General features: G+C 73.2%; 30 protein-coding genes, 1 tRNA gene and 1 pseudogene. 16 read left to right on the top strand and 16 right to left on the bottom strand.

Features of this window, described 5'->3' with window-relative positions:
• The first annotated feature begins 414 nt into the window (after window positions 1-414).
• Window positions 415-1,128, top strand: a complete 714-nt coding sequence (locus tag AB0L74_RS31580; protein WP_365660009.1) for a ScbR family autoregulator-binding transcription factor — start codon at window positions 415-417, stop codon at window positions 1,126-1,128.
• A gap of 695 nt (window positions 1,129-1,823) precedes the next feature.
• Here the strand turns inward: AB0L74_RS31580 and AB0L74_RS31575 are convergent.
• The 3 genes from AB0L74_RS31575 to AB0L74_RS31565 form a co-directional block, all read right to left on the bottom strand.
• Entirely contained in the window at window positions 1,824-2,657 is an 834-nt protein-coding gene (locus AB0L74_RS31575; protein WP_365660006.1) for a transposase family protein, read from the bottom strand.
• Window positions 2,658-2,729: 72 nt separating this feature from the next.
• The gene (locus AB0L74_RS31570; RefSeq protein ID WP_365660003.1) at window positions 2,730-3,185 is read right to left on the bottom strand and encodes a hypothetical protein; all 456 of its coding nucleotides are present in this window, start codon (window positions 3,183-3,185) and stop codon (window positions 2,730-2,732) included.
• Between the two features lie 97 nt (window positions 3,186-3,282).
• Window positions 3,283-3,780, bottom strand: coding sequence for a hypothetical protein (locus AB0L74_RS31565; protein WP_365660001.1), 498 nt, complete (start codon window positions 3,778-3,780; stop codon window positions 3,283-3,285).
• A gap of 1,782 nt (window positions 3,781-5,562) precedes the next feature.
• Here AB0L74_RS31565 and AB0L74_RS31560 point away from each other — a divergent pair.
• The 3 genes and pseudogenes from AB0L74_RS31560 to AB0L74_RS31550 form a co-directional block, all read left to right on the top strand.
• Window positions 5,563-6,774: a cytochrome P450 gene (locus tag AB0L74_RS31560; protein WP_365659998.1), complete on the top strand. Its 1,212-nt coding sequence runs from the start codon at window positions 5,563-5,565 to the stop codon at window positions 6,772-6,774.
• A 666-nt stretch (window positions 6,775-7,440) separates the two neighbouring features.
• On the top strand, window positions 7,441-7,710 hold the full coding sequence (locus tag AB0L74_RS31555) for a hypothetical protein (RefSeq protein WP_365659995.1): 270 nt from the start codon (window positions 7,441-7,443) through the stop codon (window positions 7,708-7,710).
• A gap of 97 nt (window positions 7,711-7,807) precedes the next feature.
• Window positions 7,808-7,977, top strand: a pseudogene (locus tag AB0L74_RS31550) (transposase); the annotation flags it as partial.
• A 784-nt stretch (window positions 7,978-8,761) separates the two neighbouring features.
• Here the strand turns inward: AB0L74_RS31550 and AB0L74_RS31545 are convergent.
• Complete coding sequence (locus AB0L74_RS31545; protein WP_365659992.1) at window positions 8,762-9,163, bottom strand: pyridoxamine 5'-phosphate oxidase family protein; 402 nt, start codon at window positions 9,161-9,163, stop codon at window positions 8,762-8,764.
• 405 nt (window positions 9,164-9,568) lie between these two features.
• On the opposite strand from AB0L74_RS31545, the gene AB0L74_RS31540 reads away from it, so the two are divergent.
• The 7 genes from AB0L74_RS31540 to AB0L74_RS31510 all read left to right on the top strand — a co-directional run bounded on the left by AB0L74_RS31540 (window position 9,569) and on the right by AB0L74_RS31510 (window position 19,563).
• Window positions 9,569-9,730, top strand: coding sequence for a hypothetical protein (locus tag AB0L74_RS31540; protein WP_365659989.1), 162 nt, complete (start codon window positions 9,569-9,571; stop codon window positions 9,728-9,730).
• Between the two features lie 201 nt (window positions 9,731-9,931).
• The gene (locus tag AB0L74_RS31535) at window positions 9,932-11,542 is read left to right on the top strand and encodes an acyl-CoA carboxylase subunit beta (RefSeq protein WP_365659986.1); all 1,611 of its coding nucleotides are present in this window, start codon (window positions 9,932-9,934) and stop codon (window positions 11,540-11,542) included.
• 95 nt (window positions 11,543-11,637) lie between these two features.
• Window positions 11,638-12,318 carry a ScbR family autoregulator-binding transcription factor gene (locus tag AB0L74_RS31530; protein ID WP_365659983.1) on the top strand — a complete coding sequence of 227 codons (681 nt, stop codon included), beginning with the start codon at window positions 11,638-11,640 and terminating at the stop codon, window positions 12,316-12,318.
• Between the two features lie 257 nt (window positions 12,319-12,575).
• Entirely contained in the window at window positions 12,576-13,397 is an 822-nt protein-coding gene (locus tag AB0L74_RS31525; RefSeq protein WP_365659979.1) for an AfsR/SARP family transcriptional regulator, read from the top strand.
• Between the two features lie 992 nt (window positions 13,398-14,389).
• The gene (locus AB0L74_RS31520) at window positions 14,390-15,211 is read left to right on the top strand and encodes an AfsR/SARP family transcriptional regulator (RefSeq protein ID WP_365659976.1); all 822 of its coding nucleotides are present in this window, start codon (window positions 14,390-14,392) and stop codon (window positions 15,209-15,211) included.
• 503 nt (window positions 15,212-15,714) lie between these two features.
• Entirely contained in the window at window positions 15,715-16,671 is a 957-nt protein-coding gene (locus AB0L74_RS31515) for an SRPBCC family protein (protein ID WP_365659973.1), read from the top strand.
• 768 nt (window positions 16,672-17,439) lie between these two features.
• Entirely contained in the window at window positions 17,440-19,563 is a 2,124-nt protein-coding gene (locus AB0L74_RS31510; RefSeq protein ID WP_365659970.1) for a condensation domain-containing protein, read from the top strand.
• Window positions 19,564-19,743: 180 nt separating this feature from the next.
• Here AB0L74_RS31510 and AB0L74_RS31505 read toward each other — a convergent pair whose 3' ends face one another.
• Together AB0L74_RS31505 and AB0L74_RS31500 are read right to left on the bottom strand one after the other, a co-directional pair.
• On the bottom strand, window positions 19,744-20,769 hold the full coding sequence (locus AB0L74_RS31505) for an AfsR/SARP family transcriptional regulator (protein ID WP_365659967.1): 1,026 nt from the start codon (window positions 20,767-20,769) through the stop codon (window positions 19,744-19,746).
• A gap of 105 nt (window positions 20,770-20,874) precedes the next feature.
• On the bottom strand, window positions 20,875-21,615 hold the full coding sequence (locus tag AB0L74_RS31500) for an alpha/beta fold hydrolase (RefSeq protein ID WP_365659964.1): 741 nt from the start codon (window positions 21,613-21,615) through the stop codon (window positions 20,875-20,877).
• Window positions 21,616-22,256: 641 nt separating this feature from the next.
• On the opposite strand from AB0L74_RS31500, the gene AB0L74_RS31495 reads away from it, so the two are divergent.
• The 3 genes from AB0L74_RS31495 to AB0L74_RS31485 all read left to right on the top strand — a co-directional run bounded on the left by AB0L74_RS31495 (window position 22,257) and on the right by AB0L74_RS31485 (window position 25,373).
• Window positions 22,257-24,047, top strand: coding sequence for an acyl-CoA dehydrogenase (locus tag AB0L74_RS31495; protein WP_365659961.1), 1,791 nt, complete (start codon window positions 22,257-22,259; stop codon window positions 24,045-24,047).
• 67 nt (window positions 24,048-24,114) lie between these two features.
• Window positions 24,115-24,474, top strand: a complete 360-nt coding sequence (locus tag AB0L74_RS31490) for an acyl carrier protein (RefSeq protein ID WP_365659958.1) — start codon at window positions 24,115-24,117, stop codon at window positions 24,472-24,474.
• A complete protein-coding gene (locus AB0L74_RS31485; protein ID WP_365659955.1) occupies window positions 24,471-25,373 on the top strand; it encodes a 4'-phosphopantetheinyl transferase superfamily protein in 903 nt (300 codons plus the stop codon). The genes AB0L74_RS31490 and AB0L74_RS31485 overlap by 4 nt, the downstream gene beginning before the upstream one ends.
• Before the next feature lie 343 nt (window positions 25,374-25,716).
• Here AB0L74_RS31485 and AB0L74_RS31480 read toward each other — a convergent pair.
• Window positions 25,717-25,803, bottom strand: a tRNA-OTHER gene (locus tag AB0L74_RS31480).
• Window positions 25,804-26,039: 236 nt separating this feature from the next.
• On the opposite strand from AB0L74_RS31480, the gene AB0L74_RS31475 reads away from it, so the two are divergent.
• A complete protein-coding gene (locus tag AB0L74_RS31475) occupies window positions 26,040-26,474 on the top strand; it encodes a hypothetical protein (RefSeq protein WP_365659952.1) in 435 nt (144 codons plus the stop codon).
• A 496-nt stretch (window positions 26,475-26,970) separates the two neighbouring features.
• Here AB0L74_RS31475 and AB0L74_RS31470 read toward each other — a convergent pair whose 3' ends face one another.
• The 8 genes from AB0L74_RS31470 to AB0L74_RS31435 form a co-directional block, all read right to left on the bottom strand.
• Window positions 26,971-27,801, bottom strand: coding sequence for an alpha/beta hydrolase (locus tag AB0L74_RS31470; RefSeq protein WP_365659949.1), 831 nt, complete (start codon window positions 27,799-27,801; stop codon window positions 26,971-26,973).
• A gap of 162 nt (window positions 27,802-27,963) precedes the next feature.
• Entirely contained in the window at window positions 27,964-28,755 is a 792-nt protein-coding gene (locus AB0L74_RS31465) for a thioesterase domain-containing protein (RefSeq protein WP_365659946.1), read from the bottom strand.
• Window positions 28,752-29,738: an LLM class flavin-dependent oxidoreductase gene (locus AB0L74_RS31460; RefSeq protein ID WP_365659943.1), complete on the bottom strand. Its 987-nt coding sequence runs from the start codon at window positions 29,736-29,738 to the stop codon at window positions 28,752-28,754. The genes AB0L74_RS31465 and AB0L74_RS31460 overlap by 4 nt, the downstream gene beginning before the upstream one ends.
• Before the next feature lie 192 nt (window positions 29,739-29,930).
• The gene (locus AB0L74_RS31455; protein WP_365660012.1) at window positions 29,931-31,505 is read right to left on the bottom strand and encodes a long-chain-fatty-acid--CoA ligase; all 1,575 of its coding nucleotides are present in this window, start codon (window positions 31,503-31,505) and stop codon (window positions 29,931-29,933) included.
• Between the two features lie 116 nt (window positions 31,506-31,621).
• Window positions 31,622-37,483: an SDR family NAD(P)-dependent oxidoreductase gene (locus tag AB0L74_RS31450; RefSeq protein WP_365659940.1), complete on the bottom strand. Its 5,862-nt coding sequence runs from the start codon at window positions 37,481-37,483 to the stop codon at window positions 31,622-31,624.
• Between the two features lie 29 nt (window positions 37,484-37,512).
• Complete coding sequence (locus AB0L74_RS31445) at window positions 37,513-37,836, bottom strand: acyl carrier protein (protein ID WP_365659937.1); 324 nt, start codon at window positions 37,834-37,836, stop codon at window positions 37,513-37,515.
• Window positions 37,837-38,026: 190 nt separating this feature from the next.
• Entirely contained in the window at window positions 38,027-39,493 is a 1,467-nt protein-coding gene (locus AB0L74_RS31440; RefSeq protein WP_365659934.1) for an MFS transporter, read from the bottom strand.
• Window positions 39,494-39,614: 121 nt separating this feature from the next.
• On the bottom strand, window positions 39,615-39,986 hold the full coding sequence (locus AB0L74_RS31435; RefSeq protein ID WP_365659931.1) for a nuclear transport factor 2 family protein: 372 nt from the start codon (window positions 39,984-39,986) through the stop codon (window positions 39,615-39,617).
• Window positions 39,987-40,315: 329 nt separating this feature from the next.
• On the opposite strand from AB0L74_RS31435, the gene AB0L74_RS31430 reads away from it, so the two are divergent.
• Window positions 40,316-41,116 (top strand): AfsR/SARP family transcriptional regulator, encoded by an 801-nt coding sequence (locus tag AB0L74_RS31430; RefSeq protein ID WP_365659928.1) that lies wholly within the window; start codon window positions 40,316-40,318, stop codon window positions 41,114-41,116.
• Between the two features lie 44 nt (window positions 41,117-41,160).
• Here AB0L74_RS31430 and serS read toward each other — a convergent pair whose 3' ends face one another.
• Entirely contained in the window at window positions 41,161-42,438 is a 1,278-nt protein-coding gene (gene serS, locus AB0L74_RS31425) for a serine--tRNA ligase (protein ID WP_365659925.1), read from the bottom strand.
• Window positions 42,439-42,447: the final 9 nt, after the last annotated feature.

Raw genomic sequence — 42,447 nt, 5'->3', positions numbered from 1 at the left:
GGGGGTGGTGTTGTGGGTGGGGTGGTGGTGGATGGTCAGGAGGGTCATGGGGGCTTCTTCCGCGGGGTCGTCGGTGGGTGGACGGGCGGGAGTGCTGGCCATAAAGATACGGACCCACCGGTTTTTTGCAAGGATTTTCTGTGAAGTTGCTGGTGGTGTGGTGGTGGGGGGTGGGTTGGGGGGTGGGGGTGGTTGGTTTTGGGGGTGGTGGTGGGGTGGGGTGGGTGGGGTGGGTGGTTTGGGGGGGTGGTTTGGGGGTGGTGGGGGTGGGGGGTTGGGGGGGTGGGGGTGGTTGTGGAAACCGGGCGTCTGGTTCTATTTTGGGGGGTGGTTGTGTTGTGGTTGGTCGGTCCGTCCGTGGTGTTGGGGCATGCGGGTGTGTGTTCCGGGTGGGCGGGGTTGTGGAGGTGGGTTGTGGTGCGCCAGGAGCGTGCGGTGCGTACGCGGCAGGCGATTTTGGTTGCGGCTGGTGAGGTGTTCGACGAGGTCGGATATGAGGCGGCGACGATTGCGGAGATTCTGCGGCGGTCGGGTGTGACGAAGGGGGCGTTGTATTTTCATTTTTCTTCGAAGGCGGAGTTGGCGCAGGGTGTGCTGGATGAGCAGGTGAATGCGCTTCCGGTGGTGCCGCGGGGGGAGTTGTGTTTGCAGCGGTCGTTGGATGAGGCGTTGTTGCTGGCGTTTTTGCTGCGGGGGGATGGTGGTGATGCGATTGTGCGGGGGAGTGTGCGGTTGACGGTGGATCAGGGGGCGCCGAGGGACGGGTTGGACCGTCGGTTGCCGATGCAGGGGTGGGAGCGTCATACGTTGGGGGTGCTGGAGGAGGCGAGGGCGGCGGGGGAGCTTCTTGCGCATGTGGATTTGGTGCGGGTGACGAAGGTGCTGGTGGGGGGGATGACGGGGGTGCAGGTGTTGTCGAACATCATGACGGGGCGCCGGGATATGCCTGAGCGGGTGGCGGATCTGTACCGGCATGTGCTGCCGTCGGTGGCGGTTCCGGCGGTGCTGGCGCAGATGGATTTCTCGCCGGAGCGTGCGGGGCGGGTGTATGAGGAGGCGGTCGGTGCGCGGGGGCGGGCGGGGGAGGGGTCCCGGTCCGGGGGGCTGGCTTCCGCGGTGTCCGGGTGAGGTGAACCGGCCGGCTGGGCGGCCTGGCCGGGGGTGGGTTGGCCGGGTGGGCTGCCGGTGGTGGTGCCCGGCCTGGTGGTGCGGGCTGGGGTGGGTCGGGGTCTGGTGGCCTGGCCGGTCGGGGGCGGTCTGGCCGGGGCGGTCTGGCCGGGGGTGGTCTGGCCGGGGGTGGTCTGGCCGGGGCGGTCTGGCCGGGGGTGGTCTGGCCGGGTGGGCTGCCGGTGGTGGTGTGGTGGTGTGTGGGGGGGCTGGGCCGGTCTTGTTCCGTTGTCTTTTTGTGGTTGTGTGGCAGGGCTGCTGGTCTCTGGGTTCGGTGTGATTGTTGCGGTGTCTGGTGGTCAGTGGCGGGAGTGGTCGGTTCGGCGGGGGTGTGGTGTCGCTTCGGAGCGTTCTGCTGTTTGCTTCGGGGTCCTGGTGGTGCTGTGTAGGGCGTGGGGGCCCGGGTGGTGCCTGAGTTGGAGGTCGGTCTGTAAGCGGTGGTCCGCCGTGATGCCGGGGCGGGCGTGTCGGCGGGTGTGTTCTTGCGGGCGTGCGGTGTCGGTTCCGGCGCTGTGCGGGGGGTGGAGGTCGGTCTGTCTGCGGTGGTCCGCCGTGAGCCTCCGCCAACTTGAAGTCGCAGGTCAAAGGGCTGGTGTGACCGATCCTCGGCGTACTCGTGCTGGTCGTGGGCGGGAGCCCACGGAGAAGATCATCTGTCAGCGGTTGATTTCGAGGTTCGTCAGGACAAGCAGGGCGCGCAAAAGGCGGGTGGCGCGGGCGGGATCGGTGCGGAGTTTGGTGAGGATCCGCCAGTTCTTGAGGTGGGCGAAGCCGTGCGCGACCGGTGCCCGTCCGACGGCGAGGACACGGTTGGCCTCCTTCTCCCCTTGGGTGAGCTTATGGGTACGAGTGGCGGTGTAGCCGGTGACGATCACGGGGTCGAGGATGTCGTTGTCCAGGCCGCGGAAGCCGAGGTCGGCCAACGCTCCGAGGCCGGCGGCGCGCAGGTGGGCCAGGATGTGGTTGTGGCGGGCGGCGGTGTTGTCGTGGGTGCGGCCGGGCCTGGCGGCGGATATCCAGATCAGGTGCCCGTTCTCGTCGGTCACGGCGAGGAGGTGCAGTCCATGGCTGCGGTGCTTGCCGGAGTAGTTCCGCCGGTCGGCCTTGCCGGTGCGGCGTCTGGTGCGAATGAGGGTGCCGTCGATCAGGACCACCTCCCCACCCTGCCTGGCGACCTTCTTCAGGGCGCGGTCCAGGCGCGGCGCCCGGGCGGCGATCAGCCCGATCAGCTCGTGGCGCCAGCGGCGGGCGGTGGACTCGGACACATGGTTTCCGCGGGCCATGTCGGCCAGGCGCTGGTCGTGACGCAGCACGGCCAGGACGATCACCGTGATCTTCCCGGGCGGCAGGATGCGCCACCTGGAGCGAATCGCCTTCAGATGGCGCCTTGGCAGGTCGGCGAGGTGGTTGACGGTGCTCGTGGACAGCGGCAGGCGGCACTGGTAGACAAGCGGGCAGGTGCTCTTGGTGCGCTCTTCGGTATTCGTCACACAATTCCAACGGCCGTCGGGGGCACCCCGGTTACGGCCGTGCCGAGCTGCTCCGAGTGGCGGTCTTGCTGGTCACAGGCGGGTGGCGAACCGGCCGTCAGGCAGTTTGCGCAGCCAGCCGCGACCGACGAGCCTCACCAGCTTGCTGCGTAGCGGTTCCAGCTTGGACCGCACGCTGATGTCCACCCCCACCACCTCGCCGACCTCATGGGCCATGACCGGTCCGGCGGCCTGCCGCACAGCGGCGATGATGCGCTGGTAGTCCCAAGGGAGGGCGTTCTCCTCCACCCCCGGCTCGCGGTGCGGGATCAGCATCACCGGCCGGCCGCCCACCTGCCCGGGCATCGGCGCAGCCTGGGCGCGTTCGTCGGCGAGCTGCCCGGTCATCCGTTCAAGGACGCGTTCGGCGACGGCGAGTTCGTCCCGCTCGGCCCGCACTTCCGCCAGCTGTTTGACCAGCTGCTCTTCGAGTTCGTCTAGTTCCGCGCGCCGCGCGGTGATCCGTTCCAGCAGCTCGGGATCCAGCATGCACCGGATCGTAGAAGGCTGCCGGACTACGGCAAGCAAGAACCGGACAGTTCGGCTACCTACTTCTGCTGACGACCGCTTGTTCAGGGCTCGATCGCTACGAATGTCGGTTCTGGTCGGGCCGGCCATGCGCCAGACGCTGAGCTTCGGCCGTGACCTCGGCATCGAGCTGCGCCAACGTCCTGTTCCCGTACTCAACGATGTCGTACTCGTCATCAAGCTCAGCAAGGCGCTCGGCCAGGGGGAGCTGGTGGCCGAACCGCTGATGGATGCGCAGAGCAAGCTCTCGCGGCGTCAGCCGGCCCCCCAGCATCTGGTGCGCGAGCGCCCGCACGGCAGCGTCCTGCCCGGCCTCGCTGTCGCGCGGGTAGAACACAAGGTCCAGCTCGTCGAGTACTACGGGAAGCAGGTCGGGAACGTCGTACTCCGCCTCGGCACGTGTGTATCCGGCCAGAATGCGCAGTGCCGGGCTGTCCAGTCCGGCGACGAGTGCCGCGCAGGCAGCCACGACGACATCGTGAGCATGGGCCTCGCCGATACTCCAGAGAACAGCGAGGTCTTGCAGGTCATCGGTTGCGGCTTCGATCGGCGACACCTACGCATGATTCCCTGCACAGGATGATTCCGTCGACCGCCTTTCGACTCAGGCGCCGCCCGCGCTGACGGACGATCTACTACTCAGGCAGTCGCCCGGGATCAGCACGAGTTCGCCGAGGATCGGTCACACCAGCCCTTTGACCTGCGACTTCAAGTTGGCGGAGGTTCCGTGATGCCGGGGCGGGCGTGTCGGCGGGTGCGTTCTTGCGGGAGTGTGGTGTCGGTTCCGGCGCTGTGCGGGGGGTGTCTCTGTGTCCTTCGTCAAGCGAGGCGTGGGGTTCTGGGTTCGTAGAAGGTTCCGTCACGGCGCCCCTCGGGCCCGGTGGCACCACCCTCCAGGTCATCTGTTCGGCAGGGGGGGACAGTCATGCCGGGCCCAAAGGCCAGCGGTCCTCTTGCAGGACCGCGGAAAAGATAACGGGGGGCTTGGTCCTGCGGGAGCCGTGCGAGGGGTTGCGGTTGTGGGTGACGGGCCTGGCGTTTCTGCAAGCCGGTGGTGGGTGCTGTTGTGAAGGCGGGTCTGACCGTGCGGCGGGAGCGGTGCCGCATGGTCAAGCGGGTCTGCGGCCGGCTGTTGGGCGGGGGTGTAGCTGTCGGTGTGAAGCGGGCTGTCGGCTGAACGGGGCGCGGGGGTGTGTGCTGGGTGTCGTGGGCGGCCTGTCTGTGGTGTGGGGGTTTTCGCAGGTCCGTGGTTACGGCCGTCATCCCTTCACCGGTTTCGGTCGTGGTCGTCAGGGTGCGTTTCCAGTCATCGGAAAGAAGCCGGACCGAGGTGTCGGGTGCAGGTGGTCGTGATCATCCGGGCCGAAGGCCGTTGTCACGACTGGATGGGTGTTGGTCCAGGCCTGCTTTCCCGCCCTGCCGCGAATGTCGCGTGCGGGGCTGTCGAAGGACTCGCTTGTGTCATCCCAGGCGGTGACGGTCTCATTGTCGGGCTGTGGACGCGCACCGTCAGCGGCGGCCTCCGCCGCGAAGACGGTCTTGTGCTCATGGGCACGCGGCCAGTCGGGTGAGCGGGCGGAGGTCGCCGGCGCCCCCGGTTCCCGCACGACGGGCTCAGCTCGTCCTGGCCCCGTCTCGGTCGGTCTCGTCCACCGAAGGATACGGACGTCGGCACGTTGCGACATCATGCTCGGTTGGGGTGGTTTGCTGGGGGTTTGTGGTGGTGGTCTGGCGGGGTGGGGGTGGTGGTTGGGGTGGGTTGGTGGGGTCTGGTGGGGTGGTTTCCTGGGCGGCTGGTTTCTGGGGATCGTGGTGGGGCTTGTCCCGGTAGGTTGGTTGGGGTGGCGGGGCTGGGCGGGTGCGGGTGAGTTCTGGCCGGTCCCGGCCGGTTTCGCTGGGAGCGGGCGTGTCTGAGCCGGGCCGGGTCTGTCCGGGCCGGGGCTTGTCCGGGGCTGTCCGTGTCCGGGGGCCCGGTCGGGTCTGTCCGTGTCCGGGGGCCGGGTCGGGGATGGCCGGGCGCGGGGGCTGTCCGGGTTGGGCTGGGTGCGGGGGCTGTCCGGGTCTGGCTGGGTGCGGGGGTTGTCCGGGTTGGGCTGGGTGCGGGTGTTGGGGCTGGGCCGGGGGGTCTGGCCGGGGTGGTGGTGTGGCTGGGTGGGGGCCTGTGTGGCGGGTGTGGGCTGGTGGGGTTACGGGCTGGTGGGGTTTGTGTGGGGTGGTGGGGGCGGGGGTTGGGTGTTGTGGTTCCTGTGTGCTCTGTGTTGGTGCGTGCGTGTGTGGTTGCTGAGGCCGGCCGGCTGACTGTTTGGAGTGCGTGATGGAGTCAGGTGTTTGCCCGTTTGTGCTGGATGTGACGGGGCGTGATCTGGCGGGTGAGGCTGCGAGGTTGCGGGAGGGGGGGCCTGCGGTGCGGGTGGTGTTGCCGGGTGGGGTGGTGGCGTGGGCGGTGGTGCGGCCGGGGTATGTGCGGCGGTTGTTGAGGGATCGGCGGGTGTCGAAGGATGCCCGGCGGCATTGGCCGGCGTTTGTTGAGGGGCGTATTACGCAGGAGTGGCCGTTGTTTCCGTGGGTGGCGGTGGAGAACATGCTGTTCGCGTATGGGGAGCGGCATGCGCGGTTGCGCCGGTTGGTGGCGGGTGCGTTCACGGTGCGGCGTACGGAGGCGTTGCGGTGTGGGGTGGAGCGTCATGTGGGGGAGTTGCTGGGGTTGCTGGCGGGGGTGCCGGCGGGGCGGGTGGTGGATCTGCGGGCTGTGTTCTGTGAGCGGCTTCCGATGCGGGTGATCTGTGATCTGTTCGGGGTGGGTCATGGGCTGGGGCGGGAGTTGTGTGCGGCGATGCAGACGGTGTTCGGTACGTCGGTGTCGGCGCAGGAGATGACGGCGGCGCAGGAGCAGGTGTTCGGGATGCTGGCGGAGTTGGTGGCGGTCAAGCGGGAGGTTCCGGGGGATGATCTGACGTCGGCGTTGATCGCGGTGCGGGACGGGGGGGAGGGGCTGAGTGAGCAGGAGTTGCTGGGGACGCTCAATTTGATGATCGCGGCGGGGCAGGAGACGACGTCGACGCTGTTGACCAATGCGGTCGCCGCGTTGCTGGCTGATCCGGGGCAGTTGGAGCATGTGCGTGCGGGGCGGGCGGGCTGGGGGGATGTGATCGCGGAGACGATGCGGACGCGGGCGGCGGCGGCGTTTTCGCCGATGCGGTTCGCGGTGGAGGACATCGAGCTGGACGGTGTGCTGATAGAGAAGGGTGATCCGATTCTGGTGTCTTTCGCGGCCGGGGGTGTGGATCCGGAGCAGTATGGTGAGGACGCTGCGGTGTTCGATGTGCTGCGTGCTGACCGCCGGGAGGGGCTGGGGTTCGGGCACGGTGCGCATTTCTGTCTGGGGGCTCCGCTGGCCCGGATGGAGGCGGGTGTGGCGCTGGCGGGGCTGTTCGACCGTTTCCCGGGTGTGGCTCTGGCCTGTCCGGTGGAGGAGATCGATCCGGTGCCGTCCTTCATCATCAACGGTTACAGCAGTCTTCCGGTCGTGCTCGGGCCGTCCGCGGCCTGACCCTCCTGCTCCCGCCCCGCCCCTCGCCCTGTCTGTGAGCCCTGGCCCCCTCCCTCCCTGTCTCCTCCCGCTTCGTCCTGCCTGCCCTGTTCCTGGGGTGCGGTCCCCCCCTCGGCCCCCGTCCTGTCTCCTCCTATTCCGTTCTCTCCGCCCTGTCTGTGAGCCCTGGCCCTGCCTCTTGCCCCCTCCCGTCCGTCCTGTCTGCTTCTACCTCGTTCTCTCCGTCCTGTCTGTGAGGCCCGGTCCTCCGGCCTTGCCTCTTCCGGCCTTGCCTCTTCCGGCCTTGCCCTCCTGCCGCCTCGTTCCTTCCGCCTGTTTTCTTTCCTCTGTCTGTGTGTCCTGGCCCTTGGTCCTGTCTGCTGTGTGCTGTCGGTGGGTGGGTTGCGGTGTTTGGGTCTTGATTGGGTTCCCGGTCCTGTTCTGCTTGTGGGCGTGGGTGCCGGGGGTGGGTGTCATGGTGTCGTTTCCGTGGTTTTGTCAGGGGGCGGCCGGGGGAGGGGTGGGGGCTGTGGCGGGTGGTGCGGGGCGGGTGGTCTGCCGGCCGGTTTGGTGGGGTGTTGTGGCTGCTGTTCTTGTCGGGGGGGGCGGGTGAGGGGTGTTGTTGTGTGGTGGCAGTCTGGGGTGATGAGGCCTTGGGGTACGTCTGCTGAGAAGGATCTGCGGCGTTTGCTCAATGAGTGGGATCCGGTCGGTGTCGCGGATGTCGTGGGGGATGAGTACGACTGCATGCTGGCTCCTTTGCTCGGGCGGCTTTACGGTGGTGCCGGCGAGCGGGAGGTCGGTGAGTTCCTGCGGCATGAGCTGGAGGATCATTTCGGTCTGGGGGCCGGGGGTTTGCGGTCTGATGTGATGGCTGCCCGGGTGGTCGCCTGGTGGGTGTCTGCCGGTGGGGCCGGTGGGGCCGGCGGGCAGCCGTTTCCTCGTGGGGCCGTCTGATCGTCGCCCGGGTGCCTGTTGGCTGCCGGGGGGGGGCAGCAGCCGGCTCTGCGGTGCGCGGTCCGGGGCTTGGACTTCGGCAGGTGCCGTTGTGCTGTTGCGCGGGCGCGGCATCGGGCCGGTGGTCGCGCGATGCGGCGTCGCCCGCGGCTTGCGGGCTGGGCAAGGTGCGGTGGCGTGGTTGAGCGTGTTTTCGCCTGGTTGCATCAGTTCAATCGGCTCCGTTCCCGCTGTGAGGGGCGTGCCGGTCTCTATCAGGGCCTGCTCGGACCGGTCTGGGGCTGCGTATGTTTTGTGCCGGCGGGGGGTCTCGTCGTGAAGCGGTCGGTTGGCTGCGCTGGGCCGTCCCGGCCGGGGTCCGGTCAGGAGCGGTCGCAGCGGCCGCGCCGCGGTCCGCGGGTTTCGATCCGTGACGTCGGCGGGTTCCGGCAGGCTCTGCCCGTACCAGCGAAGCCGCCAGAAGGCCGAAGAGCGCGCTGCGTCGGCTGCGAAGTCCGCTTCGGTTTCGGTGCGTTGCCGCTGACGAGACGGCAGCCTGCTCCGTGAACCGTGTGGGAGCAGGTGCCGGGGTGCCCGCTCCGGCTGATCCGGCGTGGTCGGGTCAGGCCGGGGACGTCTGCCCGTCGCTCGAGTGAGGGGATCGCTGCGCTCATGGGCTTGTTCATCGTGTTCAGAGCGTGGAGGTGACCGGGCAGGAGGTCTTGCCCGGCCCCAGCCCGTTTTGCGGCGTCTTCTTGGGCTTGTGGCTGAAGGGGTTGTTTTACGGGGCCGCCGGCTCCCCGCAGGGCGGCATGTGTGGAACGGTCCGTTGGAAGAGGCGTCCGCCACCGCATCGCCCGCGAAGGCGTCGGGTCTCCGCGGCACCTGGGCAGTCACGGCCGGGCAGTCGCTGCCGGGTCGTCGGGGGAACGGCCCGCTGGCTTGCCGGCTGCCGGTGCCTGCGCCGGCGCTTTGGGCGCGGAGCCGTGTGCTTCCTCGTGTTCGTCGCTGCCGGTGCGGCCTGGATCTGTCACTGCCGGGTGATGACGCGGGGGTGTTCCTGCCGCCGCCGTTACCGGGCCGTGCCGGCCATGAGCCACCGGCGTACCCGTACTTCCAGCAGCACCCGTTTGTTTCCGGGGCTGGTGGGAGCGGATACGTCCCATCCGTATTTCCGCTCGAACGCGGCCACGACCTCGCGGGGGAACCGGTCAGGGATCAGTGTGGCGTCGCCTTCGGCGACGACCGGGAACCGGCCGTCTTCCAGAGCCAGGGACACGCGGGCCTCTGTGCGGATATTCCTGGCCTTGACGGAGCCGTGGTCCGTGCCGATCCACCACCGGGAGCTCTGGTAGACGAACCAGACGGGTGTGATGTGGGCAGAGCCGTCCGGACGCACGGTGCACAGCCAGACGTTCTTTTCCTCGGCCAGGCGCAGACGGACGGCCGGTCCCGGCTCGTTGACAAGGCTCACTCCGCTATCCGATCAGCAGGCGTGAGGAGACGCATCGGGCGGTGAGCCGGACCATCGGCCTAGGTCCCAGGTCTTGTGGCCCGGGAGAAGCGGATCCCCCGTTCGTGGACGCTTCGGCCGTTCCCGCCGCAGGCCGGGCTCGTTCTTCGCCGGCTGCGGCCTGTGCGGTGCCCGGGTCCGCGGGCGGGGCGTCGTGCCGGTCATGGTGTGCCGGGGCATTGTGGCGCGGTGCGGGGCCGGGCGTGGCCGGCGGGTGGGGCTCCGGCGGGATTGGAGCGTGTCTTGAGCGGGGCGGTGGACGGTGGGCGCAAAAGGGGTGAGGAGGGGCGTGTGGAGGGTGCTGGAGGGCGGTCGGCCTGGCTCAGGATCGAGCGTGGGCGGGCCACGGATGAAGAGGTCGCCGCTGTGGCTGTGACGTTGTTCTCGCTGCTGGCCCGGCAGGCCGGTGCCGCGGACGTGGCGGACGTGGCGGACGTGGCGGGTGCCGGGGAGAGCGGGGACGGGGAGGGCTGTGCGGTGCTGTGGGACCGGGCGGGAGGGTACCGGGCTCCCGGCAGCTGGAGATGAGGTTTGCCCGGGTGCAAGGGCGCCCCGGGTGTCCGGGCGCCGGCGGCGGGTGTGTGGCCGGCGGGGCGGGTGCGGCCGGTGGCGGGGGTGGCCGGCCGGTTGTGTCCCGCCCACCCCATGAAACCGCCTGAGCGGTTTGTTATTCTGCGGGTGCGGTCTCCGCCGGCCGTGTCCGCTCCGATGCGACGGGAAGGGACTGCCATGGCGACGGTGTTGGAGCCTTCTGCCGGTCTTGCGGGGCCGAGTGAGCCGAGTGAGCCGAGTGATGCGCGGGGCCGTCTGGCCGAGCTGGAGGCGGTGCGTGCGCGGGCGCTGGCCGGGCCGGGCCGGGAGGCGACCGAGGCGCAGCATGCCAGGGGCAAGCTGACGGCGCGTGAGCGGATCGGTCTGTTGCTGGACGAGGGGTCGTTCAGGGAGGTGGAGCAGTTCCGGCGGCACCGGGCGAGCGGGTTCGGGCTGGAGGGCAACCGGCCGTACACGGACGGGGTGGTCACCGGCTGGGGGACGGTGGAGGGCCGTACGGTCTTCGTGTACGCGCATGATTTCCGTATGTTCGGCGGTGCGCTGGGCGAGGCGCATGCCGAGAAGATCCACAAGGTCATGGACATGGCGGTGGCGGCGGGTGCGCCGCTGGTGTCGCTGAACGACGGTGCCGGGGCGCGGATCCAGGAGGGGGTGGGCGCTCTTGCCGGGTACGGGGGGATCTTCCGGCGCAATACCCGGGCGTCGGGGGTGATTCCGCAGATCAGTGTGATGCTGGGGCCGTGTGCGGGGGGTGCGGCCTACAGTCCGGCGCTGACGGATTTCGTGTTCATGGTGCGGCGCAGCGCGCAGATGTTCATCACCGGTCCGGATGTGGTCAGGGCGGTGACGGGTGAGGAGATCACGCACAACGGCCTGGGGGGTGCGGACGTGCACGCCGCGACCAGCGGGGTGGCGCACTTCGTGTTCGACGACGAGGAGTCCTGCCTGGCCGAGGTGCGGTATCTGCTGTCGATGCTGCCCTCCAACAACCGGGTGGCGCCGCCGGCGGTGCGGTCGCAGGATCCGCCCGGCCGCCGTTCGCCGGCGCTGCTGGACCTGGTGCCGGCCGAGGGCAGCCGCCCCTACGACATGCACGAGGTGATCGCGGAGCTCGTCGACGACGGGGAGTTCCTGGAGGTGCACGAGCGCTGGGCCCGTAACATCGTGTGCGCGCTGGCGCGGCTGGACGGCCGTGTGGTGGGCGTGGTCGCCAGCCAGCCGCGGGTGCTGGCGGGCGTGCTGGACATCGAGGCGTCCGAGAAGGCCGCCCGGTTCGTGCAGATGTGCGACGCGTTCAACATCCCGATCGTCACGCTGCTGGACGTCCCCGGCTTCCTGCCCGGGGTGGGCCAGGAGCACGGCGGGATCATCCGGCACGGCGCGAAGCTGCTGTACGCCTACTGCAACGCCACCGTGCCGCGGATCTCGGTGGTGCTGCGCAAGGCCTACGGCGGCGCCTACATCGTCATGGACTCCCAGTCCATCGGCGCCGACCTGAGTTTCGCCTGGCCGGCCAACGAGATCGCGGTCATGGGCGCCGAAGGCGCCGCGGGCGTCATCTTCCGCAAGCAGATCGCGGCGGCCGCCGATCCCGAGGCCACCCGCGCCCGCCTGGTCAAGGAGTACAAGGCGGAGCTGATGCACCCCTACTACGCCGCCGAGCGCGGCCTGGTCGACGACGTCATCGACCCCGCCGCCACCCGCGAGGTCCTCATCGACTCCCTGGCGATGCTGCGCGGCAAGCACGCCGACCTGCCCTCGCGCAAACACGGCAACCCCCCGCAGTAACCCGAAAGACCCGCAGGGGGGTTGACACACCGGCCGCAGCGGCGGCCCAGGGCCGCACCCGGGCCCGCGCACTTTTCACCTTCAGGAGAGACACGATGGTGCAGCAAGAACGTGCCGAGCGCACACGGCAGTCACTGATGCGGGCGGCGGCGGAGGCGTTCGCCGAGGACGGCTTCGTGTCGACGACACTGAGCACCATCAGCAAAAGGGCCGGGGTCAGCAACGGAGCGCTGCACTTCCACTTCGCCAACAAGCACGTCCTGGCCCAGGCCGTGCGAGCGGCGGCCGTCGACACCCTGCGCCGCATCACCCAGGATGCCGAACAGCGCCAGGACAGCGCGCTGCAGCAGCTCATCGACGCCAGCCACGGACTGCTGGGCAGCCTGGAGCGGGACGTGGTGGTGCGGGCCGGCTTCGAGCTGACCGGCACCGCCCCCCGGCGCGAGCAGCCCGCCGACCTGTACCGGGAATGGCAGCACTGGACCGGCCGGGTCCTGCACACCGCCCAGCAGCAGGGCGAGCTCGCCGACGACGTCCCGCCCGCCCAGGCGGCCGCAGCCGTCGTCGCGGCCACCGTCGGACTGGAGGCCCTGGGCGCCAAGGACCCCGCCTGGGTCTCCCGGCGCACCCTGGGCCAGTACTGGGAACTGATGCTGCCACGCCTGGCCGCCCCCGCCCGGCTGCCCGCGCTGGTCCCGCACGGCACCGCCCCCGGCCCCGCCGGCCGGCCCCGCCACCCCCACGGAACAAACCGTTCCGGCTGTTTGGGCGGGTGACCGCCCCGCACCGGGCCGCACCCCCGGCGGGCGGCCCGCCCGCCGGTGAGCGCCCGGCGAGCCGTCCCCCGCTCAACAGAGCCTCGAGGACGGCTCGCCGGAACGCCGCAGGCGGGCGGCAGGACAGTCGATCCCCCTCCCAAAAATACAAACCAGCTATGCGGTTTTGTATTGACAGGGGGTCCGGCATCTTCTTGAATCTGTGTGTGGTGGGGATCGCCCCCGCGAGCGGCATCATCCACGTTCAGGGAGACGCTGTGGACATCGACGTACTCGGCGCGTTGGCGGTACAGGAGAACCAGGTCTCCATCACGCCCACGGCCCCCAAGCCACGGCAGGTCCTTGCCCTGTTGGCGCTGCACGCCGACCGGGTGGTGCCGGTCTCGGCCCTGATGGAGGAGCTGTGGGGCACCACGCCGCCGCGCAGCGCCCGTACCACCTTGCAGACCTACGTCCTGCAACTGCGTGAACTCATCACCGTCGCCCTGCGCAACGACCCGGCGGGACGCAGCGCCAAGGACGTGCTGGTGACCACCCCCGGCGGCTACCTGCTGTGCGGCGGGGGCGGCCGCAGCGACGTCCGCGAGTTCGAGCGGCTCGCCGGAGCGGGCTACCGGTGCATGGACGCCGGCGACTTCCCCGGCGCGGCACGGCAGCTGAACGAGGCGCTGCTGCTGTGGTCGGGGACCCCGTTCGCCGACGTGCAGGCCGGCGCGCAGCTGGAGATGGAGATCAAACGGCTGGACGAGAGCCGGCTGTGCGCACTGGACCAGCGCATCGAGGCCGACCTGCGGCTCGGCCGGCACCGCGAGGTGCTGGCCGAACTGACCGTCTTAGTCAACCGCTACCGCACCCACGAGTCCCTGCACGCCCAGTTCATGCTCGCGCTGCACCGCTCCGGACGGCGCGGCGAGGCCCTGAGCGTGTACCAGGGCCTGCGCTCCACCCTCGTCCGCGAACTCGGCCTGGAGCCGTCCGCGGCGCTGCGGCGGCTGCAGCGCTCCATCCTCATGGCCGGCCCCGAGTCCATGACCGCGGTGCCCGACAGCGTCACCGAACGGCTCGCCCCCACCAGCTGACCACCACCCCCGGCCCCGCCCCCCCCGGGGCGTGTTCGCCCGCCGCCGCGGTTCCGCGGCGGCGGGCGAACACGCGTGCAGCCCCCGACGGCGGCACGGAGGCCCGCCCGGCACCCGCCCCGTGCCCGCCGCCCGCCGGCACCGGGCGGTCCTCCGGCCCCCGGGGCGGGCGGCGGACGGGCGCTCGCCCCGGGCCGGGCAGGGGGACGGGACCCCGGCTCCGGGCCGGGCAGGGGAAGGGGCCCCGGTACCGGGCGGGTGGCGGACGGGCCCCGGCAGCGGACGGGGGGGGAGGGCCAAGGGCGGGTGCCGGCTCCGGGCCGGGGGGGGAGAGAGACGGGCGGGCCCCGGTAACGGGTGGATGGTGGTCGGGAAGCCGGCGCTTGGGCAGGGGGGGCGAGCGGGCCGGGCCGGTGTGCGCGGCACCGGCCCGCCGCCCGCTGCCCGTCTCCGACCCGCCCACCACGCGGTGCCCGGCGGCCGAGAGCCGGCCCGGGGGCGCGCAGCCCAAAGCCCGGGCCGGGCGGCCGGCGCGGCGCGGACCGGGCGCGGATGGCACCGGCGGCGCGGGCCCGGCGGCGGCGCGGGCCGGACGATGCGGGCGGCACCGGCACCGGCACCGGCACCGGCACCGGCACCGGCAGCGCGGGGCCGGGCCGCGCCGGCCGCGCCGCATACCGCTCCAATCCCCGCAACCCCCCTTTCTTTTCGGCGTCCAGATCCCCTTCTCTCTCTTTTTTGGTTTTCGCGTTCCCGCGGCGCCGCCGTGCTGAAAGGAACGAGCGGGAACAGCGCGGCGCGATATCCGCGCGAGCCGGGCTCCAGGCGGCGTTCGTTTTTTCTTGAGTGCCCCGTTCACGGCCCGCCGGGCCCGGTTGGAATGCCCTTGAACCCTGGTCGACGGAAAGGGGGGTGTCGGGCAATTCCGGCTAGTGTGCTCGCGGCGACGGGATCGGTCACTGAGAGAACTCGACGAGATACGGAGGAAACCAGTGAAGATTCAGGTTCTGGGACCGTTGAGTGCCGAGGTCAACGGGGGATCGATTGTCCCGACGGCCGGCAAACCACGGCAGATTCTGTCTCTGCTCGCTCTCTACCCGGGACGGGTCATGCCCGTTCCCATGCTCATGGAGGAGATCTGGGGAACCGAGCCGCCGCCCAGCGCGCTCACCACCCTGCAAACCTACATCCTCCAGCTGCGCAGGCGGCTGGGCACCGCGATGGGGCCCGACGCCCCCGGCGCGGCCAAGGAAGTCCTCGCCACCCGGCACGGCGGCTACCTGATGCAGATACCGGCCGAGAGCGTCGACGTCCACGAGTACGAACGCATGGTCACCGAGGGACGGTCCGCCTTCGAGACCGGCGACGACAACGGCTCGGCCGACTGCTTCCGCCGGGCACTGGCACTGTGGCGCGGACCCGCACTGGTCGACGTACGGGTCGGACCGATCCTCGAGATAGAGGTCATGCGCCTGGAAGAAAGCCGGCTGGGCACCGTCGAACGCCGCATCGACGCCGACCTGCGGCTGGGCCGGCACTCCGAACTCATCGCCGAACTCACCGAACTGACCGCCCGCTACCCCCAGCACGAAGGACTGCACTCCCAGGCCATGGTGGCGCTGTACCGGTCGGGCCGGCAGGCGTCCGCCCTCGACATCTACCGCAAGCTGCGCATCCGCCTGATAGAGGAACTGGGCGTCGAGCCGTCACCGCAGGTACAGCGGCTGCACCAGGCCATGCTGGCCGTCGACCCCCAGCTCGACGTCGCCGCCGGACCACGGCGCAGCTCCACGTTCGACCTCTACGCCGCCTGACCGCCTGAACAGCCACCCCTGCCGCATCCCCCGAAGACGCGCCACCCCCGCCCCACCGGACTGCCCCGCCCCCTCCCGCCGCGCCCCCGCCCCACCGGGGTGCCGCACTCCTCCTCGCCCCGCCGCGCCCCCGCCCTGCCGGGGTGCCGTACTCCTCCTCGCCCCGCCGCGCCCCCGCCCTGCCGGGGTGCCGTACTCCTCGCCCCGCCCTGCCTTTCTGCGCGCCCGTCCCACCGGGTGCCGTACTCCTCTCTCCTCGCCCCGGTGCGCCCTTGTGGTGCCGCGCCTTCACATCCCGCCGCGCCGGCCCCGCACCCTCCCCCGGGGGCTGCCGGGCTGCCGGGCTGCCGGGCTCCGGGGGGCGGCTCGAGCGGGATTCCGGTGGATGTCGAGCGGCTCCGGAGAGCCTGTGTCGGAATACGGCCGTCCGGAAGGCGTGCCGGCCGTGTGCCCCGCGCACGGTGGCCGGGCGGCCCCTTTTCCGAGGAGAGAAGGTGGTCTTGGTGCCGGATGAGCGTGTACGCCGTCTTTCGCACGCGGTCGATGTGGCCGCGCCCGCGGGAGTTGTCTACGGGTTGATCGCGGATGCCGAGCGCTGGCCGCTGTACTTCCCGCCGAACGTGTACGTGGAGCGGCTCGACTTCGACGGCGTCCGCGAGCGGCTGCGGATGTGGTGCCTGGCCGACGGGCAGGTCAAGTCCTGGACGTCCGGGCGTGTCCAGGACTTAGCGCGGCGCCGGATCTCCTTCCACCAGGACCAGATCATGGAGCCCGCGGAGTCGATGGGCGGTGTCTGGTCCGTGCAGCCGCTCGGGCCCGACCGCTGCCGGCTGACCGTGGAGCACGAGTTCACCGCCGCGGGCGACCGGCCCGAGGACGTGGCCTGGCTGGAGCAGGCCACGATCGCCAACGCCCACTCCGACCTGAGGAGTCTGCGGTTCCTGGCGGAGCGGTGGGCCCGGCTGGACGAACTGGTCCTGTCGTTCGAGGAGTCGGTGCGGGTCAAGGGGCCCGCCGAACTCGTCTACGGCTTCCTCTACGACGTGGCGGACTGGCCCGGACAGGTCCCGCACGTGCGCCGCGTCGACCTGGCCGAGCCCCAGGTGGGGGTCCAGAAAGTCACCATGAGCCTGGCCGAGGCCGGCGGCGGCGCCCAGACCGTGGAGTCGGTGCGGGTCTGTTTCCCGCACGCCGGGCGCATCGTGCACAAGGACACGGTGACCCGGAAGCTGGTCGCGGCGCACTGCGGCGAGTGGTCGCTGGTCCCCGACGAGAGGGGCGTCACCGTGGTGTCCCAGCACCACGTCGTCCTGCGTGAGAAGGACATCGCCCGGACACTGGGCGCCGGCGCCACCCTGGAGGACGCCCGCCACCAGGTCCGCGCGCAGCTCGGCTACGAGAGCACGCAGACGCTGCGGCTGGCGCAAAAGCACGCCGAGTCGGCCGTACGCGTGCTGTGACACGGCGGACCGCCCCCGCGAGAGCGGCGCCCCCGGCCACAGGCACAGGCACAGGCACAGGCACAGGGGCAGGGGCAGGGGCAGGGCGGCGGGGGCACGGCCGCGACCGGGCACGGCCCACGGGCCGGGGCGGCGTCACAGGCCCTGGCCCGTGGACCATGGCCCACAAACGGCGGACGGCGGACGGCAGTCGACAGGTGGCGGACGGCAGATGGCGGACGGCAGTCGACAGGTGGCGGACGGCAGATGGCGGCCGGCAGGTGGCGGGTGCCGGGCGGCCGGCGGCGGGCTGGTCGAGGAATCCGCCAGGCGGCCTTGGAAACGGCTGGAGCCGGTGCCGCCCCCGCCCGCCCCCTGCCCGCCCCTCACCCGTGTGCTGTCCGTCCCGCCGGGCAGGCCCGGGCCGGGCTGACCTGGCCTGCCTCGAGCCAGGCTCCGGTGGCTGCCCCTTGCATGGAGTTCCGCTCCGGCACCGGGCCGGGCAAGAGCGGCGGGCGCGAAACAGGCGGGAGCGGGCATGAGACCGGGTATGGCAGCACCTACCGGCACACCACCGCGGCAACCGGCCCGCCGGGACACGGCCCGCCCGGCCGCCCGGCCGTCCGCCCGGCCCGGCCACGCGCCGGTACCGGGGGCGCGCCGGCCCGGTGTCAGCGGCGTGTCAGCCTCCCGTGGGGCCGCGGCCCATACTCGAACCCTGCGCTCGAAGGAGAGGAGGGAGGGGCCTTCGCCGTCGCCTCGCGCGGGCGCACGGGCCCCGCGGAGCCGATGACCGTCGAACGCAACGTGGATGTGTCGCTGACCGCAGTGCTCGCCCTCAACGGACCGGTACCCAGCGCCCCGTCCACCCTCGAACTGCGCGGCCCGCTGCGCACCGTGCTCCTGGAAGCCGCGCTCGCCCGCGTCGCCGCCGACCGGCCCGAGCTGCGCGACATACGGCCCCGGACACTGCGGGACGAACCGGGCCGCCACGTCCTCGAACTCGACGCCGCCTACCCCCTGGGCGTGCTCGCCGACCTGCTCACCGCGGCCACCACCGAACCGGCCGGCAACCCCGGCATCCCCGGCAACCCCGGCAACCCCGGCGGGGCCGGTGCCGTCACGCACCGCACCCCCGCCCCGCGGCCACCGGGCCCGGGGCTGCCGGAGCCGCTCGCGCTCACCCCGCTCCAGCACGAACTGCTCGCCCACCGCCCCCACCAGCAGGTCGCCCAGCTGGCGTGGCGCTGGCACGGGCCGCTGGACACCGGCCGGTTCACCGCCGCCTGGCAGTCCGTCTTCGACCACGAGACCGTGCTGCGCGCCGCGTTCGCCTGGGACCCCCAGCCCAGGATCGCCCTGCACACCCGCGCCCGCCCCGAAGTCGTCCGCCACGCGCACGGCACCCTGACCCGGCGGGCCCTGATGGAACAGGAACGCGGACGCGGCTTCGACCTCGCCCGGCCCGGCCTGCTGCGCGCCGCCCTGCTGGACGGCGAACCCGCACCGCACCACACCGGCCACATCCCGCCCACCGACGTCGTCCTCACCTACCACCGCGCCCTGCTCGACAGCTTCAGCGTGCGCCTGCTGCTGCAGGAATTCCACCGCGCCTACCTCGCCGCCGGCACCGCGCACGGCGGCGAACGCCGCCCCGACCTGCGGGACTACCGGCGCTGGCTGGCCACCCAGGACCCGGCCCCGGCCCGGGACTTCTTCACCCGCACCGGCGGCGGCTTCGGCGCCGGGCTGCCCCGCGCCCGCCCCGGCGCCGTCACCGGCCGGCACGGCACCGGCTGCACCCTGGCCCGCCTCACCCACGCCGAAGCCGCCCGCCTGGCCCGCTGGGCGGCCCGCTGGGGCGCGACCGAGAGCAGCGCGCTGCAGGCCGCCTGGGCGATGCTCCTGTTCCGGGCGGGCGGCCCGGCGGGCGGCCCGGCCCCGGTCGGCTTCAGCGTCACCGTCTCCGGCCGCGGCATCCCGCTGGACGGCATCGCCCGCGTCCCCGGCCCCTTCGACAACCCGCTGCCGGTCAGCGTCGAAGTCGACCCCGCCGCCACGGTGCCCGCCCTGCTGCGCACCGTCCGCGACCGGGTCCTGGACATGAGCGCCTACGAATGGGTCACCGCCGGGCAGATCCGGCAGTGGCTCGGATACGGCACCGACGCGGACGCGCCCCAGACGCTGCTCTCCTTCGAACACCGGCCGCGCCCCGCCCAGGACCTGGCCGCGGATCTGGCCGCGCAGGGCATCCACGTGGAGGACGCCGACCCCGCGGGCATCCAGACCACCTTCCCGGTCAGCGTCGTCGCCCACCACGACAGCATGGGCGGGCTCGTCCTGACCTGCCTGCACGACCGGGGCCGGCTGCACGACGACCAGGTGGCGACGATGCTCGCCCACGGCGCCCAGCTGCTGCGCCGGCTGCCCGACGGCGCGGAGGAGACCACCACCGTCGCCCGGATGCTGTCGGAACTGGACGACGCCGCAGCGCCCCGCCTGCACGACCACCCCCCGGTCCCGGCCGAACGGCGCCTGACACGGCTGCGCGGCCCGTCGCGTCCCGGCGCCACGACCGTCTGCCTGATCGCCCCGCCGGGAACCCCCGACAGCTGCCACACCGAGCTGGCCCGCCGCTACCAGGGGCCCGAGGCCCTCACCGCGCTGCGGGCCGACGCGGCCGGCATGCCGGAAACCCTCACGGCGCTGCGGCCCCTGCTCGCCGCCGGCCAGCGCCTGATCCTCGGCGGGTTCTCCGGCTCCGGCGCCCTGGCCTGCGCACTGGCCCGGCACATCGCCGCCGACACCGGCACCGCGCCGCTGGTGGTGCTCGGCGCGGGCCACGACGCCGGTGACGACCGGGTAGGCGACCTGGCCCGCGCGCTCGGCGCGGTAGCCCGCCGCCCGGGATAGCCCCCGCCAGCCGCCGGCCACCGCCTGCGAAGGCGGCCGCCACCGGCCGCGGGGCGGCAGGCGGCGGCCGGGACCGGGGGCAGGGAACCGGGGGCGCCGGGGCCCCGGGGGGCGGGCGGGCGGTGTTCCGGTGCCCGCCGGCCTGCGCCCGCCGGGACGCGGCCGCAGAACAGGGTGCGGTCAGCGGCCGGCCACCCGGTCGCCGCCCGCCATGGCCGTCAGCTGCTCGAAACGGCGCACCAGCTGTTCCTGCTGGACCCTGAGACCCTCGATGCGGTGGTGCAGGCGGGCTATCTCGCTGCCCAGCGACAAAACCGTCGCCTCACCCTCACCCCCGCCCGGGCCGGGGCCGGGGCCGTCCTGCCAGGTCCGGGCCCGGGGCCTGACCGCAGGGCCGGGCAGGGCCAGGACCGGGTCCTGGCGCAGGATCGCCTCCATACGGCCGCGCAGCGCCGGACCGGGCTCGACGCCCAGTTCCCGTACCAGGCGCCTGCGCACACGGTCGTAGATGTTCAGGGCCTCCGCCTGCCGGCCGCAGCGGTAGAGCGCCACCATCAGCAGATCGTGGAACCGCTCCCGCATGGGGTGGTCGGTGGTCAGCTCCTCCAGCTCGCCGGTGACCTCGCCGTGCCGTCCCGCCCGCAACGACGCGTCGTACATCGTCTCCAGCGCCGTGATCCGGTGCTCCTCCAGCTGCGCCGCCTCGGCCGCGCAGATGTCACCGTGGGTGCTGCCCTCCAGGGCCGGGCCGCGCCACAACGACAGAGCCTCCCGCAGCAGTTCCACGGCCCGGGCCGGGTCGTGGGCGGCGGCCTGCCTGCCCTGGGCGGTCAGGGCGTGGAAACGCTGGGCGTCGGTTCCGGCCGGGCCCAGATGCAGCACATAGCCGAGCGAGCGGGTGGCGATCCACTCACGCGGCACACCCCCCGGCCCGCCCGGACCCCCCGAACCACCAGGACCGCCCGAGCCGCCGGGGCCGGGCAGGCGCCGCCGCAGCCGGGCCACATGGGCCTGCAGCGCGTTGGCCGCGTTGGCCGGCGGGCCGTCGCCCCACAGCTCGTCGATCAGCCGGTGCACGGACACCTCGCGCCCGGCCTTCACCACGAGCGCGCCGAGCAGAGCGCGCTGCTTGGCGCCGGTCGGAAGGATCCGCAGGCCGGTGCGCTCGTCCTGGATCTCCACGGGACCGAGGATCCGGAACTGCATCTGTCCCCCTCATGTCGCCAAGCAGGCAGTGGGTAACGGGCCGTCAGCTGCACGTGCGAACGCTCGGGTACCGGGCCGCGACGCATACCGGCCCCGGCGGCGCCCTCAGGACACCGCCGCGGCGGAGGCGAGCGCCGTGGCCACGTCCCGGCGGATCCACCCCAGCAGCGGCCCGGGATCGTCCTGGAAGTAGAAGTGGTCGCCGTCCAGGACCCGCAGGCCCAGGAAACGCCCGGTGTGCCGCTCCCAGCTGGCCAGCCGCTCCGGCGGCACGGACCTGTCCTCACGGCCCCCGAACACCGACACCGCCACCGGCAGCGCGGGCGTGGCGGGCCGCGGCCGCCAGGTCTCCACCAGGCGCAGGTCACCCCGGATCAGCGGCCCGTACAGGGCCCACAGACCGGGGTCGTCGAACACCTCGTCGGGGGTGCCGCCCAGCAGTTCCAGATGGGTCTGCAATTCGGCGTCGGGCAGGTGGTGATGCTGCCTGTCCTCACCCTGCGGCAGGGGCGCGCCGCGCGCGGACAGGCCCAGCCACACCGGCAGCCGGCTCCCCTTGGCGGCGAGCCGGACGGTCATCTCGTAGGCGACCAGCGCGCCCATGCTGTGCCCGAAGAACGCGTAAGGGCCCTTCAGATCGTCCTCCAGGCGGCGCAGGAAGAAGTCGGCGAGCCGGCCGGCGTCGTCCAGCTGCGGCAGATCCCCGAGCCGGCCCCGCCCGGGAGCGTCCAGGAGGCGCACGTCCCACCGCCCCGGCAGCAGAGCGGGCCAGTGGCGGTACGACACGTGGGAGCCGCCCGCGTGGTGGAACACGAACAGGCGCAGGTCCGGTGGGGTGCCGTCCATCGCTCTCCCTCTGTTTCGGGCCGCGTTTCCCCGCGGCCGTTCCCCGCGGCCGCCGGAAAGCCATGGCTGACGGCGGCCTGCGCTGTACGGGCCTTTTGACGCGCGGTATCTCACGGTGCGGGCCTTGCGCCGCGCGGAGTTCGTGCTGGACGGGGCGCGGGCCGGGCGCGGTGTTCCGCGACGGCCGCGCGGCGACGGACTCGGTTATCGGATGTACTTTCGGATCATAGTCGTTGACCGGAAAACCGTAAGCGGGCGCCGAAAGGACTCCGTCCGTGATGTGACCGTCCTCGAGTGCCTTTCAGTTCCGCGGCCCGCCGGACACCGCGTCATCTCCCGCCCACGCGCCCCGCCCCCGGAAAAAACAGCCCCGGTCCCCCCCTCCGCCCCCCGCTCCCCGCCCCCCCCCCCGGCGGTCCCGCGCCCCCCTTTGCGGCCCCGCCGCCCCCGTCCCCCGGGCGGGGCGGGCGGCCAGGGCACCGTGGCGGGAGAGGGGCCGGTCCGCGGGCCGGGCTGTGGGCAGCCCCGTGCAGGTCTCGAGCGGTCCTCCAGAGACCTTGGCCAGGCTCGACCCACGGAAGGTTTGCTTCAAGGCGGCCGCGGACGCGAAACGGGCCTGCCCGGCGGAAGGTGGCGGATCGATGGCACTGACGACGCTCGCCGTACAGGGGGACGAGACGGCCGCGCGGCCGCGGGTACCGGACCCCCTGACCTCCGAAGCGGCGGTGGCCGGCCGCGTCGCCGACCTGGAACGCCGCTTCGGCGACCCGTGGGACGCGGCCAACCCGCTGGGACACGCGGCCATCCTGGCCGCCGACGAGCGCGGGGCCCCGCACCGGGAGGCGGAGCAGCTCCTGGACGGCTTCGGCCTCAACGCCGAGTTCGTGCCCGCCGCCCTGGGCGGCCGGCTGGTCAGAGCCGACACCCTGGCCCGGGTCCTGCGGCCGGTGTTCCGCCGCGACCAGGCGCTGGGCACCGGATACGGCGCCTTCTCCGTGCTGGCCGGCGCCTCGGTGTGGGCGGCCGGCAGCCGCGCCCAGCAGCGCTGGGCGGCCGACCTGCTCCTGGGCGGCGGCCGACTGGCCGTCTCCTACCGCGAGATGGCACACGGCAACGCCTTCCTGCGCGACGAGTTCACCCTCACCCCCCGCGACGGCGGCCGCGTCCTGAGCGGCACCAAACGGGTCATCATCAACGCCGCCCGGGCCCGCGGCCTGGTCATCGTCTGCCGCAGCTCCCCCGACGGCGGCAGCCAGGCCCACTCCACCCTCCTGCTGGACCGGGCCGAACTGCCCGCCGGCCGGGTCCGGGACCTGGAGCGCTACCCGATGGTGGGCATGCGCGGCTGCCCGATGACGGGCCTGGAGTTCACCGACTGCCCGGTCGACGACAGCGCCCTGCTCGGCGAGGAAGGCCACGGCGTCGACCTGGCGCTGCGCTCCTTCGCCTTCACCCGCAGCATCCTGCCCTCGATGGTCCTGGGCGGCGGGGACACCGCACTGCGCACCGCGCTGCGCTTCGCCGACGCCCACGGGGTCGGCGGGCGGGCCGTGCAGCGCAACCCCCAGGCGCGGCGCACCCTGGCGGGCGCCTTCACCGACCTGCTGATCTGCGACAGCCTCGCCCTTGCCGCCACCCGGGCGGCCGGCCTCGGCCTGGGCGTCACCGGCGTCTACGCCGCGGCCACCAAGTACCTGCTGCCCATCCTGCTGCACGACGCCGTGCACGAGCTGTTCGTACTGCTCGGCTCCAGCATCTACATGCGCGACGGCGAGTTCGGCATCTTCCAGAAACACGTACGGGACCTGCCGGTGACCAGCCTCGGACACGCCGGGGCGGCCGCCGCGCTGTCCACGATCAGCCCCGAACTGTCCCTGCTGGCCCGCCGCTCCTGGCTGGCCGACGCCCCCCTGGGCGGCACGCTGTTCAGACTCCGCGACGAACTGCCCGCCCTGGACTTCCCGCGCCTGGGCACCCGGGCCGCCGCCGACCCGCTGTGCGCCGAACTCGTCGCCGCCGCCGACAGCCTGCCAACCGGCGCCGACAGCGACTTCACCGCCGTACTGCGGCCGATCGTGGGCCAGCTCACCGAGGAGCTGCGCAGGCTGCGCGAGGCCTGCGCGACCCTGGCGCCGCTGAGCCGCCACAGCCTGGCCAACCCGCACACCTACGCGCTGGCCGACCGCTACACCCTGGTCCTGGCCGCCGCCGCCTGCCTGGGCGTGTGGCGCCACCAGCAGGGCGGCCAGGACACCTTCCTGGCCGGCTCCGGCTGGCTGGTGACCGCCCTGCTGAGGATCTGCACCCGGCTGGGCATCGGCACACCCGCCCACGCGCCCGGCCCGGAGGCCGAGGTCTTCACCGAACTGTCGCGCCGCTTCGCGCAGTCCTCCAGCTTCGACCTGTACGACACCGCGCTGGCCGCCCGGTGACCTGCCGCCCGCGCCGCCCGGCAGCGGCCGCCCACCGCCCCAGGAACGACACCGACCGGAGGACAACATGAGTGAACTGCTGCTTGACCGGGTCGCCGACGACGTCGTCGCGGCACTCGAGACGGGGCTGCCCCCGGCCGGCGGGCACAGCCGGCTCTACGAGGACCTGGGCTTCGACTCCCTGATGCTCATCGAACTGGTGGACCGGCTGCAGGAGCGCCGCCCCGCCCTGGGCGACCTGCCGCTGCCCGACATGGTCGGCGCCATGGCGGACATCGCCTCCCTGACCGACTGGCTGCGCACCACGCACGAAGAACACCCCCGCCACCCGCACGCCCCGGCACTTTCCGGCAGCCCGGCACCCGCCGCCGGCGACGGGCACGGGACACACGCGCGCGGCGCGGAGGCCGAGGAGAACCCGGCGTGAGGACGGCCGGGGCCGCTCCGGCGACGCCGCCCGTGCCGTGCGCGATCGCCGAGCCCCTCCAGGTGACGCCCCAGGGCCCCTGGCACACCGTCCGGCGGGAACTGGCCGAACTGGGCAGCGTGGTGGTCTTCGCCCGCCTCGAGGACTGGCTGAGCGACTGGCAGCCCGGCACCGGCCTGGACTCCGCGCTGCCGGCGCTGCTGGGCCGCGACTGGGAACGCTTCCAGGCGATGACGAACCAGGACGTACGCGCCCGCTTCCTGGCCACCCGGCTGCTGCTGAAATACACCGCGGGCGCGGTCCTCGAAGCCCGCCCGGCCGACATCGACCTCGCCTACAAGCCCGGCGGCCGGCCCTACCTGCGCGGCTGCGACCAGGTCGACATCAGCCTCAGCCACACCGCCGACCTGCTGGTCGTCGGCATCACCCGGCGCGGCCTGATCGGCGTGGACGCGGAGCTGACCAGCCGGCAGCTGCGCGGATCGGCGGTGGAACGGCAGATCTGCACACCGTACGAGACGCGGATGCTGGACGGGACGGGCGACCAGCGGCGCAACGCGGCACTGGTACGGCTGTGGACGCTGAAGGAGGCCTACAGCAAGGCGATCGGGCAGGGGCTGCGGTTCCGCTTCACCGAGTTCGGGTTCGCGCCCGGGGCACGGCGGGTGCAGGTGCTGCGCCCGGACGGCACACCGGGCACCGGCGACGAGTGGAGCTTTCGCACCTGGTCGGTGGCCGGGCAGTACACGGTGAGCGTGGCACTGGTCGACCTCGGGTTCGACAACGCGGCCGATGTCGCCGCCCAGACCATGCTGGACGAGGGCATGGTCGACGCGCTGCTCCGGCAGCCGCACAGGACACGGGCCAAGACGCGGGGCGAGGTGAGCGGCTCGCGGTGAGCGGCCCCGCGCGGCCGGGCGGCCCCGGGGCCGTGTCCCGGGGCCGCTGCGGCGCATGACCGGGCCGCCGCTCGCGCCACCGCCGCATCCGGCGCGTCCGCTGCCGCCCGCGTCCCGAGCGGCGCCGTTCACCGCCCCCTTCGCACCCCGCCCGGCCACCCGGCCGGCACCGGACGCGCCGGATGCGGCGGGTGCCGGGGCGCGGTGGGCGGGGGTGGCGGCCGGCGGGCCGGCCACCCGCGGGACCGGCGGCGGCCCGGGGCGCGGGGGAGCGGGGATGGCCGGGCGCACACAGGACCGGCCCCCGAGGGGGGGCCGGTCCTGTGTCAGGGGGCTGGACGGGCGGAGAGGGCAGGATTCGAACCTGCGTGGGCTTGCACCCGACTGAAGCGGACTCCGGTCCCCGATAAGCCACTCCGGGCACCTCTCCCTGCCGTCGGGGATCGGCCCGGTCTCCCGGTCGCCGTTCCCTTTCCGACACCCACCAGCATGCCCCCCGGCCCTGACGCGGCGCTGACGAGCGGCTGACCCCCCCGCGGCCGCTTCCGCGGGGGTGTCCGCGCCGGCGGCGAGAGCGTGGTGCGAGGCCGGTGTCAGGGCCCGGTCAGAGCTCTGTGGCAGCGTCGCTTGAACGACCCCCCACCCCCAAGAAGACCGGGAGACATCATGACGACGAACCAGGCCACGGGCCTCGTGGGCGCGTCCGCCGCGGGCACCGCCGCCGCGGCCCGGCCACTGCGTCTGTTCCTCGCCCTCGACGCCGTGGTGACCGGAGCGTGCGGCCTGATCTACCTGCTCGCCGCCTCGCCCGTGGGCCGGCTGTTCGACCTCGACAGCGGCTTGCTGCGGGGCATCGGCGCCTTCCTGACCGTCTACGGCATCGTGGTGGCGGCGCTGGCCGCCAAGCCGCTGCCGCCGGCCGCGGCCACCAAGGCGGTGATCGAGGTCAACGCGCTGTGGGCGGTGGCCAGCATCGCCGCGGTCGTCTTCGGCTGGGTCGACGCCAACACGGTGGGCACCGTGTGGATCCCCTTGCAGGCGCTCGTGGTCGCCGGCTTCGCCGCCCTCCAGCTCAGCGGGCTGCGCAAGGCCCACGGCTGAGACACGCCCCGGGGGGCGTCCCGCCCCCGCGCACCAGACCCGCCCGGGCCCGGCCAGAAGCGCGGCGGAAACCGGGCGGACCGGGCGGCCCGGGCGGCCCTTCCAGGCGGCCCGGACCGGGCCGGAGCCCCCTGCCGGACCCGCCACGCACGAGACGAACCACCCCCCCCGGACGCACACACGCCCGCCCGGCACACCCCCCACCGGGCAGACCCGCCAGGCACACCCCGCCCGCCACACCACGCCGGGCAAGCCCGCCGGCAACCCCGGCGGTCACACTCCGGCGTCACGCACCGCGTGCACGTGACAGCGCCGCGCCCGCACCACCCCGATCCGGGTGGTGCGGGCGCGGCGTGTTCGGCCCCCCGGCGGTCCGGAGGGCCCACCGGCCGCCTGCCGCCCGCCTGTCCTCGGTCCCGGCCGGGCGGGACCGGCCGCCCGCCCGGCCCGCACACCGCCCCCCTCCGGGGAGGGGGGCGGCCCGGCGGCTGCGGGCCTACGGGCCGGCGAACTCCAGCAGCTGCTGGTTCAGGCGGTCCGCGTGGGTGGCGAACAGGCCGTGCGCGGCGCCCTCGTACACCACGGTCCGGCTGCCGGGGATCAGGGCCGCGGTGCGCCGCGCGCACAGCTCCAGCGGGGCGCTCGGGTCGCGGTCTCCGTGGACGATCAGTGTCGGCACGTCGACGGCGCGTACGTCGTCGCGCAGATCGTGCGTGACCAGGGTGCGGGTGACTTCCACCGTGGCGCGCGGGGAGCTGTCGAGGGCCTGCTGGGCCATCCAGTCCATCAGCTGGGGGGAGAGCGGGAGCGTTTCGGGCGTGGCCTGGAGGCCGCCGAAGAACGGGGCGGTGATCTGGGCGATGTAGCGGGCCCGGTCCGCGGTCATCGCGGCGGTGGTCTGTTCCAGGACCAGGGGGTCGATGCCGTCGGGGTTGTCCGGCGCGCGCAGCAGGCAGGGCGTGGTGGCGCACACCAGGGCCAGGCGTGCCACGCGGTGCGAACCGTGCCGGGCCAGGTAGCGCACCGCCTCGCCGCCGCCCATCGCGTAGCCGACGAGCGTGATCTCGCGCAGTCCCAGGTGGTCGATGAGGCAGGCGAGGTCGTCGGCCAGGGTGTCGTAGCCGTAGCCGTCCCAGGGCCGGTCGGAGCGGCCGAAGCCGCGCCGGTCCGGCAGGATGCAGCGCAGGCCGTGCTCGGCCAGGTAGGGGGCCTGGAACTCCCACATGCGGGAGTTCATCGTCGCCGAGGCCAGCAGGACGACCGGCCGGCCCGTCCCCCAGTCCTCGTAATACAGCTGCGTGCCGTCCTTGACCGTGACGAAGGGCATGGTGACCTACCAGATGACGGGATCGGGAGGGAAGAAGAAGGAAGGGCGGGGGAGAGGCGCGGGGGAGGCGGGTCCCGGCACCGCACACCGGCACCGCACACCGGCACCGCACTGGCACCCGGGCCGGGTGCCGGGTGCCGGTGTGCGGCCGGGGGCGGTCCCTCAGTGCGCCGTCCGCGTCGCGAGGTTCCGCAGGTGGCGGGAGAAGTCCGCGGTCACCGCCAGGGCGTGGTTGTCGATGTAGAAGTGGCCGCCGGTGAAGCCGCGGTGGCCCAGGTAGCGCGGGCTGCGGCCGGCCCAGTGGGTCATCGCGTCCGGGGCCTGTTGCAGCGGGTCGCTGTCGCCGCCGTAGGAGGCCAGCGGGCAGGACACCGTCGCGCCGTCGTCCTCGTACTGGGCGGAGACCCTGAGGTCGGCGCGGAGCGCGGGCACGATCAGCGCGAGCATCTCGGGGTTGTCGTAGACCTCGGCGGGGAACGAGCCCAGCTTTTTGATCCACTCCAGCATCTCGTCGTCCGGCATCCGGCTCTGTTCCTCGGTCGGTTTGAAGAAGCCGACCGGTGACCAGCCGGACATGCCCAGCACCAGGGGCTGGCGTTCGCCTTCCTCCTTCAGCCGTACCGCCACCCGGAAGCCGAGCTGGGCGCCCAGGCAGTGCCCGAAGATCGCGAAGGGCCGGTCGTCGTCCAGCTCGTCCAGGACCGCCTCGTACAGGCTGTCCAGCAGCGGCTCGAAGTCCTCGAAGGTGGCTTCCTCGCGCCGGTTGTGCCGGCCCGGCAGGGTCACCGCCTGCGCCGAGACCTCCGGCGGCAGCAGCTGGGGCCAGTCGCGGTAGATGATGGCGCCGCTGCCCGCGTGCGGCAGCAGGAAGAGCCGGACCCGGGCGTCGGGGTCGGCCTCGACGGGGTGGAACCAGGAGCCGGCCGTGGACATGTCCTGGCCGTGGCCGCTCACCGGGACATCTCCTTGAGGCGGGGCAGCACCACGTCGGCGATCTGCTTCAGCTGCGGCTCGCCGTCGAGCGAGCCGATCCGGATGATCAGGTGCCGGGCACCGGCCCGGACGTAGGCGGCCAGGGCGTCGGCGCATTCCTCGGCGCTGCCCCAGGCGTAGGCCTGCACCGCCGCCATCTGCTCCAGGGTGCGCCCGTAGTAGTGCCCGATGTAGTGCTCCAGCTCGGCGCGGGCGGCGGCGGGGTTCTCGTCGACCGTGATCGTGGCGTACAGCGCCGGGGTGACGGCGCCGGCCGGGCGGCCGGCCGCGGTGGCCAGTTCACCGATGTGCCGCCAGGCCCGGGCGTAGTCGTCGGCGCTGGGCAGGAAGGGCATCCAGCCGTCGTAGTGCCGGGCCACCCGCTGAAGGACGCGGGGGGTGTCGCTGCCGGCGAGCCACAGCGGCGGGCCGCCCGCACGGTGCGGTCCCGGCAGCCGGTCCAGGCCGGTGGCCTGCCAGTACCGGCCGGTGAAGTCGCGCTCGGCGCCGGGTTCCTTGGCGCGCCAGGCCTGCCGCCACAGCGCGACGGTCTCGTCGAGGCGGGAGGCGCGGCCGGCGAAGGAGGCGCCGACGGCGGCGAACTCCTCCTCGGTCTCCGGCATGGGGAAGCCCGAGCCCAGGCCGAGGACGAGCCGTGAGCCGGTGACGTGGTCCAGGCTCGCCGCCTGGTGCGCGCCGGTGAGCGGGTGGCGCAGCGCGGGGGTCAGGGCGGCGGTGCCGAGGGTGACGCGGCTGGTGACCGCGCCCGCGGCGGACAGGACGACCAGCGGGTCCAGGCGCGGGCGGGCGGTCAGCGAGTCGCCCGCCCACAGCGAGTCGAAGCCGAGCTGCTCGGCCTGCCGGGCGAAGTCGAGCAGCGGCGCCGCGGCGAAGCTGCCGTTGATGGCCTGCTCTCGCGTCGGCAGCAGCACGCCGACGGACGGGGGGCCCGATGAGGTGCCCATAGGTCCAACTCCGTTCGAGGTTTTGTGTCTTCTTCGGTAGGGGGATGAGCGCGGGCACACCGTGCCGCGCGGCCGGCCGGGTGCGGGCCGGTGCGGGCCGGTGCGCGGCCAGGGCCGCCGGGCCCGCACCCGGCCGCCGGGCCGCCGGGCCGCCGGGGTATCGGGGTGTGGGGTGTGCGGGGCGGGTGTGGTTCAGGCGGATGCCGTCTGGTGCCCTTCGCTCAGCTGCCGGCGCACCGAGCGGCGCAGGATCTTGCCGGAGGGGTTGCGCGGCAGTGTCTCCAGCACGTGGTAGCGGATGGGGATCTTGTAGTCGGCGAGCCGTCCGCGCAGGAACAGCAGCAGTTCGCGCGGGCGGGCGCTGGCGCCGGGGCGCAGCACCACCGCGGCGTGCACCGCCTCGCCCCAGGGGCCGTCGGGGACGCCGACCACGGCCGCGTCCGCGACCGCCGGGTGCTCGCTGAGCTGTTTTTCCACCTCGGCGGGGTAGATGTTCTGCCCGGCCACGATGATCGTGTCGTTGATCCGGTCGCACAGGAACAGGTAGCCGTCCTCGTCCAGGTAGCCGGCGTCGCCCATGTGCAGCCAGCCGTCCACCAGGGTCTGGGCGGTGGCCTCGGGCCGCTTCCAGTAGCCGATCATGTGGGCCGGGGTGCGGATGCAGATCTGGCCGATCTCGCCCGGGCCCAGCTCGTTGCCGTCCCGGTCGATCACCTTGATCTCGTTGCCGGGGCAGGGTTTCCCGGCGGCTTGCAGCAGCGGGCTGCCCGGGGTGTGCGCGGACGGCGGCAGGCACACCGCGACGCTGCCCGCCTCGGTGCTGGCGTAGATCTGGGCGAGCCGGCAGCCGAACATCTCCAGACAGCGCAGCAGCAGCCCCTCGGAGATCGGCGCCGCCCCGTAGGCGATCTTGCGCAGGGAGGCGAAGGTGCGCGGGGTGACGCCGCGTTCGTCCAGCATCATCTGCAGCATCGTCGGCGCCACGAAGGTGATGGTGACGCCGTACCGGCTCATCAGGGCCACCGCCTCCGACGCCGTGTACATCGGCATCACCACATGGGTGGCGCCCACGCAGAAGCCGTGCAGGAACCAGCCGATGCCCGCGATGCCGAAGCCGGGCAGCGAGACCAGGCTGACGTCGTCCTCGCGCCAGTCGATCCACTCGTCCGGGTCCGCGCCGCCGGCGCGGACCGCCTCGGGCAGCGTGAAGAACGTGCGGTGGGCGATGACGACGCCTTTGGGCAGGCCGGTGGTGCCGCTGGTGTAGATCTGCAGGACCGCGTCGTCGGGGCCCGTGCCCGGGTCGGTGTCGGTGTGCGGGGCCTGCGCGTACCACCGGCGCAGGCCCGCCCCGCGGTCCCGCGTGCCGTCCGGGCCGGTGCCGTCCAGGCGTACCACGGTGTGCAGCGACGGCAGCGCGCCGCCCGCCATGGCCTGCCGTGCGGTGGGCTCGAACTCCTCGTCGACGAAGAGGAGCGCGGCTTCGGAGTCGCGCAGGATGTGCTCGACCTCCACCGCGGTCAGCCGCCAGTTGACGGGCACGATCACCGCGCCGGCCTTGGCGCACGCCAGGATGGTGAGGTAGTAGTGCTCCGACTCGCGGCCCAGGTAGGCCACCCGGGTGCCGCGGCCGACGCCCGCGGCGAGCAGGGCGTGTGCCGCCTGGTTGCTGTCGTGGTGCAGCCGCGCATAGCTGGTGCGGCGGTCCTCGCAGATCAGCGCCGTGTGGCCGGGACGCTGCGCGGCGTTGCGGGCGCAGGCCGCCATCAGAGTCCGGCCGGTGCCGTGGCGGGGGGCAGGGCCCGCGGAGCGGGCGGGGCGGTGGGTGTCGTGGTTCATCTCGTGGCTCACGCTGCCTTCTGCGCGGCGGTGGGGATCAGGTGTCATCCGGCGTCCTGGGACAGCCGGCTGTCGACGAATGCGGTGATCTTGCTGATCGAGGGGTGGTCGAAGGTGAGCGAGGCCGGCAGGTTCAGGCCGAAGTCCGACTCCAGGGCGGACTTCACCTCCATCCCCATCACCGAGTCCAGGCCCAGGCCGACGAAGTCGGCGGCGGGCTCGACCTCGTCGGCCGACGCGAACTGGAGCACGGCGGCGACCCGTTCGCCGACCGTCCGGCCGATCAGCTTCAGCCGCTCGGGCCGGGGCCTGGCCAGCAGATCGGCCAGGTCCGCCCCCGTGCCGGCCGCGGCGCTGTCCTGCCGGCCGGCGACCCGCTCGAACAGGGCGTTGGCCAGCGGCAGCCGGCTGACGAACTGCGGCCAGTCGAAGACGTTCACCACCCGCTGCGCCGCGGGCCGCTCCCACAGCCGGTGCAGGGCGCGCAGGCCCCACGCGGGGGAGAACAGGCGGACGCCGCTGCGTTCGATCTCCCTGATGTAGGAGGCGTCCAGGCGGGCCGAGACCCCGACCCGCGCCCACGAGCCCCAGTTGACGGACAGGGCGGGAAGCTGCAGGCCGCGCCGGAAGTGCGCCAGGCCGTCCAGGAAGGAGAAGGCCGCCGCGTAGTGCGCCTGGCCCACTCCGCCCCTGGCGCCGGCGACCGGGGCGATGGAGGAGTACACCGTGAAGAAGTCCAGCTCGGGGAAGGAGGCGGCGGCCTCGTGCAGCAGCCAGCCGCCGTACACCTTGGGCGCCATCTGCTCCTCGATGGCCGGCCAGTCCAGGGCGGAGATCAGCTCGCTGCCGATGGCGCCGGCCGCGTGCACGATGCCGCCCACCGGATGGGGCAGGGCGTGCAGCTCGGCGACGAGCCGCTCCACCTCCGCCGGGCTGCCCATGTCGGCCCGCAGCACCGACACCTGGGCCCGCCCGGCCAGTTCGGCCAGGATGCCGGCGGCCTCCCCGGCGGGGCGTCCGCTGCGGCTGACCAGGGCCAGCCGCCGCGCCCCCAGCTCCACCAGCTTGGCGGCGGTGACCAGGCCCAGGCCGCCCAGGCCGCCGGTGATCACATAGGTGCGGTCGGCCCGGACCCGGAAGGAGCCCTCGGCCGCCGCGCCGGGTGCCGGCGCGCCGCCGTCGTCTCCGGCCCGGCCGGAGCCGACCGCGACGACCACCGGGCCGGGCTGGTCGGGCAGTACCCGCAGCGCCTCGTCGACCTCGTCGATCCCGTACACCCCGGCCTCGCGTGCCTGCCGCCCGTCCGCGCCGGCGGCGGCCGCGGCCGCCGCGGCGGGCCGTGTACCGGCGTCCAGCGGGGTCAGCGCGGACGACGGCACGGTCACCGAGGAGCCCAGCACCAGGCCCGGGTGGCGGACACCGACGCGGGTGCCGACGGCGACGGACGCCCGCGCTCCGGCCGCCACGACGACGCCCGCGCAGCCGGTCACGGTCACCGCCGCCGGGGCCGCGGGCTCCTCGCCCGGGACGGGGCCGTCGCCGGGGCCGGGGAGGTCCTGTCCGGTCAGGGCCGCGGCCTCCACCCGCACCCGCACCTCCTCGCCCTGGGGGGCCCGCTCCCCGGCGGCCACCACCTGGGGCGCGGCACCGGCGGCGGCGTGCACCTCGAAGCCGCCGGGCCAGGCCGGGGTGCCGTCTGCGGGCAGCAGCCTGCGCACATGGCGCCGGCCCGCCCGGTAGGCGATCTGGTACTCGCCGGGTTCGGGCGCGTGCCACTCGGCCAGCAGCGCCGCGGCGGCGCCGTCCCCGTCACCGTCGACGTCGACGCAGGTCGCCTTCAGCCGGGGATGCTCGTTGAGCAGGACGTGCCCGAACCCCCACAGGGCGCCGGCCGCGATCTGCTCCTGGCCGTCGGCCCGGTCGCCGGGCAGCCACTGGGCGCGTTCGGTGACCAGCCACACCCGCGGGGTGCGCCGCGGATCGGCCAGGCCCGGCGCGGCCAGCGCCCGCAGCAGCGCGCGGAAGTTGTGCTCCAGTTCGCCACGCAGCCGGGCGTAGGACATCGGCCCGGGCGCGGGCTGCCAGAACCAGGCGACGTCGGTGACGGAGGCATCGGCCAGCGCCTCGTGCAGCGCCTGGCCGTCCGGTGCCAGGGAAAGACGCACCTGCCCCGTGCCGTCGGCGTCGAACAGCTCCGGGCGGCCCGTCAGCGCGCGCAGCGCGGCCGGCGCGGCCGCACCGGCGCCGCCGTCGGTGCCGGCCAGCAGCACATGGCGCCGCCCGGCGGGCGGTCCGGGGGGCAGGGCGCGGCGCAGCCAGTCGATCCGGTGGACGAAGTGCGGCCCGCCCTCCGGCCCTGCGGGCGGGGACAGCACCGCGCCGAGCACCTCGGCGACCGGCTCGCCGTCCTCCTCCAGCAGCAGGTCGCACACCCGGTCCGGTCCCTGGGGGCGGACGCGGGCCACCAGGCGCAGCCGCTGCCCGCGCGGCTTCTTGAACAGCCGCAGGCGGCGCGCCGAGCGCAGCACCCGCACCGGGCCGTCGTCCTCCAGGGCGACGGCGCCGATCAGCGCGCTCTCCAGCAGCGCGGCCGGAAGCTGCTCCACCACGGCCGCCTCCCCGCCGGCCAGCTCGCCGGTCACCACCGCGCCGGCGTGGCGCACCACGCTCGCCAGACGCGGCGGCCTGTCACCGAAACCGCGGCCGACGGCGGCCAGGTCGGCGGCGACATCCTCGCCGTCCGCCCGCGCCACCGGAGCGGGCGGCCCGTCCGCCCAGGCGCGCGGCCCGCCGTCACCGCCTTCCTCCGCGGGCGCGATCCGGGCGCGTACGAACGTCCGCACCCCGCCGTCGTCCTCACCGCCGCCCACGGTGCCCGTCACCTCGACGTCCGCGGCGCCCCGGCCCGTCCGGCACAGCCGCGTGGTCAGCCGCACCGCCTGCTCGCCGGTGAACACCAGCGGCTCGGGCAGCTGAAGGTCCTCCACGGCGCCGCGGGTGTGCCCGAACACCGCGTCCTGCGCGGCCAGCAGCACATCGGCCCAGGCGGCGGGCGGCAGGCAGGGCTGCCCGCCGATGCGGTGCCCGGCCGACTCGCCCAGCTCCGCCGGGGTGAACTCGGCGGTGAACTCCCACACCTCCCGCGGCACGTCACCGCTGGTGGTGCGCTGCCCCAGCAGCACGTGGCGGGCGGGCCCGCCCGCGCCGCCCGCACGCGTCCTGGAGACCGGCAGCCAGTACGGCTTGCGCTGGAAGGCGTAGGTGGGCAGCTGCTGCCTGGCCGGGCGGGCACCGGCGTGGTAGGCGGCCCAGTCCACGGTGAGCCCGGCGCTGTAGAAGTCGGCCAGCGCGCGCAGCGTCGCCCGGCCGCCGGTGTCCTGCCGGCGCAGGCTGGCCAGCCACAGATGGTCCTCGGCGCTCACGCAGCTCTTGCCCAGGGCGCACAGCATCGCCGAGGGCCCCATCTCCACGAACGCGTGCCGCCCGCGCTTGGCCACCGTGCGCATACCGGCCAGGAACCGCACCGGTTCGCCGATGTGCCGCACCCAGTACTCCGCGCTGGCGATCTCCCGCATCCGCGCCACCTTGCCGGTGACGTTGGACACCAGCGAGATCGTCGGCTCGCGGAAGGTGATCCCTTCCAGGGCGGTGCGGAACTCGTCGAACACCTCGGCCATCAGCGGCGAGTGGAAGGCGTGCGACACCGACAGCGGCGTGACGCGGATGCCCTCGCCGGCCAGGCGGGCGCCGGCCTCGGCCAGCGGCCCGCTCGCACCGGAGATCACACAGCTGCCGGGCCCGTTGACGGCCGCCACGGCCAGCTCCGGATGCCCGGCCAGCAGCGGCTCCACCTGTTCGGCGGCGGCCGCGACCGAGGCCATGCCGCCCTCGGCGCGCACGGACTGCATCAGCCGGGCGCGGGCGGCCACCAGCCGCACCGCGTCGGGCAGCGAGAACAGCCCGGCCACCGTGGCGGCCACCACCTCGCCGATGCTGTGCCCGATCAGCACGTTGGGCTTGACGCCCCACGCCATCCACTGCCGGGCCAGGGCGTACTCCAGGGTGAACAGCGCCGACTGGGTGAACAGCGTCTGGTCGATCACCTCCGGGTCCCCGGCGGTGCCCAGCAGCAGCTCCCGCACCGAACGCCCCAGATGCGGGGCGAACAGCCGGTCGCACTCGTCGACGATCTCGCGGAACAGAGCGAACTGCCGGTAGGGGGCCGCGCCCATGCCCGCGTACTGCGCGCCCTGCCCGGTGAACATGAAGGCGACCTTGCGGATCCCGGAGGGCTCGGCGCCCGCGCCCGGCTGCCGGGCCGCCTCCAGCACCTCGATCAGCTCCTCGCGGCCGGTGACCGGGGCGGCGATCCGGTACGGGAAGTGGGCCCGGCCCACATTGGCCGTGTAGGACAGGGCGGCCACGTCCGCGGCGGGATGTCCGGCGACGAACGCGAGGTAGCGCTCGGCCTGTTCCCGCAGCGCGGCGGCGCTCTTGGCGGACAGGGTGAACACCGGGGCCGCGCCGGCCCCCCGCCCCCCGCCCCCGCTCCCGTCTTCGCTCCCGCTGTCGGCGGGGGCCTGCTCCAGGACGACCGCGCTGATGGTGCCCGCGAAGCCGAAACTGTTGACCGCGGCCCGGCGCACCGGCGCCCGCCACGGCTCGCACGCGGTGGGGATCCGCACCGGATACACCTCCCAGGGGATGCGCGGGGAGGGCGTGGAGAAGTTCAGGTGCGGGAAGATCGTCGCCGACCGGATCTGCAGCAGCGCCTTGATGACGCCGACCAGCCCGGACGCCGGCTCCATGTGGCCCAGGTTCGTCTTCACCGACCCCACGATCAGCGGGTCGTCCTGGGTGTGCGTGTCGGCGAACACGTTGCTGATGGCGCCGATCTCGATCGGGTCGCCCAGCGGGGTGCCGGTGCCGTGCGCCTCCACGTACTGGATGTCGCCCGAGCCCAGACCGGCGTCGGCCAGCGCCAGCCGCAGCACCCGCTCCTGGGCCGGCCCGTTGGGCACGGTCAGCCCCGCGCTGTCACCGTCCTGGCCCACCGCGGTGCCGCGGATCACGGCCAGCACCTCGTCGCCGTCCCGCCGGGCGTCGGCGAGCCGCTTGAGCACCACCACGGCGCAGCCCTCGGCGCGCGCGTAGCCGTCCGCCGACTCGTCGAAGGTCTTGCACTGCCCGTCGGCCGCCAGCATCCGGGCGTTGGAGAACATCACCGGGATCCGCGGATGGTGCAGGGCGTTGACCCCGCCGCCCAGGGCGATGTCGCACTCCCCGCGCCGCAGCGCCGTCACCGCCATGTGCAGCGCGGCCAGGGAGGAGGAGCAGGCGGTGTCGACGCTGATGCTCGGGCCGCGCCAGCCCAGGAAGTACGACAGCCGCCCCGCCAGCGGGAACAGGGTGATCCCGGACGCCAGATGGCCGTCGAGCTCCTCATAGGGCAGCGCGTCCAGCTCCAGGGCGTAGTCGACGGAGCTGGCGCCGATGTAGACACCGCCGTTGCCGCGCCGCAGCCCGGTGGGGTCGATGTTGGCGTGCTCCAGGGCCTGCCACGCGGTTTCCAGGAGCAGGCGCTGCTGCGGGTCGATGTACTGCGCTTCCTTGGGCGAGATGTTGAAAAAGCCCGCGTCGAACAGGTCGATCCGGTCCAGGTAACCGCCGGCCGTGGCCCGGATCTTGCCCTTGTCGTCCTCGCCGCGGGCGGTGAACGCCTCGACGTCCCAGCGGTCCTCGGGCAGCGGCCCGATACCGGAGCGGCCGGCCCGCAGGAACTCCTCGAACTCCTCCAGGCAGGTGCTGCCGCCGGGGAAACGCAGGCCCACCCCCACGATCGCGACCGGCTCGCTGTGCTGCCCGGCCGGGGCCGGGGTGGTGACGTGACTGCTCTCGCGCGACATGTCCGCGGCTCCTTCTGTCCGGTGATCGGTTACTGGGCGGTCAGGTCCGCGGCGGGGGCACCGGCGAGCAGATCGGTCAGATACCAGACCAGTTGCTCGACGGTCGGCTCGTTGAACAGCACGTTGGTGTTGATGGACAGATCCAGCAGCTCCTCCAGCTGCTGCTTGAGCCGGGTCAGCCGCAGCGAGGTCAGCCCCAGGTCGAAATAGCTGACCTGCAACGGCAGTTCCTCGTCGGCCTCCATCAGCAGAGCGTCCTTGAACAGCTCCTCGACGAGGGCCTCCATCTCTTCCCTGATCTCGTGCGCGGGCAGCTCACGCAGCCGTTCCATGGTGGTGTTCGTGTCAGGCATGTCCATAACCGATCCGGAGTACGGGGCCGGCGGTGGCGCACCGGCGTACGGGCGACCACCCAAGCACCGGCGGCTGACACGCCGCTGACCCGCCACTGGCCCGCCCCGGAAAACGCCGGACGGCCGGACCGGCGTGGTGCGCCGGTCCGGCCGTTTCCCAACTCCCCGCGGCCCGCGGGAAGAAGCCGCCCTACCTCCCCAGCCGCTCGCCGCGCGCGCGCATGAACCGCACGATCACACTGGAGGCCAGGCAGAACGCCACCAGCGGAATCAGCCCCACGCCGAAGGCGTGCGGATAGTCCTCCGGCGCCGCCTCGCCCAGCGCCGGGAAGAACACCGTCCCCACCACCGCCACACCGATGGCGACCGCACCCTCCTGCACGGTGTTGGCCGCACCGGAGGCCGCGGCGGCGTGCTCGCCGTCGACGCCCGCCAGCACCGCACCGGTCAGCGGACCGGTGGTCATGCCCATCCCGACCCCGGCGACGATCAGCGGCGCCAGCAGCCACAGGATGCTCCCGTCGGTGCCCAGCCACCGTGCCGTCAGCCCCACCAGCACATAACCGGCCGCCAGCATCAGCGGTCCCGCCCCGTACAGGCGGTGGCCCAGCCGCTCGGCCAGCCGGGCCGACAGCAGCGACGAACCGAAGTACCCGCCGCCCAGGGTCAGGAACACCAGCCCCGCCTCGGCCGGCGACAGACCCCGGCCCTGCTGCAGATACAGCGCCAGCAGGAAGAAGAACGACCCCATCGCCAGGAAGTACGTCAGCATGGCGGCCAGCCCCACCGAGAACCTGCGGCTGCGGAACAGCTCCAGATCGATCAGCGGGCTGAGCCCCTTGCGGGTACGGCGCCGCTGATGGGCGACGAAACCGGCACCCAGCGGCACCGCGGCCGCCAGCAGCAGCCAGCTCCACAGCGGCCAGTCCCGCTCCTGGCCCTCGATCAGCGCCAGCACGACGGCCGCCAGGGCCACCGTCGCCAGCACCACACCGGCCAGGTCCAGCCGCCCGCCCCGCGCGCCGCGGGACTCGGGGATCAGACGCGGCGTCAGCACCAGCGCCACCACACCGACCGGCAGATTGATCAGGAAGATGGTCCGCCAGTCCAGCCCGGCCACGTCCACCGAGATCAGGGCACCGCCGATGACCTGCCCGAACACACCGGCCAGACCGACCACCAGACCGTAGACGACGAAGGCACGGGCCCGCGCCGCCCCGGTGTAGACGACCCCGAGGATGCCCAGCACCTGAGGAACCATCAGCGCCGCGGCCGCGCCCTGCAACACCCGGTACACGATCAGCGCGTCGGCGTCCTGCGCCACGGCGCACAGCCCGGACGCCAGGGTGAACCCCAGCATCCCCAGCGAGAACATACGCCGCCTGCCGTACAGGTCGCCCAGCCGCCCACCGGTGATCATGCCCGCGGTGAACGCCACCCCGTAGCCGACGACGACCAGCTGCGACTGGGCGTGGCTGGCACCCAGATCGGCCTGGATGGCGGGTACGGCGACGTTGGTGATGAAGTAGTCGAGAACGGTGATGAAGGTGCCCACCATCACGATGGCCAGCGCCCCCCAGCCAGGACCGCGCGCACCGTTCGGTAAAGATGTCACCTCTTCCTCGAGCCTGGTGCTGGACTCGGCGTCCGTCGTCATCGTGGTGCTCCTTGTGGGGGATGGTCGGCTGCTGTGCTGTGTCGTCGCGCACGGACGGAAACGGGCAGACCCCCTTCGCACGCGGGGGTCCGCCCGGTCATACCCGTGCCGCCGGCTGTCCTCAGGCGCCGGCGGGCACCTTGTCCAGGAAGCCGTAGACGCCCTTGATCTTCCCGGCGCCGTCGGTCACCACGACATCGAAACCGATGACGACGTTCTCGCCGCCGCCGGCGGGCACCAGCTCCCACTGGAAGCGGGCGATGTGGTGGTTGGCGTCGACCTCACCGAGAACCTTGAACTCGAAGCCCTTGAACTGCTCACGGGCACCCGCGATCACGGCCCCGATACCGTCGTGCCCCTGCACGTCGGCCAGCGGGTCGGTGTACGTGGCGTCCGCGGTGAACAGGTCGGAGATCGCGGCGGCACGCTTGCCCTCGTCCGACTCGTTCCACACGGCGATGTAACGGCCGGCCACTTCGGTCAGGTCACTCACGCGTACTCCTCCATCACTCGCGATTACGTACCGTCGCCGTCCGGTCGCGTGAAGCTGCGGGCGGCAACACCAACCACTGTGACAGAGCCGCATCGAGGAGCACTCGAGAGCGACTTGAGCCCCGCCGGGCACCCCCTCCCACCGCCCGGGGCCCGCCCGCGGACCCCGGGGCGGCCGCACCCCCGCGACAGCCCGTCCCCCTGCGCTCCCATGGCGTATTTCGAGCGGCGCTCAAGGCGCCGGTGCCAGGTTCAACCCCGGACAACACACTCCGTACCGCCCCGCCGGATCCGACACCCCCGGGGGCGACAGGCAGGGAGGAGCAGTCAGTGAAGTTCAAGGTTCTCGGCTCTGTCGGAGTCGAGGTGGACGGGCGCTTCCACAGCATCCGGGGCGGCCACCAGCGCGTGCTGCTCGCCGTGCTGCTCGTCAACGGCGGCAAACTCGTCCCGGCCGAGGAGCTCTACACCGAACTGTGGGGCGACCAGCCGCCGGTGACCGTCGAGAACGCCCTCCAGGCCCACGTCTCCCGGCTGCGCCGCACCCTGCACGAGTGGGGGGACGGCGCCTGCGCGCTGATCAGCCGCTCCACCGGCTACAGCCTGGAATTCGCCGCCGGGGACCTCGACATGAACGTCTTCCGGCACGGTGTCGCCCAGGCCCGCGCGGCCATGGCCCTGGACCCGGCCCGGGCGGCCGGACTGCTGTTCGACGCCATGGGCCTGTGGCGCGGTGCCCCGCTGCAAGACGTCGCCGGCGGACTGATCTGCCAGTCGGTGGCCGTGCAGCTGGCCGAGGAACACCTGGCCGCCACGGAGGACAAGCTCTGGCTCGACCTGGAACGCGAGGTGCCCTCCGCCATAGGGGAGCTGAAGCGGATGAGCATCGTGCATCCCTGGCGGGAACGGGTCACCGAGATGCTCATGCTGGCGCTGTACCGCTGCGGACGGCAGGCCGAGGCGATCGAGACCTATCACGCGGCCCGCGGCCGGATGGTCGCCGAGCTGGGCACCGAGCCGTCCCCGCAGCTCAGGGAGCGTTTCTTGGAGATACTCAACCAGTCACCGGCATGCGCCGGCACCGCCCCGGGCCGCAACACCCGGCCCGCGCTCGCCCCGGAGCTGGTGTGAGCCGCGCGGGCCCCGCCCGCCCGGCCCGCCCGGGCGGCTGACGCTCAGTCGGTGGTGCCGTCCGGCCTGATCCGCGAGAACCCCGCATACGGCCGAAGAGCCGCCGGCACCTCGACCGACCCGTCCGGCCGCTGGCCCTGCTCCAGCAGCGCGGCCAGGGTCCGCCCGATCGGCAGCGCCGAGCCGTTCAGCGTCGCGGCCGCCTCCTTGCCCCCGCCCGGCGTGCGCACCCGGATGCCCGCCCGGCGGGCCTGGAAGGTCCCGCAGTCCGAGACGGAGGAGATCTCCCGGAACGCGCCGCTGCCCGGCAGCCACACCTCGATGTCGTACGTCATCCTGGCCGAGAAACCCAGGTCGCCGGCCGGGAGCAGCACCACCCGGTACGACAGCTCCAGACGGCGCAGGCACTCCTCGGCGTGCCCGACCATCAGCTCCAGCTGCTTGGGCGCGTCCCTGGCCGCGCAGACGCGCACCAGCTCCACCTTCTCGAACTGGTGCAGGCGCAGGATGCCCCGGGTGTCCCGGCCGTAACTGCCCGCCTCCGCACGGAAACAGGGGGTGCGGGAGGTGAAGGCGAGCGGCAGGTCGGCGGCCGCCAGCACCTCGCCGGCGACGAGATTGGTCAGCGGCACCTCCGCGGTCGGCACCAGGAACAGCTCCCGCTCCCCGACCCGGGTGGCGAACAAGTCCTCCTCGAACTTGGGCAGCTGACCGGTGCCCGTCATCGTCGCCCGGTTCACCAGGAACGGCACCGCGTGCTCGAGATAGCCGTGCTCCCGGGTGTGCAGATCGAGGAAGAAGTCGCCCAGCGCCCGCTCCAGCCGGGCCCCGGGCCCGCGGGCCACGGTGAACCGGGCCCCGGAGAGCCGGGCGGCGCGGGAGCTGTCGAGGATGTTCAGCGCCTCGCCCAGGTCGGCGTGGTGGCGGGCCCCCGCACCCCCGGACACCGGCGGCCCGCCCCGCCGGATCTCGACCGCCTCCCGGTCGCTGTGCCCGTCCGGCACCTCATCGAGGGGCAGGTTGGGGATCGTCAGCAGCAGCTCGGTCAGCTCCGCCTCGGCCCGCTGCGCGGCGGCCTCCGCCTGCTGCACCCGCTCCCGCAGCAGCCGCGCCCGCCGGCGCGCCTCGTCGTCCGGGCGGGCTCCGCCGTGCCCGCGCGCGGCCGTCTTCAGCTCGGCCCGCAGAGCGGACACCCTCTCCGCGGCGGCGCCGCGGCGCCGGTGCGCGGTCTCCAGCGCGTCCGCGTCGAGCGCGTAGCGGCGCCGGGCCAGGCGCCGCACCGCCTCGGGCCCCAGGTCCACAAGCTCACGTACGTCGTGCATGGGAACTCT

This window comes from Streptomyces sp. NPDC052020 (assembly GCF_040680575.1).
Taxonomy (GTDB): domain Bacteria; phylum Actinomycetota; class Actinomycetes; order Streptomycetales; family Streptomycetaceae; genus Streptomyces.
This window is presented reverse-complemented; position numbering and strand designations above follow the sequence as displayed.

Excerpts from the sequence above, each read along its gene's own strand:
- AB0L74_RS31570 (WP_365660003.1), bottom strand. The coding sequence starts at position 3,185 with ATGCTGGATCCCGAGCTGCTGGAACGGATCACCGCGCGGCGCGCGGAA.
- AB0L74_RS31535 (WP_365659986.1), top strand. The coding sequence starts at position 9,932 with ATGGCGACGGTGTTGGAGCCTTCTGCCGGTCTTGCGGGGCCGAGTGAG.
- AB0L74_RS31530 (WP_365659983.1), top strand. The coding sequence starts at position 11,638 with ATGGTGCAGCAAGAACGTGCCGAGCGCACACGGCAGTCACTGATGCGG.
- AB0L74_RS31510 (WP_365659970.1), top strand. The coding sequence starts at position 17,440 with ATGACCGTCGAACGCAACGTGGATGTGTCGCTGACCGCAGTGCTCGCC.
- AB0L74_RS31505 (WP_365659967.1), bottom strand. The coding sequence starts at position 20,769 with ATGCAGTTCCGGATCCTCGGTCCCGTGGAGATCCAGGACGAGCGCACC.
- AB0L74_RS31500 (WP_365659964.1), bottom strand. The coding sequence starts at position 21,615 with ATGGACGGCACCCCACCGGACCTGCGCCTGTTCGTGTTCCACCACGCG.
- AB0L74_RS31495 (WP_365659961.1), top strand. The coding sequence starts at position 22,257 with ATGGCACTGACGACGCTCGCCGTACAGGGGGACGAGACGGCCGCGCGG.
- AB0L74_RS31490 (WP_365659958.1), top strand. The coding sequence starts at position 24,115 with ATGAGTGAACTGCTGCTTGACCGGGTCGCCGACGACGTCGTCGCGGCA.
- AB0L74_RS31475 (WP_365659952.1), top strand. The coding sequence starts at position 26,040 with ATGACGACGAACCAGGCCACGGGCCTCGTGGGCGCGTCCGCCGCGGGC.
- AB0L74_RS31470 (WP_365659949.1), bottom strand. The coding sequence starts at position 27,801 with ATGCCCTTCGTCACGGTCAAGGACGGCACGCAGCTGTATTACGAGGAC.
- AB0L74_RS31460 (WP_365659943.1), bottom strand. The coding sequence starts at position 29,738 with ATGGGCACCTCATCGGGCCCCCCGTCCGTCGGCGTGCTGCTGCCGACG.
- AB0L74_RS31455 (WP_365660012.1), bottom strand. The coding sequence starts at position 31,505 with ATGGCGGCCTGCGCCCGCAACGCCGCGCAGCGTCCCGGCCACACGGCG.
- AB0L74_RS31450 (WP_365659940.1), bottom strand. The coding sequence starts at position 37,483 with ATGTCGCGCGAGAGCAGTCACGTCACCACCCCGGCCCCGGCCGGGCAG.
- AB0L74_RS31445 (WP_365659937.1), bottom strand. The coding sequence starts at position 37,836 with ATGCCTGACACGAACACCACCATGGAACGGCTGCGTGAGCTGCCCGCG.
- AB0L74_RS31440 (WP_365659934.1), bottom strand. The coding sequence starts at position 39,493 with ATGACGACGGACGCCGAGTCCAGCACCAGGCTCGAGGAAGAGGTGACA.
- serS (WP_365659925.1), bottom strand. The coding sequence starts at position 42,438 with ATGCACGACGTACGTGAGCTTGTGGACCTGGGGCCCGAGGCGGTGCGG.